We start from the raw sequence: 49,137 nt of genomic DNA, 5'->3' as shown, positions 1-49,137 counted from the left end.
CAAGTTTATAGACACGCACTAATTAGTGCTCGTCTGTAAACTCACAAAAATTTCTACTATATGTGTGTGTCTATAAAGTAGGAAAAGATTCCTACTTTTCATGTGTCTATAAAGTCAATAGTCAGTTAAAAATAGCCTAAACACAGAGGTGCAGATTCTTTATTATGAGAGAGTTGTGATTTTTGTGGTTAATGGTAATAACAAGAAAGGCGATGGAAATAAATTTCCGTCGCCTTTCTTGTTATGCTTTTTCTTTAACCTTACGCGTTGATCATCATAGGCATCAGAAGCATCAGTTCGTCTTCATTTTCCGATTTATCAAACGGCAGGAATATTCCGGCCCGTGCCGGATCTGAGAGTTCGATCACGATGTCGGATGATGATATATTCTCCAGGATATCAGCCAGAAAAGCACTCTTAAAGCCAATTTCCATTTCGTCGCCGTCGTATTGGCAACTCAGTTTTTCAAATGCCGAAATGGAAAAGTCAATATCCTGAGCCGACACAACCATTTCGTCGGATGAAAGGTGAAGTTTCACAAGATTGCTGGCCTGACTGGCAAAAAGAGAAACCCTGCCCAATGTGTTGAAAAGGTCCACGCGGTCAATCACAACTTTGTTGGGATTGTCCTGGGGTATCACGGCATTGTAGCTGGGATAATTTCCTTCAACGAGCCGGCAAACCAGTCGGTAATTTTCCATTTCGAAAAAGGCATTCTGATCGTCAAATGATACAGCCACTTCTCCTTCTTCTTTGGGTAGAACGTTTTTCAGCAAACCGGCCGGCTTCTTGGGCAGAATAAATGAAGCTTCATAATCGGTTTTAACATCCATCCTCTGGTAACGAACCAGCTTATGTGAATCCGATGCCACAAAGGTCATGTTATCGGGAGTAAATTCAAACAAAATCCCGTTCATAACAGGTCTCAATTCATCATCGGCCGTTGCAAACAAGGTTTTCACAATACCTGTCATCAGGGTTTCGGCGGGCAATTGAAGTTTACTTGCTTTATCTTCGTTCAATTCCGGTAAAGCAGGAAAGTCTTCTCCGTTCTGACCTACAACGCTGAATTTACCCTTTTCGGTGACGATGTCTACCGCCAGAGTTTCCAAATCAATTTCGAAATTGAGAGGTTGTTCGGGAAATTTCCTTAGGGTCTCCAATAAGATTTTGGAAGGAAGTGCTATTACGCCTTCACCTTCAGTCGATTCAAGATCGAGCGTAGTAATCATCGTTACTTCGGTGTCCGAAGCGGTGATGGTGAGCTTTTGTCCTTCAAGACTGAACAAAAAATTATCAAGAATGGGCATTGGGCTCTTGGAAGCAATGGCCCTGCTAATGGCCTGCAAATGAGATAGCAGTCCTGAACTGGAGACAACAAACTTCATTGTTTCTATTTTTTTTAGTGTTAATCAAAAATTAAAAATAAAATATATCGAAATGAGTGCCGAATATACGAAAATTTGATTCCATTAAAAAGGCTTATCAGTTTAAATGTCAGTTGACCTGATCAATTTTGTCTTCCATAACGCCACTTCCTGATAATCGGGGCTATAACTCCTGCAATTATCACCAGAAGCAGAGGAAGTCCCATGTTAAGCCATTTCCAGAAGTTCGACTCATTGGCCACCTTGTCTCTGTCGAGCAGCCTCAACTGATAATTCCTGGTTCTCAAGTCCATCCATCCTTCATCATCGGTAAGGTAATTCACTGCATTCAGGATAAATTGTTTGTTGCCGTAAGTTTGATTGGTGACTTCGTCGAATCCCAGCGGAACAATTCGCGGATTGCTTGTTTCGCGTCTTCTGACTTCATTTTTGATGATATCGCCATCGGCTACTACAATCATTTTTGTAGGCTTACTTATATCACGTCGCTTGTGAGTCGGATAATTTGATTCCGGCGGAACGGGTCTGTGAGCAAAGACCGAAGGAAACCTGCCCTCAGAAACATAAGCCATGGGAATGAACGACTGTGGAAAGTTTTCCCGTATGGGCTCTTCCTGCACATGGGCCAATGAGATATAGACAGGACTTTGCATAATCCTTGAGTGTCTGCTTGTTTGCAGAAGAGGGGCTGATGTGGTTTCCAGATTTTCTCCTACCGTATCAACACTGCTTGCAAACTCAGCTCTGACAGGTTTCACGTTGCGGGTAACGGGATGCATGCTGTTGGTATTCAGGATTGGATTGAATATCCATGGCATGGGAACAAAGCGGGAAGATTGTCCCGGAGGTGCAACGTTTACAGGAATAAGACCTGCCTGAACATCCTGAACCAGATCGGCATTGATTCTGAATCCGTAACGAAACAATTGGTCGTTCAGGTTAAGGTCCAATGGAAGTCCTACGGTTTGTGAAGTGTGTCGAAGGCTGTCCATGGAGGCATTAATGGCATCGATAAGCCAAAGAACACGTCCGCCCTGCATGATGTACTGGTCGATGGCGAATTTTTCCGGTTCAGTAAACTCTTGAGTAGGCCGGGCTATAATAACAGCTTCGTAAGGCTGGAGCATTTCGGGATTACCCCCGGGATTGCCACGGTCAACCTGGTAATATTTCGAAAGTTCTTTCGTGATATCGATAACATCTATTTCGCCCAATTCCCCATGACCTTCAAGAAAGGCAATTTTTCGTTGGTCATTCACAGTAAGGCGTCGCATGGCATCTGTGAATTTATATTCAAGTTCTTCGATAGAGGCATTGAGGTTCTCTGCTCCCGATAATCCGGGCATGTTTTCAAGCAGGTTCACGGCTATCTCGAAACTGTCCTTTTGAAATACCAGGTAGGGATATACCAGAGTTCTTTTCCGCGATCCGTCTTCTTTGGCTTCATATACCGGTACCGGACTCAAATCGTGGTCTTCCATCCGTTCCAGGGCACCTTTGGCATCGTCATTATCTTTGGTAGGATCAACAAATTGATAGTCGAGATTATTACCAGCATATATTCCAAATTCGTCTAATTTTTCTTTTACCGAACGTGACAGACGTTCAAATCCTGCATTCAGGTCACCTTCGAGATAAACATGAGCAAATACAGGAGTTTCCATTTCCGAAAGAAAATTTTTTGTGATACCGGCAAGTGTGAAACGTTTTTCCTGGGTCAGGTCTGCTCTGATAATAATATTGGAAATCAGTATATTGACAACTATTACGCCGGATATAAGAAGAAAAAAGTGTGTTTTGCCGCCTTTCAGTTTAAGGCGGGTCATACCGAGAAATACCATCATAACGCCAAAAAAATAGACGATATCCCGGAGGTCGACAACACCACGGCTAATGGATTGATAGTGTGCATCAATTCCAAGACTTATGAGAAAAGTATCAATGCCGTTAAAAAAAGGAATGGAAGCCAAAGCGTTGAAGCCGCTGTAGAAGAGAAATGAAAACAGAGCAGCAAGTACGAATGCAACAATCTGATTTTCGGTGATGGAAGAAGTGAAAATACCAATGGCAACGTAAGCCCCTGCCAGTAGTAACAGCCCGATATAACTTCCCCATATTGCTCCGGCATCAATATTTCCGGCAGGCTGCGCCAGATGAGACACCGAGTAGAAATAAATAAGCGTAGGAAGTAAACTAAGAATCACAAGGGTGAATCCGGCAAGGAATTTTCCTGTAACAATCTGCCAGGCCGGTACAGGACGGGTCAATAATAATTCCAGCGTGCCCGATTTTTTTTTCTATCTGAGAAAAGACGCATTGTAATGGCCGGAACCAGGAAAAGATATAACCACGGCGCCATATAAAAGAGGCCGTCAAGATTAGCGTAGCCTCCGAAAAGAATATTAAAATTACCTGGAATGATCCATAAAAATAATCCTGTGATTACCAGAAAAACGGCCATTACCAGTGCTCCTGTCAATGAACTGAAAAAGGTTACCAATTCTTTTTTCCACAATGCAATCATAGAATAAATTTTCCGGGTTTGTTTTATTGTTTCTCTAACATCCAGCCTCTAACCTCTAATCTCCAACCCCAACCTCAAATGGTCATAAAAAAAATCTGTGCACGCTCGGCTCTGCTGCTTTGCTTGCAAAAATTCGTCATTGGTCAATTCGTCAATTGGTCAATTGGTTCATTGATCATTAAAAAATCTGTGTCATCCGTGGTGCATTCTCAACCTCAACCTTAACCCGGGTTTGGGTTGGGCCTGGTCAGACGCACGATCGTGCGTCGCTACATCTATCTTCCGCCTTCTATCTCTGTGTTCTTCTGTGCCTTATGTGGTGATTTTTCAACCTCAACCTCAACCTCAACCTCAACCTCAGCCTCAGCCTCAACCTTAACCTCAACCTCAGCCTTAACCTCAATCTCTATTCCCCATCTTCCTGAAGCGCTTCCCACATCAGCCGGGCGGTTTTTTTGCTGCTACCCGGTCCGCCCATAATCTGTCTGATTTCATCGTAACCGTCAAATATTTTGTGACGAACCGATTCATCGAAAAGAATTTTTTGCAGTTCTGCTTTCAGATTTTCACCGGTCATGTCTTTCTGGAACAACTCGGCAACTACCTCACGGCCGGCAATAAGGTTGACAAGGGAAATATAAGGGACTTTAATAATAATTTTTTTGGCAACGAAATCGGTGAAAGCGCCGCCCCACATTTTGTAACATACCACTTGCGGACAATTTAGCAAAGCAGCCTCGAGCGTTGCCGTTCCGGAGGTAACCATGGCCGCTTTTGCTTGTTGGAGCAGTGCATAAGTTTCATCAAAGATCACTTTTACGTGCTCTCTTTCGGGTAAAAAATTGTTGTAGTAATCGGACGAAAATGAAGGTGCTCCTGCCACAATAAACTGATGTTCGGGAAAATACTTTTTCATGGCAAGCATATCGGGGAGGAGGCGTTCAATCTCTTGTGTGCGACTTCCCGGAAGAATGGCGATAATTGGCCGATCGGGCAAGCTATGTCTGGACAGAAAATCTTCCCGTTTCTCGTCTTTATATTTTCTTTCGTTGATGGCATCCAGAATCGGGTTTCCCGAATAGACTACCGGAACACCGTGTTTTGCAAAAAAATCGGTTTCAAAAGGCAAGATGGTAAACATCTTGTCTACCCATTTTTTGATTTTTTTAACCCTCCCGGTATTCCATGCCCAGATTTTCGGTGAGATGTAATAGAATACTTTGAATCCGAATTCGTTTGCAAACCTGGCTATGCGAAGGTTAAATCCCGGGTAATCGACCAATATAATTACGTCGGGACGATATCTGAGAATATCTTCACGGCATTCATCAAGATTTCTGAATATAGATTTCAGGTGCATCAGAACTTCCCATACGCCCATCCATGCGGTGTCGCGGTAATGACGAACAAGCGTTCCGCCCTGGGCAGCCATTAAATCTCCACCCCAGAATCTGAAATCTGCTTCGCTGTCAAGCTGTTTTAGTTCTTTTATCAGATTGGACGCGTGAAGATCGCCTGATGCTTCGCCTGCTATGATGTAATACTTCATCTAATGCTCCGTTAAATTTTTACAGATGGCTGGTAGTTTAAATTACATTATAAACCTGATTATCATGGTGACCACAGCCCATATCACGGTGGCAATAACGATACCCCTTGCTGCTAACAAACGTTCGGTCCATATCGCCAGAAAAAAAGCCAGCAAGTTCGGCAATACGCTTATGCTTACCAATTTTCCGAGACTTTGAAGCCGGAAAAGACTTCCCAAAAATTCTATAAATCCCTGGTCACCGTCATACCGGCCTTCGAAAAGAAGAAATCCGAAGATTACCGGTAAAATCAGGCCAATGATAAGGCCAACTATTTGTTTATTACACCAAAGGTTCATTCTTATAAAATTTGATTTTTAATGTCGAAACCAACTCGTCCCTGCCTACCCCTATTTATCGGGGAGTAATCGGGACTCGTTTCATCTTAAATCTTACATCTAAAAATCTATCGATCTTTTAAAACCAGTGCTTGAGACACACGGTTGTGCATCTCTACATGCTTCTATCTTCTGACTTCCGCCTTCTATCTATGTGTTCTTCTGTGCCTTATGTGGTATATTAAACCTCAACCTTTGCCTCAACCTCAACCTCTGTTTTTGTCTCAATCCTTCTCAAACACGCCGTTAACGCTTATCTCATACGATTGATCGCGCAGTTGTCCGATGGCCGAATGATCGGTGATGTCAAGGTTACAAGGGACAACCGACACATATCCGTTTTTCAGAGCATATTCGTCCGTATCAGTGGCGTTGGGCTCCAGGTTTTGAAAAAAGCCGGTCAGCCAGTAATATTTTTGTTTCCTCGGGTCTTCCCTTTCCATAAACTCTTCCACCCATTTTCCTCTGGCCTGACGGCAAATTCTAATTCCTTTTATGTTATCTCCTGCGGGAATGTTAACATTCAGAAAGGTTCCGGCCGGTAATCCGAATTGCAGAACCTGCCTTATTATTTGTCTGACGAAAGGACGTGCAGCCGAAAAATCGGCATCATGGCTGTAATCGAGTAATGAAAAACCTACCGATGATACCTGGTTCATCACGCCTTCGCGGGCTCCTCCTAAAGTGCCGCTGTAATGGACACTGGACGAGCTGTTGCTGCCATGATTAATTCCGGACAGTACCAGGTCGGGTCTCCCGGGTAATATGGAATTCAATGCCAGCTTTACACAGTCAACCGGTGTTCCGTTGCTTTTAAAAACAAAAAGTCCCTTTTCCTTTTTTACCTGGTTTACAAAAAGGGGAACCTTTACTGTAATGGCATTGGACATCCCCGAGCGGGCTTCATCGGGAGCTACAACCACAACATTCCCAAACTCCCTGGCAATCTCGCTTAAAACACTAATTCCTCCTGCATCAAAACCATCGTCATTGGTAACCAATATAAGCGGACGGTGGTTTTCTTCAAATTCTACCATATCTGTTACTTATCAAATTTTTACGTTTTTCCTGTCAAAGATATTGAAATAAGGTGAAATGGCAATAATAGTGGAAGATTCTGGTTTCCCATCAGGAGGTATGGGGCTAAATCTTAGCTTCTTTTATTAGTTGTTTGAAACATATTTATTTATTTTTGCTGGTCGTTTCAATAAATCATTAGATTTTTAGATATAAGATGAAATGAACATAGATTGGTTTCCCACAACAAGAACACTTATTAGTTCTTGCATGCGAGTTCCATTCGACCTTAATAAATAAATTTTATACGAATGAATATCTCATACAACTGGCTGAAAAATTACATTAAGACCGATTTACCGGCAAACGAAATGGCTAAAATTCTTACCGACCTGGGACTGGAAGTTGGCTCGGTAGAGACTGTAGAAACTGTAAAAGGAGGACTTCGCGGACTTGTAATAGGCGAGGTGTTAACTTGCAAAAAACATCCCAATGCCGATAAATTAAGTGTTGCTACCGTCGATGTTGGTGAAGAAAAACCGCTTCCAATAGTTTGCGGTGCGCCTAACGTTGCGGAAGGACAAAAAGTTGTGGTGGCTACTGTGGGAACCACCATTTATCCTGTAAACAGTGACAAAGGGTTTGAAATAAAGAAAGCCAAAATACGTGGTGAGGTTTCTGAAGGAATGATTTGTGCCGAAGACGAAATTGGTCTGGGGAACAATCACGATGGGATTATGGTTTTGGATACTGCTGCCAAAACAGGAACCCCGGCATCAGAATATTTTAATATAGAATCGGATGTACGTATTGAGATTGACCTTACTCCGAACCGGATTGATGGTGCATCGCATATAGGTGTAGCACGCGATCTGGCAGCTTATCTGAAACAATCCGACCCTTCGATGAAGGTTGAATGGCCTCTGGTTGACGATTATAAAACAGACAATCATGACTGGCCGGTAAGTGTGAAAGTAGAGAATCCCGAGGCATGTCCCCGCTATTCGGGGGTAACCATTACCAACCTGGAAATAAAGGAATCTCCCGCCTGGCTCAAAAACCGCTTGCTTGCCATCGGTCAGGCACCGATCAATAATGTGGTAGACGTAACCAATTTTATCCTGCATGAGCTCGGACAACCACTGCATGCTTTCGACGGAGACAAAATAACGGGCAATAGAGTGATCGTTAAAACTTTGCCCGACGGAACAAAGTTTACTACACTTGACGAGAAGGAAAGGGTACTCGGCAATCAGGACCTGATGATTTGTAACGAGAAAGAAGGCATGTGTATTGCCGGCGTTTTTGGTGGAATTGACAGCGGGGTAACAGAAAAAACCAATAAGATATTTCTTGAGAGTGCCTGTTTTAATCCGGTTTTTGTCAGGAAAACTGCCCGTCGTCATACGCTCAATACCGATGCATCGTTCAGATTTGAACGGGGAACCGACCCAAATATTACCGTTTATGCACTGAAAAGGGCTGCCTTGCTGATTAAGGAAGTTGCCGGCGGAACGATTTCTTCAGAAATTGTGGATATCTATCCCGAACCCGTGAAACCACACGATGTTGAGCTGTCGTTGAAGCATGTGGAGCGGCTGGTTGGTAAGAAAATCGAAAGCCGGCAGATCAGAACCATTCTGCAGGCCCTTGATATTGAGATACTGGCTGAGGCCGATGGTGTATGGGAACTTGCTGTGCCGCCTTATCGTGTTGATGTTCAGCGCGAAGCCGATGTCATTGAAGAAATACTGCGTGTTTACGGATATAACAACGTGGAAGCCCCCGGTAAATTGAACGCTACAATCGTTTACCGTGAAAAACCGGATGTGGGAGAGCTAAGAAATACCATCTCCGCACAGCTTGTGGGGGCCGGTTTTGTCGAGATAATAAACAACTCACTGACCAGGGCTGCCTATTATGAACAATCGGAAACTTATCCCCGCAACCAGGTCGTGGAGCTGGCCAACCCACTCAGTTCCGACCTGAATGGTATGCGTCAGACCTTGCTGCTCGGCGGACTCGAAACCATCCGGCATAACAGGAACCGGCAGAATGCAAATCTCCGGCTGTTTGAATTTGGAAATTGTTACAGCCTGAAAGCCGGAAAACCAAAAACCGAATTGAACAGCTATCGCGAGGAAGAAAAACTGGCCCTCTTTGTTACCGGTAACAAGACAGAAGGCGACTGGAATACTCCCGATACAAAAGTCTCTTTTTTCGACCTTAAAACCTGGTCGCTGAATATTTTGGAACGCTTGGGAATTGATACCGCCAACTGTAAAGAGTATGACTGCAATAACGATCTGATGTCCGAAGGATTGCAATATGCCACCGCCGATGGTATGGAATTGTTTCAGATGGGAATGGTGAAACCCAAATTGCTTAAGGAATTTGATATTGACGAGCCGGTTTATTTTTCGGAGATGAACTGGCCTGCTTTGATTAAACTCTCCGCTAAAAAGGAAGTAACTTTCAGCGAATTGCCCAAATTTCCCGAAGTGAAGCGCGATCTTGCTCTTCTGCTGGATAAGAAAGTTATGTTTAAAGACATCAGAGAACTGGCCTTCAAAACCGAAAAAAAATTGCTCAGGGAAGTTTCACTCTTCGATGTGTTTGAAGGAGAAAAACTTGGTGCCGGCAAAAAATCTTATGCCATTACTTTTACCTTGCAGGACAATACAAAAACACTTAAGGATAAACAAATCGATAAAACCATGAATAACCTTACCAGAGTTTTTGAAAAGGAATTGGGTGCGAGACTCCGGTAAATGGTATTGCCTGACTCTACACCGGCCGCCATAAAACATATTTTTATTAATAATTATCTGGCTTTTCCAAATGTAAATTATTAATTTTGATACCAATGATGAATTAATAATTTTAAAAATGAAACGAGCATGATAAGGTTTAGTACAAAAGAATATGTATTAATCAATCATGCGAGTTCCATCCGTCCTTAATAAATAAATTTTATACGGATGAAAATAGTTAACATAGAGGTGCACAATATATCCCGATAGGGGTTTATTGTGCACCTTTTTTTATGACGTAATATAACAGTGATTGTTGGTAGGGGATGTTGGGCGTCATTAAAACGGACATAAGTGACAGAACGATAAAATTTACCATTATGAAAAGTAGAATACTAACCATCATTTTTTTATTGACTGCTGTCAGTTCATTTTCTCAATTGCAAGATAATCATTTACGAGTTCAAGGTAACGCAATTATCAGTGAGATTCCAGAATTGATGTTAGTTGATATAACTATTAACTCGAAAGATACCGTTTATTCAAAATGTTCAGATTTACTAGTTACCTATTACAACCAACTTGAAAAGGCATTTGCCAGAAATGGAATTTCAAAAGAAAATTTAAAATCTAGTGGACTGAATATTACGGAGAGTTATTCATGGTCTCAAAAAACAAGAACACGAGAACAAGATGGATATTCAGGAAGCCTCACAGTGATTCTTGAACTTCCATATAATTCAAATTCTTTGAATACAGTAATGAAAACCTTGAAAAATACAGGATTTCCAACAGCATATTATTTATCTTTCAAACTAAGTAACCAGCAAAAAAACGAGTTACTGAAACAATCAATTGAATTGGCAATTGATGATGCAAAAAAGAAAGCGAGTTACATAGCTGAGTCGCTGAATATCAGACTATCTAAAATTAAAGATATAAATTTTGGATTTTCAAACTATCAAGATGATATACTCACAAACGAACCAACGATATTTTACATAGTCGAAGAAGAAGAGGAAAGTCAGCAAGACTTAAATCTAAATCCAAATAAAATAGAAATAAAAAAGACCATTGGAGTTATTTGGAATATTGAAGAATAACGACGCCACAACAATCTGTATGCACCAGCCATGGCTTCACAGCATATTGCAAGCTTCGTTTTTCCTTGTTACCCGGTCACGGCTTGAAACAATCGTTGCCGGGTTGAAACCCCCGGCCTGACACATGCAGCCGAGCGTTATTGCTGAATGATAAAAAGAATGATATACATACTAACTGATAAACTGAAAGATAAGTGATATGAGAATCCATCCCACAAAAACTCAAAAGAGCTATTTTTTGCCAACGCTCGAAAATGCATATTATGGCTGATGTACATGATAAAAAGACAAGAAGTTATAATATGTCAAGGATTAAAGGGAAGAATACGAAACCGGAAATCCTTGTCAGACAATTTTTACATAAGCATGGATTCCGTTATAGATTGAATTATAAAAAGCTACCAGGAAAACCTGATATAGTTTTACCAAAATATAAAACAGTAATTTTTGTTAATGGTTGTTTTTGGCATGGACATCAGAATTGTAAGTATTTTGTTGTTCCAAAAACAAAAACAGAATGGTGGCTTGACAAAATTAATGAAACAAAACATCGTGATGAATTGAAAATAAAAGAGCTTGAAGCACTTGACTGGTGTGTAAAAGTGATCTGGGAATGTGAATTAAAAAAAGGCAAGAGAGACTTGGTTTTAAATGATTTAATTGTATTCTTGAAGAAAAAATTATATTAATGAATTTTATAGATTTATTTTCAGGTGCAGGTGGCTTGTCCGAAGGTTTTATAAGGTCAGGATTTAAACCTATTGCACATGTGGAAATAGATAGAGCAGCTTGTAATACCTTGATTACAAGAGCTGCATACCATTATTTAAAAAAGACAGATAATATCAAACCTTATCTTGATTATATCCAAAACAAAATAACCAGAACAGAATTTTACTCCCTAATTCCGGATAATGAAAAAGAATCTGTAATCAATTTACCAATTGGAGATGAGAATAATAAAATAATTTTTGATAAAATTGATTCTTTAAGAGGTAATGAATCAATTGATTTTATTATTGGTGGGCCACCATGCCAGGCATATTCTGTGGTTGGAAGGTCAAGAGATGAGAACAGAATGCATGGAGATTCCAGAAATTATTTGTTTAAAGAGTATGCGAAATTTTTAGAATACTATCAACCTAAATATTTTGTTTTTGAAAATGTTGTAGGCCTTCTTTCTGCAAAAACCAAAGAAGGAGATTCATATCTTCAAATGATGCTTAATTTGTTTGAGGAAAAAGGATATTTTACTGAATACAAGATACTGGAAGCCAAAAATTTTGGTGTTTTACAAAACAGAAAGAGAGTTATCCTGATAGGAAAGAAAAATGGTAAAAAAGGGTTTTATCCTGATTTTGAAAAGATTGAGCCCAATGTTACTGTTTCCGAAATATTCAAGGATTTACCTGAAATAGTAGCTGGTTCAGGAAATTTTTATACGACCAGATACAAACCATACAATGGTAGTTATCTTTTTGAAAGTCGAATCCGGAATGGATTGGATTTTACAACACAGCATATTGCCAGACCACATACAGAACAGGATAAAGGTATTTATAAACTAGCTGTAAAAAAATGGGAAAACGGACATCAACGACTGAATTATAATGATATTCCAGCTAAATGGCAAACCCATAAAAATAAAAAAGCATTTGTTGACAGGTTTAAAGTAGTTGCAGGCGATTTGCCTTATTCACAAACTATTGTCGCTCATATCTGCAAAGATGGCCATTATTACATACATCCTGATATTAAACAAAATCGTTCCTTAACTCCAAGAGAAGCTGCCAGATTGCAAACTTTTCCTGATGACTTTTATTTTGAAGGTGCATCAGAAAAACCAAGCAGAACAGCTGCTTTCAAACAAATCGGAAATGCAGTACCACCATTAATGGCTGAAGCAATAGCTAATAAACTCAAAGAAAAAATTCTAAATGACTAATTTTCAAGTACAAACAACAAAAGCTGAACCCGATGCAAGTTCGATGATAGAAACCTTTCGTGCAATTGGTTATTCAATTGAAACTGCAATTGCAGATATTATTGATAATTCAATTTCTGCTGAAGCAAAAAATATCTGGATAAATTACGATTGGAAGGGAGAAAATACAATTATCATAATTAAAGACGATGGATATGGAATGAACCATAATGAATTAGTTCAGGCAATGAGACCCGGGAGTAAACATCCAGCTGATGAGCGTTCATTAAACGATTTAGGTCGGTTCGGACTTGGCTTAAAAACAGCATCTTTTTCGCAAACAAGAAAGTTCTCTGTTATTTCAAAAAAAAAGGATTGTTCACCTGTTTATTGGGCTTGGGATTTAGACCATGTACAAAAAGTTCAATTATGGGAACTTATTCAATACACACCATTGGAATCAGAATTGGCAATAATTGATAATCAGGAGTCTGGTACAAGTGTAATTTGGTATTGTCTGGACAGAACATTAAAAAACACAAAAGAAGAAGACACTGAATCCTTGGGGAAATTTATGGAATTAATGGAAGGGGTGAAAAAGCATCTTGAAATGGTATTTCATAGATTCTTGGAACAGGGGAAGATTAAAATCTGGTTTCAGGACAGGAAAATTGAAGCATGGGACCCATTCCTTAGAGGAGAAAACGGGATACAATCCAATGCAGAAGAATTTCTAGGTAATGGTGAAATTGTTGTGAAAGGATATGTTTTACCTCACAAATCAAAAATATCAGAACAGACATTTAAGAAAGCTGCCGGACCCAAAGGCTGGAATGAACAGCAAGGATTTTATATATACAGAAATGAACGACTATTGGTTGCTGGAAACTGGATAGGAATGTTCAGAAAAGAAGAGCATTATAAGCTTTGCCGGATAATGATAGATTTACCTAATACCGTCGATGATAAATGGCAAATTGATATTAAAAAATCCATTGCTAGACCTCCTTTAAAAATTCAGGTCCAGTTGAAGGCATATGCTAAAAATGTCAGAAACCAGGCAGTAAACGTGTATCGGCATAAGGGGAAAGTACTCCAAAGGAAATATCCCTCTTTCAAATTTACCCCTGTTTGGCTGGAAAAACAAAGACACGGTAAACGATTTTATGCTATTAACAGAAAACATCCAGTGATTAGTGAATTATTGGAAGAACCAACAAAACAAAATCTAAATGAATTAATCAGTTTTATTGAAGAAACTATTCCCGTTCCTTTAATTACAATAACTGAAAGTGAAGAACCCGAATCTCATGGAATTCCATTTGAAAACCTTGAACATGAGTTACTTATCGAAAGGATGAGGAATATTTTTAAATCAATGATTGATAATGGAAAATCCAAAGATGAAGCGATTGCCACATTATTATCAATCGAGCCATTCGATAAATATCCTGAATATGTTGAATATTTAATTAATGAAAATGAATAACAAAGCAAAAGAATTAGCTTTATTCTTTTTAAGAAATGCTGGTTGTAGTGATACTGCTACTGAAAAGCAAATAACAGATGTAATTGAAAAAACAATTCTTATACATCCTGAAACAGACCGTGAAGAACTTAAAAGACATCTGGAATCAGAGTATAAAATATGGGTTGATGATTTAAGGATTATTGAAAAAGAAGAAGCACGAAGACCTTGGCTCGCGACCAACAAATCCAAAATTGATTGGGGTTTTTGGAACAGGTATAAATGGTATTTGGAAGAAAAGAAAAAGTTTCCTCCCAAAACTGTTCAATCCATTGGAAAGCTGACAGACCGAACTCTTGATGCACTTTTTGAACCAACACAAAAAGCACAAATTGACAAAAGGGGGATGGTAGTTGGTCAGGTTCAGTCAGGGAAAACTGCAAATTATACCGGATTAATCTGCAAAGCAGCCGATGCTGGTTTCAAAATGATAATCGTTCTTGCCGGCATCCATAAAAATCTTCGAAGCCAGACACAGTTAAGACTTGATGAAGGCTTTTTAGGTTTTGATACACAACAGGAAAGAGTAAACAGAAACAATAATCTTTGGATTGGTGTTGGAGAGCCAAGAAGCAACAGGAATCTTATTGCACACTCTTTAACTTCAAGCTCAGATAACGGTGATTTTAATGCAGGTGCAGCAAATGCCCTCGCTCTGAATTTCTACACAAATGACCCAATTATTGCGGTGGTTAAAAAAAATGCATATGTGTTGAGCAGACTGGAACAGTGGCTTTCTGCACAATCTTCTGAAACAAGTAATGGCGATAAGATTATAAGAAATAAACCTTTATTAATAATTGATGATGAAGCTGATAATGCATCAATTAATACAAAAAGAGACGACCTCAACCCAACTAAAATAAACGGACAAATAAGAAATCTTTTGAGGTTGTTTCAAAAAAGTGCATATGTTGGTTATACAGCAACACCATTTGCAAATATTTTTATTCCTCTTAATGATGATAATCTTTTTCCTCGGGATTTTATCACAAATATTCCTGCTCCATCGAATTACATTGGCCCTGATAAGATATTTGGTTTTGAACCATTGGAAGATGATGAAGAGCCAACCGATACTTTACCGGTTGTACACAGAATAGATGATTATCAGTACTTTGTGCCTGACAAACACAAACGATATGACCAACTACCTGTCAATATTCCTGAATCACTTAAAACTGCGATTAAGTGTTTTATTCTTACTTGTGCAATCAGACGTTTGCGCGGACAAGGTGATGAACATAATTCCATGCTAATACATGTTTCCCGGTTTCAAGTTTGGCAAAATAGAATAAAAGAGCTTGTTGAAAATGTTTTTAATTTCTATCGTTTAGGAATTGAACAGAACAATGCAGGAATTATTGATGAAATTAGGCAAACATTTGAAACTGATTCGGAAGATTATCGGTCATACATTACAACGTCAAATCAAATTCTTAATTCGCAACTTGCCGACCTTGACCCGGCTATAGAAGTCCATGCATGGATTGATGTTTTTCCTTATCTTCATCCTGCAGCCACAAAAATTCAGGTAAAAGAAATTCATGGAGGGGCAAAAGATGTTTTAGATTATCAGGCATACGATAAAAAATATATAAAAGAAGGTGAAGAAGCCGGGCTTTCTGTTATTGTTATTGGAGGTAACAAATTATCAAGGGGTTTGACTCTTGAAGGATTATCGGTCAGCTATTATCTTCGTGCTTCCAGAATGTATGATACACTGATGCAAATGGGGCGTTGGTTTGGATATCGCCCAGGTTATGTGGATTTATGTCGTTTGTTTACTTCAAGGGAACTTAATGAATGGTTCTGTCACATTACACTGGCATCTGAAGAATTGCGCAAAGAATTCAATTATATGTCCGATATTGCTGGTAGTACACCTGAACAATATGCACTAAAAGTCAGAACTCATCCAGGAGTTTTACAAATTTCTGCAACTAACAAAATCAGAACAGCAGTAAATGTAAATATCTCGTGGTCAGGTGTTTTGATTGAATCTTACAAGTTGAGTAAGAAAAGCCTTGATATTAAGACCAACCTTGATAATTTGAACACATTAATATCTTCCTTCATTTCTGAACCCACGAATAGAAAAGGGAACTTATTGTGGGATAACATTCCTGCATCAAACATTATATCTTTTATTGGAAGTTTTAGCGCCCCGGAAAACCCAGTAGCTTCTCCTGGTAGATTAGCGGAATTTATTTTGGAAAAACAAAAGGATGATGAACTTGATATTTGGCATGTTGCATTGATGAGCAGTAATTCAAAAACCAAAGATTATATTTTGTCAGGTTCAACAAGAATATGGTTGTTTGACAGAACAGACGACGAAAAAAACAATAGCGATGAAATTTACTATATAAGAAAGTCTCATATTATCAGTCCCAATCATGAGTTTATTGATTTGACAGACGAAGAATATGAACTGGCAAAGAGAAAAACATTTGAACAAAAGAAAGCACATGAAGAATTTCCTGGATATACACAAATGCCTGATTATCCGAACGGAAACCTAGTGAGAAACGATCTGGAAATTAAAGGTGCAAGGTTTCCGTTGTTACTGTTATATCTGTTAAATCCTGAAAAAGCAGGCTTGCCTGCTTCTGAAAATCCAATAGTTGGCTTTGCTATTCGATTTCCAGGAAGTAGCAAAAACAGAACTATTACATATGCTGTTCACGAACAACTTCTAGATAAATTTGAAGTAAACGAAGACCCTGAAGATTATGACTACGAGGATTGAAAATATCTGGAATGATTTTGAACTGAATGATGCCTTAAAATCAGGTGTTGTTTTAAAAAGGTTTTCTCCTGATATAATGTCGGATTGCTTTATAGCCATGAGAATGCCGGAAAAGGTTAAAAGTATCGCATTTCGGCTGTCAAAAGGCGAATTTGACATTTCTGTATTAAACGACCTTAAAGATATTACAATTGAGACTTTACCGGATGAAACAAATTCAGATAAAATACTTTTATTGATAAGTCTTTCTGACAACTCTCTTTCTTCAATTTTTGCAGTTTTGTGTGAAGACTTATTTAACTACATTTCAAACGTAAGAGAAGATATAGAACTTGTCAAATCACTACAAAACAGATTCTTAAAATGGAAGGAATTATTTGAGTTAGCTGAAAGTCCTGGTTTATCTCCTGAAAAACAGATAGGTTTATTTGGAGAATTGTCTTTATTAAAAGAACTTATTGAAGAAACAGGTAAGATTGAAGAATGTCTTACTATCTGGGTCGGCCCTGACACAGGAATAAGAGATTTTGAAAAAAATAATACTGCAATCGAGGTTAAAACAACACAATCACATAATCATCAAAGAATCAGAGTCAGTAGTGAAAGACAGTTAGATACATCTTTACTGGAAAATTTATTCCTTTTTCATTTGTCACTTGAGAGGCGAAACGGCAATGAGAATTCACTTAATAAAATTGTTTCTGTATTATTTTCAGTTATCGGTGATAATATGCTATTAAACAATATGTTAAATCGAAAATTAATTCGTGCTGGATATTTTATACATCACGAATCTTATTATGAAAATATATCTTACGTGATAAGAGGTAAAGATTTTTACACAGTAAACGAAAATTTTCCAAGAATTGAAGAAAAAGACCTGATGAAAGGAGTTGGTGATGTGAAATATTCAATTGTTTTAACTGCTGAAACAGAGACATTTAAAACCAGTATATCAAACGTAATTGAAAAGTTGAGTTTATAATGAATATTGAAGATTTTTATAAAGAACTTTTTCAGGAAATAAAATCAGAACAGGCAACAGAAGAAGACGGTGGAATACAAGAGCAAATTTTCACTCAGATAGCCATTGATTTGCTTGCAGACGCTGGGGAAACAGAAAATGCACGTATTTGTTTCGACCGAAAAGAAGATAAACTAGGTAGAACTATGCACAAATTGAATGGTTATGCTTTATCAGAAAACTATGAAACACTCGATTTATTTATAACTGTATTTAAAGGAGTTGATGAACCATTTACATTAACCAGGCAGGAAGCAGAATCATCAATTAATCAGGTTGAACGATTTTTCAGAAATGCGGTATATAAAGACTATATCAAAGAACTCGAAGAATCTTCCGAGGTTTTTGATTTGGCTCATACTCTTGCCGAAGTCAAGGAAGTAAAAGAATTTCTGTCACGAGTAAATATTTTTGTATTAAGCAATGGTATTTTTAAATCAGAAATTAAATTCAACAAAACGATTTCTGGTTACTCAATATTTACAAGAATAATTGATATTGAGTATTTATTTAATCTTTCAGACCAGTCACATGTTCCAATAGAAATAAATTTTGAAGATTACGGGGGTATACTTCCTTGTTTGGAATCACCGTCTGAAAATGAAGATTATGAATCTTATCTTGCCCTTATACCAGGCATAACTCTTGCAAATATTTATGAAGAATATGGGTCTCGTCTTCTTGAACAGAATGTTCGTTCCTTTTTACAATTTACAGGAAAGATTAACAAGGGTATCAGAAAAACAATAAAAGAAGAACCCCATATGTTTCTGGCGTATAATAACGGGATTGCAGCAACAGCTGATGAGCTGGAGTTAAAAAATTGGCAGATGGAGGAAAAGCAATCGTTTGGGCTAAAGATTTTCAGATTGTGAATGGTGGTCAGACAACTGCATCTGTTTATCATACCTGGAAAAAAGATAAAGCGGACATTGATAAGATTTTTGTTCAAACAAAACTTACTGTTGTAAAAAAGCGAGATAATTTTAATGAAATTGTTAACCGCATTGCGGAATACGCCAATACTCAAAATAAAGTTTCAACTTCCGATTTAAGTTCGAATAAACCATTTCATGTTGAGCTTGAAAAAATTTCCAGGTCTGTCTGGGCCCAGCCTGTTGAAGGGAGTAATATTCAGACTCGGTGGTTTTATGAACGTGCAAGAGGCCAGTATAAAAATGCCCGGTTAAAGGAAGGTTTCACGCCTTCAAGACGAAAGGCTTTTGATCTTAAAAATCCGAGAGGACAAGTTATTACAAAAGAACTTCTGGCGAAATATTTAAATACTTATCAGGAAATTAGGAATGGAAAAAAACTTGTGATTGGCCCACATATTGTTGTTCAGGGAAGTCAGAAAAATTATGTGCAATTCCTGAATTATAATATGCCTGATAAACCTGATAATATTTTCTATGAAGATTCTGTCGCAAAAGCTATTATGTTTAAAACAGCAGAAAAGCTTTATGGGGTCAAGCCAAATGCTATCGGAGACATGAGATATATTACCGTTCCTTATTCATTGGCATTACTGAATCTAAAAACTGATTATAAAATTGATCTCTATAAAATCTGGAAAAACCAATCGCTTAGTGAGAATATGAAATCTGCCTTGTTTAACCTAATGGAATCAGTTGAAGATTTTATTAAGACAAACGCACCAGGTGCTTTGTATGGCGAATGGGCGAAAAAAGAAGAGTGCTGGAATGCAATAAAAGAGTCAGATATTACTATTGATTTCGATGCAATAAAAGCCGACTATATTAATCCTTCTTCTCCAAAAAGAAAAAGTATTACGGAAGATGAACAATTGAAAATTGAAATCGCAGAAGAAATTGCCAGAATAAAAGCAATTCCATCACAGATTTGGCATAAAATAGAAAACTGGGGTAGTGAAACTGGGGAATTATCAAATTACATGACAGGCATAGCTTTTAATATGGCTGGAAAAGTACGTAATAATTCTTTTATTTCAGACAGCGACAGAAAAAAAGCAATTGAGATTATTGATAAGGTAATAAATAATGCCCCTGATTTACTATATAAAATTGATGAAATTGAAAAGCAAATCAACGAAGACCATGAGGGTACTCCAGATGTGACAATTGAATTGATAAAAAAAATCGTTGATTGGGATAGAAAGAATAAACGACTGAAAGATCATCATTTCAGATTTATGTGGAATGTTGCAGAGGGAAAACATCCTTTGAATGACAAGGCAAAGAAATTTGCATTAATGAATTTGAAAACATTAAAGAAGTATGGGTTTAACGAATAGTCAGTTCACTCAGCCAAACATAATTGCAATTCGCACAGCTGTAAGGCATACTGTCATCGGGGTCTTAGACCGATTTAGGGCATGGATGCGTGGTGCCCGATATAGAATTTGTACGATCTTGCCCCAAAACAGCAAAATCAACAAAGTTAACCCTGATATAGAAAATGTTGGCTCCCCCGGTATTTTTAGTGAAAGTCTTACATTTTCTAAATTCCCGATCAAAGTTGGTAGAGGCTGTTGAGCGGAATTGATTCGCCCGACCCTGCCGCTTGCTTGCGAGAATTCGGGTATTATAGGGGTTTGCAGTCTAAAGTGGAATCGAAGATTCGGATGTTTTATTCAAATATTTCAGACTTTTTGATTCCTTTAATTGCGTTTTTTCGGGTAATCAGGTAAATAATAAAATGGAATAATAGACCTAATCCCCAAAAAACAGCAGTTAAATGTACAGTTCTGACATTCTCATATTCTGATTGTAAGCCAATTAAAAACCAAAGTTCACCAATTAGATTACAAAATATGTATGTGACTAAGTGGAAACGGAATCCAACATCATATAATGGTAAATTCATTTTGTCCTTTTTGCCAAATATCCAACCTATTGTAAACACCAATATCCCATAGATTACAGCAACAATCCAGACAGTGCTGAATAGACGATTTTGAAGCATAGAACTTAATGAGAACCTAAAAGCAATTGTCAAGACAACCAGCCCAAAGGTAAATGCGATTAAATTTTTTGTTATTGTTTTCATTTTTTATCCTCCGATAAGATTAATTTTTTAATTTGTTCGCTAAAAAAAAGATTTATATTTCTCTCAATAAAACGATTGAGCAATTCAAATCCTAATTCTGTCAAGAAATAGTATTTACGGTCGGGACCTTTATTTCCTACACCTGTTTCAAAATCAACAACTCCGACATGCTGATACTTTCTTAGATTACGGTAGAGACTTTGACTTTCACAGGTCATAGTGTGATTAGATTGTTCTTCAACAAAGGACTTAATTTCATCGACATATTTTTCCCCATCTTTTAATGAGAGAAAAATCCAGAGGGTCAATTGACCTTTTTTATAAGTTTCTTCCCATGCAGATAATAATTCAGATAAATGATTATTTTTACTCATGATTTAGTCTTTTTGTATTAATCATCTTGTATAATACAAATGTAATAATAAAATATTGAGAAAAACAAATAAATTAGAAAAAAAAGTGATTAGAATAGATCGCCAGCCGCTAACACTTAGCCTCCGATCAAGCGTTGTTTGTGCTCGCTTGATGCTGGAGGCTCCGTTGAACCAAACATTCTTGCGGAGGCCTCATCATTAAAATTTATAAATCAATAATTTATATAGGGCCTGCTGAATAACGCTTAAATTATTAGTAATAATTATTTATATTGCATAGTTCCATTTAAGGTGGAAGGTTTTTCATCAGTATAAAATTAGTCTAAGTTATTGGTCTGATGGAACTCGCATGATTGATTTTATACATCAACTTTTGTGGCAATCTTTGCCATGCTCGTTTCATGCAAATCTTTAAAAATGTTTGCATCTGTAAATGTTAATTGTCAACATATCACAATTCAAAAGAATGTCACAATAATGAACGATTTTAACTATTTAAAAGTTGCAGTGGCCTGTCCGCTTTCCGGTCCTGCAGATGGCGGGAAGCCAAAATGGGCGACGTTCATGGTCTTGCGTAATGCCCGGAAATGAATACTACGACCTATTTGTTCAGACAGGGCACACCCTGCCTGAAGGGCATGTCCTGTATCAATATGAATAGATATGGATAAATTTCAAAATAAATACCGCATTCCGTCTGCCCGTTTGCAATCCTGGGATTATCGGTGGGCAGGTGCCTATTTTATTACCATTTGTACGAAGAATAGGTTCCATTATTTTGGTGAAATACATGATGGTAAAATGCAATTGTCGCATATTGGCATCATTGCAGATATATTGTGGTATCAAATTCCACATCATACGCAAAATGTTGAATTAGGCGAATTCGTGGTCATGCCTAATCATATTCATGGTATTTTGATTATTACAAATGACAGGAATGATGACGGGAATGATGACGGGAACAGGAATGGTGATGGTAACGGTAACGGGGATAATTGTGACGGGGGCGGGGATGGGAATGGGAATAATGGTGACGGTGACGGTAATGGTAATGGTAATGGCAATGGCAACGATAATGATAACGCGAACGGGAACGCGAACGGGAATGGGGACGGGGACGGGAACGGGAACGGGAACGGGAACCCGAACGGGAACGGGAACGGGAATGGGGACGGGAATGGGGACGGGATCGTAGAGACAGGGCATGCCCTGTCTCTACAATCGCCCAACCAATCGCCCAACCAATCCAATAACCAATCCAATAACCAACCGAATAACCAACCGAATAACCAATCCGACAACCAATCGGAATCCATCCCGAAAACCATCGGTCAACAACGATTTCAAAATATCGGGAAAAATTCCATTTCGTCCATTGTAGGTTCCTACAAATCTGCCGTATCAAAACATGCCCATCGTTTAGGTTTTGAATTTCAATGGCAAACCCGTTTTTATGACAATATCATCCGGGATGATAAATCGTTTCAAAAAATTACATCTTATATCACAAACAATCCTAAAAATTGGGAGGAAGATAAATTTTTAGATGCAAAATAACATAACAGCAAATGAACCGTACAGACACGACAATCCCTGTCGCAACTATATTGGAAACACCCTTTGGAAAATCGCAGACGAATTGCACGGAGCAATGAATGGCAGATTTTCCGGTGATGCTTTCGAATATTTGATTGGTCAATTTGCAGCAGGACTGCCCTCAAATTGTTTTTACCGACAGGTCTTTATGTTTGCACATTGATATTAAAATTACAGGAGCATAAAAGGTTGACGATATTTTTATAACGGGCTCATAATATAATTCTTGAATTTATGTTTTAAGTTTTAAAAGACGAGTGCAGTCTAAAAAGCCTTTTGACCCCTAAATCCCCTAAAGGGGACTTTTTTCGAACTGCTGATTTTTTAGCAGTTCCCCTTTAGGGGTCAGGGGTAAAAATGGTAAAAATCAGCAGTTTGAAGGCTTTTTATACTGCACTCAAAGATAATCATTCAAATAATATTGCGTTAAATTAATCTTTAATTCAAATAAAATGAGCATGATGAAAAAATTATTATTATTAACTGTGACGATTCTCTCAACATTGCATTTATTTTCCCAGACTGAAAAAGGAGAAATTATCATCTCACTTGACGGAAATTATAGGCAATCAACCACAGAAAATGGTGTCACACATAACCAAAATATGACAGAAGGAAAATATTTAGACATCGGAACTTCCATAGGATATTTTATTAATAGCAGATTAATTGCAGGAATCGGATTAGACTATAACTGGGATAAAGAAGTCAGAGAAAATAGTTTGATGATTAATAGCTATTATCAGGCTGAAGTGACCAATGTTAAATCCCATGTTTTTTTACCAAATATGTATTTAGGATATTATTACCCGATTACTACCAATTTGTATATTAATGCAAGCCTGAAATTCAGCTATGGAAAAATTAAATCTGAGTATGATACTTTTTGGGCTGGGAGTGCCTATAATCCGTCAAATACCTCAATTGAATTAACAGATGATTATTCTGCAAGCGGACAAGAAGGGACGTCAAAAGTTGATTTTTTTAGTGTTGATATCATTCCGGAATTAACATATTTTTTCTCTTCAAGATTTAGTATTTATGTTGGTTTGGGAGGAGTGAGCTATTCTCTGTTAGAATGGGATACGGATAATTCAAGTTGGAACGTTAATTTTAATCCAAGTTACTGGAAGACTGGTATTAAAATAAGAATATAGAAAATGCCATCTGACAGCGCCATTATATGCCGGCCGTGGCATCCACAGTATATTGAGGGTTTGGCGGCAAGCGTAACACAGCAAATGGCACTTTAAGGACAAACACTAATCAGGATTGATGCTCTTCCAACCAAAACAATTCCGGAATGACATTATCACAAGTTTTTATTATGGAATCTATTATCCCCGCTTCAGAAATCAACCGGCGACTTGTTCGTTTTCGTGAAATAATGAATGCTCAGAATCCGGAATGGGAGATGGGTATTATCTTCAGTAAAATCAACCTTTTGTATTTTACGGGTTCTATGCCTGACGGGATGTTGATTATTCCCCGGGATGGGGGAGCCATCTTGTGGGTAAGGAAAAGCTTTGAGCGTACTTCCAGAGAATCGGAATTTGATGATATCCGACCTATGAGCAGTTACAGGGATGCCGCTGCTGTTTACAGTCAAATTCCCAAAGAGGTATATCTGGAGGCAGAGTTTGTGCCTTTGGCCATGTTTGAAAGAATCCGTAAACATTTTGCTTTTGAACGTTTTCATCCTCTCGATTTGCAAGTGTCAATGGCCAGAGCGGTGAAAAGTCCTTTGGAACTGAGTTTTATGGAAAAGGCCGGAGCTATCCATCGACGGGTTCTCGAAGACCTGGTGCCACATATACTGAGAGAAGGAATGACTGAGGCTGATCTCTCCGGTGAACTATACCGGTTGATGGTGCAGGAAGGACATCAGGGGATTGCCCGTTTTGCCATGTTGGATACAGAAATTGTGGTGGCCCAACTGGGATTTGGCGAGAGTTCGTTGTACCCCACCAATTTCGACGGGCCCGGAGGCAATCGTGGATTGAATGCTGCGGTACCTGGCCTGGGCAGCAGAGAAAGAAAACTGCAGAAAGGGGATCTGGTATTTGTGGATATGGGACTGGGGGTAAATGGCTATCATTCCGATAAAACCATGACTTATATGTTTGGGAAGCAGCTATCTGAAGAGGTGCAGAGCATTCACAAACAATGTGTGAAGATTCAGAATCAAGTGGCTGCGATGTTGAAACCTGGTAATACTCCGGAAAATATCTATGAAACCATTATGGATGCACTCAGTCCTGAGTTTAAAGAAAATTTTATGGGTTTTTGGCGATCGTACCGTGAAGTTTCTGGGGCATGGCATTGGCCTCACTGTGGACGAGTTGCCTGTGCTGGCCAAAGGTTTTAAAACGCCATTGGAAGAAAATATGGTATTTGCTGTGGAACCTAAAAAAGGAATCGATGGTGTTGGAATGGTGGGGATAGAAAATACTTTTGTGGTGACACCTGCCGGTGGGCGTTGCATCACAGGAGATAATCCGGGGTTGATAATGGTTGAGTAAGAAAATATCAGAGATTGACCCCAATTTGTTGAGGCAGGCTTTTGGAAAATGGGAAGAGCCTTTGTTTTTCAGATTTTTGCTTGTTTTGAAAGTAAATAGAAATTTCCCTTTTGATACTGCAGAGATGAAAACCTACCGCTTGAATTTTTTCAACAAATCGGTGGCCATATTATTACAGGAAACACAAGGACGAATGTAATGGATATAGTAGTAGTCCTGATAGAATAAAAAGAAGGGAAAAATAGTCAGAGAGTGCCGACAAATTACTACTTTTATTGTCAGCGACAACAAGAGTAATAATAACAGTCGGGTTTTCCCCTCACCGGGACGTTTTTTAAAGTGCCTGAGTTGAGTCCCGAAATGTGTCGGGGCAGGCAGTGTGCCGGGAATTGAAAACCCTGATTTCATTAAAACAACCATAATTTTGTCAACAAATATGCTTTTTAGACCGGACTAATATTATCAATTATAGAACTAAGCTACTATGATACAAACAGAAAACAGAACAGCAGTAATAAGAGAAAAAATAGAGAATATTTACAAGTATCTGCATCGGCACAAAGAATATATTAACCGGTTAAATGTTTTTCCTGTTCCCGATGGCGATACTGGCCTTAATATGACGCTGACCATACAAGGTGCTTTGGCAAATATGCAGAATTATGAAAAAGAATCAATTTCAACAGGAGAATATTTGAAAAATTTTGCTGAGCAAATGCTCCTTAACAGCAGGGGGTGTTCAGGAGTAATCCTATCTCTCTATTGTCAGGGTATTGCACAAGTTATTGAGAATAACGACTTTTCTAACGATAATCTGTTGAAAGCTTTTGAAAACGGATATAAAAATGCTTACGAAGGTACTGAGGATCCAAAGGAAGGAACTATGCTTACTTTAATGCGTGAATTTAAAGATAAGTATGGTGAAATTATGAAAGAAGAGGATGACCCTTCAGTGATTATAAAAAAATGTATCCCTCATTTAAAAGAAGTTCTTAAAAAAACTCCGGATATGTTGCTGGTATTAAAACAAGCCGGTGTTGTAGATTCCGGTGGTGCAGGATTTCTTATTATTCTTCAGGGAATTAACAGGGAATTAAAATTAAACGGAATAGCTGTCGGCAGTTTACCCGTTTCAATTATACTTAACATAAATAGAGCTACAAAAAAATATCTTAATGGTAAATTTGCAAATTTTACTAAAAATTCTATCGAAGCTTTGCTCCCGAATATTGATATTGCACAGGTGCATAATTTAAGATTGCATAATATATTTGAAGATGTTAAACATTTTATTAACAATCTGCAAAGAAACGGGAATAATTTTTTAAATAAAAAAGCAATTATTAATGATTTGGAAGACATGAAAAATTCATGGAATCCGGAAATTAAATTAAAATACTGTACTGAATTTATTTTAGAAACAAACAAAATATCATCGAAAGAACAAATAAAAGAAATTATCGGCGGATACGGAGACAGCCTGATAATACTTAACAGCGGCGATAAATATAAAGTTCATATACATACAGATAAACCTGAATCTGTTTTTAAAGATGTTTCAAAATACGGCGAGCTTATTTTTACCAAAGTAGATGATATGAAAAAACAACACAAAAACCTCATAAGTAATGATACTATTGATTATGAAAGAGAAAAAAGTGTTTTTTGTTTGGTTTCCGGTAAAGGATTTGCTGATATTCTTAAAAATCTCGGTGCCGATGATGTTTTCTGCTATGGCAAAAATAAGCCTTCTGTTGAACGTATCGTTAAAGAGTTAAACAGATTGAAAACAAAAAATATAATTGTTGCTGCCGATGATAAAGATATTTTAATGGCACTTAAATATGCTGCTTCGCTTAGTAAATCAAATGTTCATATTGTTGAATCTAATAATGTAATCTCTCTTATAAGCATGGTGATGAATATTTCAAAAGAATTAGATATTACCACAACGCTTGAGTCAGTGATGAATAGTCTTAATGATATTCGTTTTTGTGGAATTGCCAGGGCTGTCAGAGATACTACAACGGAAAATGGTAAAAAAGTAAACAAAAAGGATTTTTTTACAATTTACAATGGCAAAATTATTCTTTCTGATAAAAATTTAGCAACACTTATCATTAATACCATTAAAAAATTGGTAAAAGACGAAAGTCTGATATCAATATACAAAGGGATTCCTGCAAAAAAAGACCAAAATCTTAATCTTATTCCTAAGCTGAAAAAATCTTTTCCCGATTATGAATTTGAGGAATATTACGGTGGTCAATATCAATATAATTATTATATAACTTTTGAATAACTCTTAAAAATTTTAAAAAATGGATAAGAAAATTTTAATTATCACAGGCGATAATCTTGGTCTTTCTAAAGAGCAAATAGATTATCCTGATGTCGAAATTTTAAAATATCCTGTTGTAGTTGACGGTAAAGAATATCGCGAAAGTAACGAATACACTGCACAATGGCTCAATGAAAAATTTCTGAAAGAAAAAGTTGTTGCTAAAACAGCTTCAATTATAAAAGGAGAGCTTGTGGAGATAGTAGAAAAAAATAAAGATAAATATGACCTGATCATTCATGTCGTGATGAGCAGTGTAATGTCAGCAGCAACCTTTGCTATCGCTAATAGTGTAAAGGAAATGTATAAAAATACTATTCCGATTATCAATATTGACAGCAGGCAAGTTATGGCAGGTGTAGGAAACGTTCTCCTGGGAGTTATTGATATCATTAAAAAGAATAACAACATGGATGATATTGTCAAATTATCACAGGAAGTTGTTCAAAATACCTTTAGCTATTTTGTTATGGCAGACCTGAACTATCTTTATAGAGGAGGTAGAATTGGAAAAGCAAAAGCATTGATGGGTTCTGTTTTGCATATTATTCCAATTCTCGGACTGATGGGCGATGATAAAGAAGGTCAATTCGTTCCGCTTGGAAAAAAAAGAACTTTCAAACAAGTAAACTCACAAATTATTAAGTTAATAAAAGCCAAAATGGCTGAAAAACCGGCAACCCTCATTAAAAGATTAAATATAGTCGGGTTTGGAGATAATAAAGACGCTTTTTCTGATTTAGAAGAAAAATTAAAAACAATACCCTGTAATGATTTTATTATAGGGAAAGCCGATTTTGCCGCTGCTGTTCACTGCGGGCCAAAATCATATACTGTTTCGATGACTATTTAAATCTTACAATTATGGATACTTATTTAACATATATTTTATGCTTATTATCAGGATATCTAACAGGGTCAATATTGTTTGCCTGGGTTATTACAAAACTGGTAAAAGGAGTAGATATCAGAGACTTGGGTAATAATAACCCCGGAACCTATAATACTTTTAGAAATGTAGGCCGGTTTTGGGGAATTTTAACCGGACTTTTAGACAGTTCGAAGGCATTAATACCAATGCTTCTTGCAAACCATTTTTTTAATTTATCCACAATTTCGCTGGGGCTAATCGGTATCGGAGCAATAATAGGGCACGGTTATCCTCTGTTCTTTAATTTTAAAGGAGGACGTGCTGCCGGAACATTGATGGGAGTATATTTATTTTTTATTCCTGATGAACTGCTTATTGCTTTTGTTATTATTCCATTGATCGTTTTTTCTCTGATTAAAAAGGACTATGGTTTTTGGACACCACTGGGGATAATCACTTTTAGTGCTGTTTCTTGTTTATTTTTTCATCACACAATGGATGTAAAAATTATGGTTTGGGCTGCCGGCTTAGTTGGATTATATTTTAACAGAGATTTTCTTTCAACAAGAGTAAAATTCTACTTTGACAGATTAAAAAAAGTGACTTAGTTCTATTCTTTTTATCTCTTTGTGATTTAAAGCAATACGTATTTTTATTGTAAGCGATCTTTAATTAATAAAATATTTCTTTTTGTAAAAAGCCCTATCCCAATGAGAATAAAAACAAATCCAACAATAAAAATTGGCCAGTAAAAATTTTCGGGATAGTATTGAACAGATAATTTTAAAATGTCTTTAGCCTGCAGTGACCAAATATCGGCAGCCGAATAATGACTGATTATAAACCTTATATAGTCCTGGGTAAAAGATATAATTATTATTACAGAGCCTGTTATTAACATTACAAGTTCATGAGCCTTTAAGTGAACGTGTTCATTGCGTGCGGAAAAATAAAGTATTAGCAAAGCTAATAAAATCATCAGAAAAGATAGAATTATCGGGGCTATTACAGGGCCAACCCAGGTTACGGGCAGTAAGAACAGAATATCCATTGTTATTAAAGATTCCGGCCAGTTTATTAATATTTTCAGAAAGATATAGTAGAAAATATCCCAAACGGCAAAAGAATATAAAAAGTAAGCAAATCTTGTAGTCGTTGATTTGCCTGTAAGAATACCAACAGAAAGAAGCATAAGCAAAGAAAAGGCTTCTCTTAGAATTTCTGTTGTTGCAAGCCTCCTTTCGACAGGCTGTAAAGGGAAAGCAAATCCATTGGGATATATAATTTCCCTTAGGTAAATTACAATTGCACTTTCGAAAAAGCCCATCGAAACAGCAAAAACTGTTAACCAGAATATAGTCTTTGGTTTCATCCGTATAAAATTAGTCTAAGTTATTGGTCTGATGCAACTTATTATGTTTTAATTGATTTTAGATTCTTCGCTCCGCTCAGAATGACAGACTGTCTAATGTCATTCTGAGGAGGTAACGACGAAGAATCTGTTTCTTGTTTTTGGTTTCTTAGATGATTAGAGGTTAAATGATGTTTATACATGTTCTTTTGTGACAATCTTTGTCATGCTCGTTTCATCTTTTGTTAGTGAATTAAAGTTTCCACATCGAATATTGAAGTTCGCATAATATGCTGTCGGCAATATCTGTTTTTCATGGAGATTACCGCGTCAATTCCGTTTTCAAATTCAAGTAACGCACCCTCTTGTTTCTTGCGGCTGGAACTACAGTTGCGCCTCTGTTCGCGAATTCAATGCACATGCTTTTCCAATTTCAGACGAGGCTCCGGTAATAACCGTAACCATTTCGGAGATATCATTCATAGTTATATTGTTTTAAAATAACATCTACTTCTTTTATGCTGTCTGTTTTCTAGTTTATCCCAAAGGTTCTGCGCTGATAAATTATGTTCCAGCTCACGTGTGGTTTCTATATATTTTATCCCTTCTGACACAATCGCGCTACCTATATGATTAAAGATTAAGGCATTTACACCTTTGTTCCTATAATCGCTATGGATTGCGATAAGTAAGGTGTCGATTGTGTCATTGACACGAAGCGCTTTTTGAATATGCAGAAATCCAAAAGGGAATAAACGGCCCCGGCACTTTTGTAATGCCTTGGAAAGTGAGGGCAGGCATATACCAAAACCAATCACATTATTTTCAGCATTCAGTATTATTGAAACAAATTTTAATCTCAGCAATGGGATGAACTGTTTTTTCAGAGCATCTATTTGGTTGGGAGTAAGTCCTGAAAAACCATGTATGCTTTCGTATTCCTTATTTAGAAGTTGGAAGATTTGGTCTGCATAATTTAGAACCTCTTTTTTTGATTTTAATTTCACGCTTTGCAATTTATACCGATCGGCAATCGACCTGGCTATCTGGCTGTATCTTACCGGTATTTTATCAGGAACAGTTACCCTGAATTCAACCCAGTCAACTTCCTTCTCAAAGCCCAATTGTTCAATCATCTGAGAGTAATAAGGATAGTTATATTTGCCGTAGGCTGTCGGGATTTCGTCAAAACCTTCGATAAGAATGCCTGAAGCATCAAATTCGGAAAATCCGAGAGGGCCATGAATGCCAGCGGCCCCTTTTTCGTTGGCAAATTTTACAACTTCCTGAATCAGGGCTTTTAAAACATCAATATCCTCTATAAAATCAAGCCAACCAAAGCGAACCAGTTGCTTACCAACCTTTTTGTTGTACTTATGATTTATGATTCCTGCTATTCGCCCAACGATGGTATTGCTCTCATTGTAGGCCAACCAGTATTTGGCTTCACAAAAGTCAAAAGCAGGGTTTTTATCTTTTGATAAGGTTTCCAGCTCTGCTGAAATTAGTGGCGGTACATAAAAATTATTCTTCTTATAAAGTTTATTTGGGAATTTGATAAATTTTTTTAAGTCGTTTTTGCTTGTAATCTCTTTGATTGTTATTTTCATACAGTAATGTCTTAATATTAAAGGTAGTATTTACTAATTATCCGATAAAACAGTTTTTCAGGTAGTATTCTTTTCAGGAACACTGAAAATTTTTGCAAAGGTGAGGCTATAACTTGTCTTACAGGTGTGTTCTTCTTATTAATAAGTTTCTCTATTCTTTTGGCTAATTTATCCGGGTGTAAACCGTTTTTTTCATCTTGTTCAATTTTGGAAAGCGTTTTACCAAAAGTTGGATAAACAGCTGTGAAATCGTCCTTTTCAGCACATAGCCTGTTGGCTGTAAATCGCGTGGCAAAGTCACCCGGGTTAATTACTGTAACTTTAATGTTGAATGGTTTGACCTCGTGATATAAAGCCTGGCAAAAGCCTTCGAGGGCGAACTTGCCGGCTGAATAAATTCCCTGATAGGGTAAACCTGTCAAACCGCCTATGGAGCTGATAGATATAATTAGACCGCCTGACTGCTTGCGCATAATTGGCAATACCGCTTGAGTCACTCTCACGGCTCCAAGAAAATTAACATCCATCAGGTGTTGGACATCAGTAATTTTGGTAAATTCAAGAGGAGCTGCAATCCCTGCACCGGCATTATTTATCAGCACATCAATGCGACCTTCCTTTTGATACACCTCATTGATAGCTTGTTTAACGGATTCATCTGAAACTACATCCATGTAAAGGTGATTGACATTAGGTACTGAGTCAACTTCTCTACGCACAGTTCCGTAAACCCGGTAATCGCCTTTTGCAAGCCGTTGAGCAATGGCAAAACCAAAACCGGATGATACACCCGTTATTAAAACCACTTTCATCAGTATATAATTAGTCTAAGTTATTGGTCTGATGGAACTCGCATGCAAGATTTATACATATTCTTATTGTGGAAAACCTATCTATGTTCATTTCATCTTAAATCTTAAATCTAAAAATCTGATAATCTATTAAGGCTATCTTCGTCATGCTCGTTTCATAGTTGTAGTTTTGTTGGCATTATTATTCTATGCGTTGAAAACAGGGTGCTACATCGAGTTCTTTAAAAGCTTTGATTATCTTTTCTATCGCTACATCGAGTTGTTCGTAAGTGTGTGTAGCCATAAGGGAGAAACGTATCAGGGCATCCTCCTTTGGAACCGCAGGAGAAACAACAGGATTTACGAAAATACCCTCATCAAGCAGTATGCGGGCCAATTTCAAAACTTTCTTATCATCCCTCACATATAACGGGATAATCGGAGTTTCACTTTTACCTGTATCAATACCGGCACTAATGAAAGCCTGGTGTGCGTATTTGGTTAAATCCCAAAGATGCTTGATTCGTTCAGGTTCATCAAGCATAATATCAATGGCAGCACTTACGCTTGCAACCGACGCAGGGGGCATACTTGCGCTAAAAATCAATGCACGGGCATTATGCTTTAAAAAGTTAATTACTTCTTTGTCGCCGGCAATAAACCCACCTATTGAGGCCAACGATTTGGAAAAAGTACCCATAATTAAATCTACATCCTGAGTCAGATTAAAATGGGAGGATGTACCTCTGCCATTTTGCCCGATTACCCCGATTGCATGGGCATCATCAACCATTAAGCTCGCATTGTATTTTTCTTTCAATCGCACAATTTCCGGTAAATTAACAATATCCCCTTCCATAGAAAATATGCCATCAACAACAATCAGTTTATTTTTGTCGGGTTCACAAAGCATTAGCTTCGATTCAAGCGAGGACATATCGTTGTGGGCAAACTTAAGTATTCTGCCAAAGGACAACCTGCTTCCCTCAATGATGGAAGCATGGTCCTGAGAATCGAGTAAAAGGTATTCGTTGCGGCCACAGAGAGCTGAAATTGTTCCAAGATTCGCTTGAAAACCTGTAGTAAAGCAAACGGCTTCGTCCTTGCCAACCAGTTTGGCCAACTTCTCTTCCAGCTCAAGGTGAATATCGAGTGTCCCGTTAAGGAACCGGGAACCAGAGCAGCTGGTACCATATTTTTCGATAGCTTTTATGGCGGCCTCTTTAATCTTAGGATGATTTGACAGGCCCAGATAGCTGTTAGAACCAAACATTAAAACCCTCTTCCCGTTAATGGTTACTTCAGAATCCTGCCCGGATTTGATTGCCCTAAAGTAGGGATAAATACCTGCAGCCATTAGCTGCTGAGGGATATCATACTGTTTGTATCTTTCTGAAAGTATTTTCATAGGATTAATAATTAATAGTTTATGTTTTTCAATGATTCCATTTCGTTTAAAGGTTCAATTATAGGTGGGCGTTTTTTGAACACCACAAACTCGGCAAGAACAAAATTCACAATGCCGGATATTAACAATGCCGCCAGATTGCAGAATACCACATCCCAACCAAATAGTTTCTCGAACAGCAGCAGAAATGCCATTTTAACAATAAATCCCAAAACACAGGAAATGTTGAAAATGGCAAAGCGGGCTATAAAAGTCTTTATGTTTTTTGTTGATATTCGCTTGCGCCATATCCAGTAGTAGGACAATAAGAAATTTGAAAATACCGCAAACTCAAACGAAATAGTTGGTGCCACTATGTAATGTCCAATATATGAGGAAAAAATGTAGGATGAGAGCCCCCATAAAACCAGGGTATCGACTAACGTGCCAATAAGGCGGCTGGCTACGAATTTTATATATTTAATTGCCATAAATTTTGTTTTAATATTTGAGAGGGTCGATTTTAGCGTATTTATTCTTATCTATCAAAAAGTTAACCAGGTAAATAATGAAAAGAATAAAAGCAATAACAATTCCTATGACATCAAACAGACTTAAAACGACACCACTAAGTACAAAATACTGGTTTCCTGTCGGGTAATATATAAAAAGTGTGTTTATAAGGATAACAATTAAACGAAATTCAGTGGGGCCTAGTTTACTGTAAGTGATCCTGAATTCCCCTTTAAGGTAGGTATTGATGTATGTTAAAACTGATAAGAGCAAATACCCTGCGAGAATAAGCATGGCTACTGCAAAGTTTATGTATGGAGAAAGCCCTGCACCCACACAAATGACGAAAATCGTTAAGCCATCAATAGTGTGATCAATAAAAAATCCATATATCGGACGTTGAGCATTCCTTATACGAGCCAGTGTTCCATCAAGGCTGTCGCCATACCAGTTCACTAACAAGCCAAAAGAGGCTAACCAAAGAAAATGGCTCTCCAGGTTGGAAAGTATATAACCTGCACTTGAAATTAAGGCACCAATAAATCCTATTACCGTTAAATGGTCTGAATTAATTTTTTGAGGTATTCTTAGTGCCATCCAAACTAACGCTTTCTTCTCCAGGCTGTTTAAAATGGATGTTTGTATTCTTACTTCGGGTTTTTTACTGTTCGTCATATTAGTTATAGTTAGTTTTGGTTTTAAAAATCATGAGTGTAGTATAAAAAGCCTTCAAACTGCTGATTTTTAACATTTTTACCCCTGACCCCTAAAGGGGAAGTGCTAAAAATCAGCAGTTTGAAAAAGTCCCCTTTAGGGGGGGTAGGGGTCAAAAGGCTTTTTAGACTGCTCTCAATCATGTGGTAAAACCTTTATTCAATATGTTTATTAACCTATCAAAGTAAGGTGAAAATTTCTCGTATTTATTTTGTAAAAAAAATGGTATTTCAAGACCTTTCAGTACCATTAAAAACATATCCAGCAAAACATCTATTTCAGTGACTAAGGTAATCTCGCCTGCCTGAACACCTTGAAGAATGATTTTTTTCAGATTTTCTTTTTCCCACGTATCCAAATCAGTTCTAAGGTCGTCAATAAAGCGGAAGTGCTCAAAAAAATCGGCTTTTAGCATTTCATGGTAGTTGGCTGCACTATTTAAAATTTCCATCCGTGTAACAAGGTATTTTCTGATTTTATCCGATGCTTTTAGATCAGGATTACTGACAATAGTTGACAACTGACTCTTTAACCTGGTCATTTCATTGGCAACAACCTCCTTAAATAAATCTTCTTTGCTCGTAAAATGGTAGTATAGTGAGCCTTTAGCTTTGCGTGCAACTTTTGCGATTTCGTCCATTGAGGTTTTGTGAAACCCGAACCGGCTAAACAGTTGGTTTGCAACTCTTAATATTGAATCTTTAGTGGAATTTATGCTCATATTCTTTTTGTACTAAAATTGTTTTATAGTACAAAAATGGAAATTTTTCAGTAATTCAAAAAATTTTTTAATTTTTTTTATTCTGTGAGTACGTTATAAGAAGCATCTTTTTGTCAAAATCAAGGCGTTTAAATTTTTGTACTAAAGTTAACCCGCTGTGAATGACGATTCAAGAAATTTAAAACAACAATGAATTTGGCACCAAAAATACTTTTTAGGCCGGGCTTATAAATATTTATGCACAATGTTTTGGCTGCTATTGTTAATAACTTTTTTGCGGATTTAATGTTATATTTTAAGTGGAATTTGTTTGTATTTGAAATGAAACGTAAATTAAAATATATAAAAATGAACAGATTGGAAAACAAAGTCGCTATCATCACCGGTGCGGCTGGTGGTATGGGCGCTGCAGAAGCAAAACTATTTGCCAAAGAAGGGGCAAAGGTAATTATTACTGATGTACAGGAAGAAAAATTAAAAGCCGTTGCCGCTGAAATAAAGGCTAATGGTGGTGTTGTGGAATACGTCGTCCATGATGTAAGTTTGGAAGACAGTTGGAATACAGTAGCTCAAAAAGCAGAGACAGCTTTTGGAAAAATTGACATACTGGTTAATAATGCAGGTGTTCTTGGGAATATAATGGCACCATTGGAAGAAAGAACTGTAGAAGAATTCAACAAAGTACTTTCGATTAATCTTTTAGGTCAGTTTATAGGGGTTAAAACCGTTGTCCCTTATATGAAAAAAGAAGGAGCAGGTTCTATCATCAATATTTCATCCGTAGGGGGCATTATTGGTGGAGGAAATGGTACGGCTTATACGGCATCAAAAGGTGGTTCAAGAATCTACACAAAAGGTGCAGCAGTTGAATTAGCTAAGGATAACATTCGTGTCAATTCCGTTCATCCAGGCTATGTTGAAACTCCCATGACGACGCAGATGAAAGGTTCCGATGATTTTAAAAAGGGTTCACTTTCTTCAACACCTATGGGTAGAGGGGCCAAATTAGAAGAAATTGCGTATGGTGTTTTATTTCTTGCCTCTGATGAATCTTCTTATATAACAGGCTCTGAATTGGTTATTGATGGTGGACTGACCGCACAATAATCATATTATCTTGATGGTTTATTGATGGGAGAGGATGCTTTTTAGTTATTTTTGGCTCTGGCCTGTCCAGGAAAGGAATTTATCGTTGATGTAAACTTGCATAAAAGCCCAAAGGGCAACTTCATTGAAATTAACGAAGCATATAGCTTATCCTTATCTTATAAATTACAAAGGACAATATCATGATCGAAGTGGCAGTACCAAACAGGAATTAAAAGAAGCTGCACTCGATAAATTTATGCTTCAAAAAAGGCAACAGGTAAATCCTACTGCCTTTTTTCAGGGCCCAACTGTGCTTTAATTTAAAATATTACCACCATGTGTATTATTCTTTATTCTCTCTTATTTTATCTACCAAATAATTCAATTGTTTAACTTCGTCCATAGATAAATTTTTCAATAAAGTATCTACTTTCTGTTCGCAAATGAACATCTTATCCAGTAATTCCAAGCCCTTTGTGTTAATTTCGACAGATTTTTGCCGCCTGTCGTCCGGATTTTCCTTCCGGCTCAGTAATCCTTTTTCAAAAAGTCTGTCAACAATTCGGCTTACATCCGAATCTTTGTCAAGCATTCGCTGTTTTATAAAACCAATAGAAAGAGGTGCCTGGGAACGAAAACCACGAAGTATTCTTAAAACATTGTACTGCGGTTCGGTAAGTCCGTGCGCTTTAAGTGATTTATGAAACTTATGACTTAACAATTTGACCGTATAGGTCAAATTGATAAATCCCTTGTGGTATTCATTCCGAAACTTTCCATTAATTTCTTCTTCGATAGACATTTTTATTTTAATTTAAAAAAATCGGGATTTCTTAAATAGAAACCTACCCAGACAAGAAGAAGAACAACCACGGGCAATGCAATGCTCATGCCACCTGTCATGTGAATGATAATAGCGCCTCCCATGTAAGAACTCAATAGCAAAGTTCCAAAATTATTTGTTTTTGGAAACAAGTACAATAAGGCAGAAGCAATTTCACCAAGGGCAATAATAATCCGCCAATCGGCTAAGTGCATTTGTTCCATTTGTTCGGGATGAAGGAATAATTTTCCACTTGCACTATATAAATATTGTGCTGTTAATAAGCCTGCAATTACCCATGCAGCTATTTTTCTTGTTTTTGAAATTTCTGTTGTCATCACGTCAAGATTTAAGATTATTATTTGACATTTAATTACGTATTATTTTCGGCCGATACTTCTGCCCCAATTCCGTAAGATACGTTCTTAAACCTCCATATCCCACGGGGTCACCCATAGCATCGTCCATCACATGCCAAGGGCCACCACCGTGAGGGATAAAATATACAGCCAATTTTCCACAAATTTGTAATTATTCTCTTAGTGTTTTTAAAGCATTTCCCCAGCTGTTCAATTGGTCTAACATTGTTTTTAAGTTGTCAGCATGTAATGGCGCTGGTTTAAAAACACTAAAGTTTTCGAAATCGGTATACAACGACAGCAATACCTGAGCCCGAACATGAGCGACTTGTAATTCACTCAAAACCAGCCGAAGTTGCTCTACAGCTCGTGCACCCCCTGCAGAACCATAGGTTACAAAACCGGCCGCTTTATTGTTCCATTCGGCATACAAATAGTCCAATGCATTTTTCAGGGCACCGGGTATCGAGTGGTTATATTCTCCGTTTACAAAGATAAAAGCATCGAGCGATTTAATTTTTTCTGCCCAGACTTTTGTATGTTCATTCGAATATTGGCCAAAGGATGCCGGATAAGCTTCATCAAGCAAAGGTAAATTGTAGTCTTTAAGGTCAACTAATTCATATTCTGCATCATTTCTTTTTGATGCAAAATCATATACCCATTTAGCAACTTGTTCAGCGTTGCGTCCCGGGCGGGTGCTACCTATGATAATTCCGGTTTTTAGCATTGTTATATCTTCTTTATTGCTTTGTTTTTAATTTATTTTCTAATTCATCCAACCTGTCGTTTGCCATGTGAACCATCATCGTTACCCGAACAAATGGCAGTGCTAACAATAAGAGCGCAAATGAGGTTATTAACTCAAACCAATTGAAGTTTATGATATTAACAACAACTCCAATTAAGCCAATTAAGGCAGCAATGATTCCACCCGGAATGCCAAGCGGACATCTTAGTTTTTTCTTTTCTTCCATAATTCTAAAATTTAATGATTTATAAAACTATTCAAGGTATTAATTAATTCTTCCTTTTTGGGGACACTTCGAAAAATTATTTTATTATTAATGAGAAGGGTCGGAACTGAATGAATTCCTAATCTCATTGTTCTAACCATTCCCATGGGCGAATTGGCAAGGCTTCTTCTTAATTGAAACTTGTCACCATATTGGGGCAGTACTTCATCCAACATTCTTTTCAATATTTTGCAATTTGGACAAGTAAGCGTATAAAACATTTCTATGGTAACAGTGCTTTTGTTATTCATACACACTTAATTTATAATTCTGCCACAAATATATGTAAAAACATTATATGTTGCAACAAATATATGATAAAGTTTTCAAAAATATCAAATCAACGAATTGTCAGAACCTAACCCGGACAGGCCAGTACCAACAAGTTATAAAAAATCAAATCACAATTAGTCTGATTAGTTGATTGTTACGCCATTATTTTTGGATGTCCATGAAACGACCGGAAAGCGTTCGATAGCTGTTTAAAAAATCAATTATGATGTTGTCAATTTCGCAAATTTACGCGAATGATTGGGGGTGTCTAAAAACTCTGTGTAATTCATTATTTCACAGAGTTCCACGCAGTTGGCACACAGAGTCTCAAAGAGCAAAAATTAGTCTTTTTAGTCACCCACTTTTGAAGCGGCTGCGCCGCTTAAGAAAAAGGTGATCAAAAAAGTCCATTATTCTCTGTGAATCTCTGTGATGTGCTCAGTGCACTCTGTGTAACTAATTGAAAAATAATACTCTTGACAGTAAGTATTGAATTCAGTTTTTCCAAAGAATTACATCATAGACACCCTCTTTTTAATACGGGTGCTTTATATAAGAAAAGCTGTAAAAACAGCTTTTAAATTCGCCTAATTCCTGCAATTAGCTGACACCAAACAAGAAATGGCGTAGCCATTTTCAGATAACATTAGAAAATATTTTGCAAAAAAACACACTTGTATGAGGTAAGGATCGTTATAAAAACAGAAACGGAAGTTATCTCGTTTGATAACTTCCGTCTCTAACCTTAACCCTAACCCAAAATTATGAAAATCTATAATCTTAAACAGTTTGTTTGTCCAAAGGTTTAAAGAAAGAGATAAAAATTTTTTATTTTTTCTTCATCGATGAGAAAACTCTGACTTAGAGAAACTTTTATCTCTTTCTTTTTGTCAATTTACCTAACCTAAACCCTTACTTATGAAGAAAACTCTACCCTTTCTAACGTGTGGTTTGTGTAAAAGTTTCAGTTGTTGGTAAAAAATATTTCAAGTTTAACATGTTTTGGCACAATTTTAGCTTTTTAAATTGAGTTATTGGCTTTCCTTGTGTATAAGTTATTGTTTTTCAATTTTTTGTTGGAATTAAACGATTAGAGTCCCAGTTTTTTGCTTATGCTTTTGGGTAGTGCTTCTTTATTCACCATGAGTGAAATGGTTTTTAGTTTCACAAAGCTTTCGGAGGCATACAAATAACCATTGTATTTATTATCTGTATTCCATGAATTTTTTACTTTGTAATAGGTGGTCCCGTTCTGGTCTTTCACCAAACCCACTATGTGCATGCCATGATCATCGGTGGTGGTATATTCGTCAAATCCTTCCTGGCGGATTTCCTGAGTAATCTTTTTCTCGGTGACAGGCCCTTCGAAAGAATACATCTGTTTCTGGCGTTCTTCTTCTGTTAATTCTTCCCAGCGTGAGCGTTCGGTGTCACTCAATTCTTCTATATTGTCGGCCGGAACAACGGCAACTCCGTTTTTGTGCGAAAATCCTTTTTCACTGACATCTGTAGCCCAGCCTACTGTGTAACCCGCTTCGAGCGAGTGGTTGATGATGTCCGTCATCTCCTGCAGGGTTACATTGTAAACTTCGCCCCAAAGCCAGTTGTCGGGCAATTCAATGATGAAAGGCTCATAAAATGGATGATGAGTAAAAGAGGTAACCTGGATATAGTTGTCCGGATTGAGTCCGGTCACTTCTTTCGCAAAAGACTCTGGGGTATATTCTTTCCCTTTGTATTCAAATGTTGAAGGCAATTCACCCAGATAGGCATCCAGTATTCCTTCGAAGCCCTGGTGCCAGGCAGTAGTTAGTTCACGGTTTTTGTTTTCAATGACACCATCTACATAATTTTTCAATACTTCATCCATTTCCATGTGCACGTGCTTCTCTGTGCCATAGTCGAGTCCGGGGTAAACATTTTCGGGTACCGCGCCATAGTTTTTCAATACATACAAAACATCATGAAATGCTCCGCCGGGGCCGAAATTTAAATGGCCGTGAAGTCTGACATACTTTTCGGCTTTGTCTGCGTAACAATGACGGACAATAAACATTTCTGAAAAATCTACCGGTTCTTTGCCCATTCGTATCATCTCAGATTCCAGGAACGATACTCCTGAAAAACTCCAGCAGGTACCTGAACGGTGCTGATCCTTGACACTTGTGGCAGGCAGATCAATGATCGTTTCAAATTTATATCCTTCAGGTTTTTGTTCTTCTTTTTTTTCATCCTGGGCAAATGTGCTTATGGTTCCGCTCAACAATAAGAAAAAAATGAAAATTTGCGATACTTTATTCATGATATTTTAATATTTTGGTTTATAGACATTTACGATGTATTTATTGAATGAACTTCAAAATAGTGAAAAATTGTGACAAAAAACTATGACAATTTTCAGTGTGTTCGTAAAAACCAAATGACCGTTAAAAGAAAGACTAAACGCAGAGGCGCGAAGACGCAATGTTTTTATTATGAGAGAGCTATTATTGTTTTTCATTTTTGTAAATGATTAACTACCATTTTTATCAAAGGACTCGAAAACATTGTTCCTTTTTGGGTGAGAAAACTGTAAAATACGAAAGCTTGTTAAATAATGGGCTGTATTATAGTGTGGTGTGGTTTTGAGGTAGTGAAAAATTTTCAGGTTAATTTTTCATCATATATATTCCATTCATAGTCTTTTGATTTTGGTATTATTTTAATGGTATCATTGCTACGCACGACCGTGCTTTTTGCAGGTATTTCGCTTGAGATTATGCAACCTGCCCCAATAGTAACTTCATCACCAATCTTTGTACCCGGGAGAATTACGCAATTGGAACCAATCCAGACATTATTGCCAATTTCAACACCTTGCTTGGGAGAAGTTTTCCTTTGGTCATACTTGTAATGATTTGTGGTAACAATTGTAGTATTGGGCCCTATTTCAACATTGTTTCCAAATTTGAGGCCGCCAAATGCATTGATGTAGACGCCGGGGCTATCGCCGGGATCACATATAATACCTTTTTTTATGTGTTGCCATCCTCTTATTTTACTTCTAAAATCTACCGGCCACGGTACCATTCTGTTGAAACCCATTATCTTTTGCATGAAAAAGTAGTCGTACAAAACTCTGTAATGCTTCATATATCCATGACGCGGACGTTTATATTGTGGATAGACCAGCTTCACCATCCATCTGCAAGGGTTTTGATCTATCCATTCAAGGATAAAAAAAATTGTTTTTTTCATTTAACATCTGTTTGGAATTAACCCCGATATAGAAAATATTAACTTTCACCAAATTTTTTTAATGAAACGAGTTCCGAGTACTCGGGACTCGTTCCATCAGACCAATAACTTAGTCTAATTATATACTGATGAAACGAGCATGACAAGGTTTATCACAAAAGAACATGTATAAATCCTTTCATGCGAGTTCCATCCGCCCTTAATAAATAAATTTTATACGGATGAAACGAGATAACGCGTTAATTTTCTATTTATGTTCAATTTGAGTTTCATAATTTTCAATCTGACTGCGTAACTCTCTATAATAAAGAATGTAGTGAAGAACACCTGTAAAAGAAAACATCATAAGTAAATAAATATAATTTATATCAAAAAGCAAATAGGGCAAAATAAAAAGCAATATAATTCGTACAAAAAAACTTACAAGATAGAAGATCAGAATTCTTTTTTGATGATTTAATATTGTGTATAGAATAGTTGTTGGCATTACAATATTTTGAGCAATTATTAAAGGAATTATAATTCGGCTTATTCCACCAGAAGCTTCCCATTCTTTTCCCAAAAAAGTGTCAAATATCCAAGGTGCTAATAAAAAAGCAATTACTCCGAAAGGAATAATTATCATTATCACTTTTTTTACGGTGGAGACAAAATAGCCGGATATATTCCGGGATTTAATATATCGTTCAACACTTTCTTTTCCAAATACAGAAGCGATACTATTTGACCAGACACTTACAGGTGTTGAAAAAAACCGCTGAGCCATTCCATAAAAAGCAACTACATTTTCTCCATAAAAAATAGAGAGAAGAATGGTGGGCAAGTGGCTGTTTAGTTCAGAAATTATTGCAAGAGAAGAATTAAAGGTTAGAATATCACGGTACTTAAAGAAGAATATTTTAAACTTTCTTTTGGATATTTGAAATATATGCCAGGTTATACCGGAAATCCAAATTTGAAAAACAATGACAGCCAACAGACCCGTAATTAAAGCAAAGATGAGAGATTCAGCCGAGGGCGTCAGAATTCCAAGGAGCAAAGTAATTAATAAAGTTGCAGAAGCCTTTATCAATTTTCCATAACCAATCTGGATGTATCTCTTTTTGTAATTCAAAAAGTTCTCAAAAGAAATAAACACACTAGTGAATAATGCATAAACGGGTAAAAAATATATCCATTCCACATTCGATTGCCAATTCCCCCAAAAAGGGGAAAATGCTAATATTAAAATCTCAAGGATGAGAGATGTTACGCCTCCTAATAAAAATGAAATTCCCAGGTTAGAATTTGCCACCTCATCCGTATCGCTTATAAGTATTGCATTAAAACTTCGCCATGAAACAAGAGAACCCAGTAAAAGTCCTAAAGCTGAAAAAACAAAAAAAACGCCAATATCCTCCGTTAAATAAAAAAGAGGTAACAAGAGCAATGTTAAAAAGTTAACCCCTTGCGCTATAAAAGATGCAGAAAATAGCGGGAAGGATGTTATTAGAATATTTTTATCCTTTTTTTTCACCAAACAGATACTGAAATGAGCACTTTTAAAGGCGCGTATATTACAACCAATTGAAACGGGTATGGCAAGATTTCCCACAATAAGGACATGTATAAACCCTTGCATGCGAGTCCTATCCGACCTTAAAAATAAATTTTATATGGATGAGTGCAGTCTAAAAAGTCTTTTGACCCCTAAATCCCCTAACGGGGACTTTTTCAAACTGCTGATTTTTAGCAGTTCCCCTTTAGGGGTCAGGGATAAAAATGTTAAAAATCAGCAGTTTGAAGGCTTTTTATACTGCACTCATGGATAAAATTTTTTATTTTTCCTTTTTCGTTCGGATAGGTCATTAGGCTGGTTGATAAGGTATAAATAGTGTTTGTTCAGAAAGTTCCATCTGAACAGACACTATTTATGTCATCAAAAATAGGAAAATTAAGCGAATTAGAACCTACGTTTTTTCTGGACAAGCCTGAAAAAAAACCCCTGTGCAGGATTTAGTCAACTTAAACAACATGTTGGTTAGTTTTATGCGCTAAGCGGCTAAATTCTTGCATACGAATTCTATCAGACCAATAACTTAAACTATTGTTATACTGATAAAAATTTTTTGAGAATAAAATTTTTTTGTTAGATATTAATTTGAAGATATTAAATACAACCTTCCTCTCTACTATTTTTATTTTTTTATATGTTTGAGCCCAGTCTAAAAAGCATCTTTGTTGCCAAACTCATTGTTGTTTTAAATTTTTGAATCCTCATTAACAACGAGTTAACTCCGATACAAAAATTTAAAACGCCTTGATTTTGACAAAAATATGCTTTTTATACCGTACCCATGTTTGCAAAACGCATCGAAATGTTAATTTTTCAATGATATCAGAATGATAAAGCAGATCATAAAAACAGGTTTGAATGTGCCGATTCAATATTTGAAAAGGAAAAAAGCAAGGGAAATATTAACTCAGCTTTCATTGCATGAAGATATAACTCTGAAATCTGTGGCTATCGCTTTACAAGAATCCTTATCTACTGTATTGTCAAGCCAGGAAGCAGAATTCATTTCCATGATTGAAAATCGACGCTCTTTTCTCCTGAGATCAGATAAAAAAATTCATGTTATTGATTATGGCGCGGGTTCTCCTCATTTTAAAAGAGGAAAAAGGGAAATGGAACAGGGGTTACAATCAACTGAATCCGTCTCGGAAATTGTTGCATCGAGTAAACCCAAATTCTGGGGACTTTTACTTTTCAAGCTGATTCGTGAATTAAAACCCTTGTCATGCGTAGAACTTGGTACATGTGTAGGTATCTCGGCATCCTATCAGGCAGCAGCATTAAAAATTAATGGAATAGGGCAAATCGTATCACTTGAAGGGGCACCCGAAATTGCTGAAATTGCCCGGGATACTTTTAATAGCTTAGAATTTAAAAATGCATCTGTTGTTATTGGACCATTTCATCAAACTTTTAAGAGAGTATTGGAGGCCTCTGAACCGGTTGACTTTCTCTTTAATGATGGTCATCATGATTACTATGCTGTTCGAAAATATTTTGACGAGGCAATCCCCTATCTCTCTGATGGTGGTGTGATTGTTTTTGACGATATTTCCTGGTCGCCTGGAATGAGAAAAGCTTGGAAGGAAATAGAAGAGCTTGGGGAAGTATCTGCCTCAATAGACCTTCAATCGATGGGGATAGTGGTTGTAAAGAAGAACTTTTCAACTAAACAAAAGTTTGAAATTCCTCTATAATCGATATGTCGTTAAACATTTTCAAATGCCTTATAATGATACATCGTTTTTTTATCGTGGAAAAACAAACGAAGGAAAAATTATTCTGCTGAATCATGATGTATCAGTAATCAACTTTTTTATTTAAGTGATGTTCGGCGACAATATGAAAAAGGTGATTATTCATCTGAAGATGAAGATGTTGTTGAAGCTGTTTTGGCAACACACTTTTCAGCCAGGCGTTATTTTGTAAAAAAAGACCTGTCCAAACGGACAGGTCTCTAAAAACAGGACAATTAAAAGAACTGGATAATTGAACCAGATACGCCATCGTTATGGCTTTGCGATAGTGTGTTCTCCATAAGAGGGTTGTCGTGTTTTTACGGTTATGAAAAATTATTATAGGCAGTCTCTCCGTGTTCATAAACATCCAGGCCTTCTTCCTCGACCCTTCGGGGAACCCGGAGCCCTACTGTGGATTTGATGGCTCTGAACAGGATGAATCCCATAGAAAGCGCCCATGCTGCGATGGCTACCACGCCCAGTGTTTGTACACCAAGCATTGAAGCACCACCGCCATAGAACAATCCTCCTTCTGTTGCCAGCAAGCCAACCAGTATGGTTCCGACAGCTCCGCTGAAACCGTGTACTGTAACAGCACCAACGGGATCATCTATTTTGAGTGTATCCAGCATTTCAACGCCAAAAATTAATGTTATCCCTGCAACGATACCAATAATTACGGCACCTCCCGGGCTAACAACATCACATCCGGCGGTAATGGCTACCAGACCGGCTAAAGCGCCGTTCAAAGAAAGCCCTAATGATGGTCTTTTGTACCGAATCCACGATATTATCATGGCAGTAACCGTTCCGGCTGAAGCCGAAAGGTTTGTGGTAACAAATATTGATGCCACCGCAGAAATGTTGTCAAGTCCGCTGGCTGCCAACTGTGAACCGGGATTAAAACCAAACCATCCGAACCAGAGGATGAATACACCCAGGGCACCAATTGTCAAACTATGACCGGGAATGGCTTTACGTTTCCCATTGTATTTCCCCAGACGGGGGCCAATAATGGCTGTTCCGACCAGTCCCAGCCAACCGCCGACCGAGTGCACCACCGTTGATCCTGCAAAGTCATGAAAACCCAGTTCACTGAGCCAGCCGCCGCCCCAGACCCAGTGCCCGGAAACGGGATAAATCACCGCTGTGATGAAAAAACTGGCAAGAATATAGGCTTTGAACTCTGTTCGCTCTGCTACTGCACCGGAAACAATCGTTGCAGCAGTGGCGGCAAATACAGTCTGGAAAATTAAAATGGCATAGTCAACATCGTTGCCATAAGAACCCGAGAAAAAGAGGTCGGGCATGCCTATAAATCCGCCCAGGTCGGTACCAAACATTATGCTAAAACCTACCACCCAGAACATAAGCGAACCTACCGAAAAATCAAGAAAGTTTTTCATGAGTATGTTGGCTGTGTTTTTGGCTCGGGTAAAGCCGGCTTCTACCATTGCAAATCCCGGCTGCATAAACATAACCATGGCAGCGGCAATCAGTACCCACAACATGTCTATAGAGACGGATATATCTGTTATTTTTGTTGTAATATCTTCCATAATTCTATTCTTTTAGTTGTTCAACGACCTGATTTACTCTTCTTCTCCTTTGATGTATAGCGACTCATTACCGGTTTCTCCTGTCCGTATCCGGTAAGATTCTTCAATGTCGACCACGAAAATTTTTCCGTCTCCGATGGCTCCTGTTCTTGCAGATTCCATGATGGCATTGATGGTATTCTTCAGGTTTTTGTCGCGTACTACTATCGAGAGCTTGATGCGTTCTATGGAGCTGGTATCGTACACTATGCCACGAAAGGCACGTTCTTCACGTGATCTTCCGACACCCCTGACTTCCCAGTAGGAAAAGAAGTCGATGCCTACGTTGCCCAGTGCTTCTTTTACATCATCGAATTTTGTCTTGCGTATGATGGCTTCAATTTTTTTCATGAGTCTGTTTTTAGGTTATTTTATCATCTCTTTTATTAATTCCTGATTGAATGAATGGCGTACTTCATCAGAAGGAAACCCCGACTACCATAAACAGGCTTTCACTTTCCGGATTCAGAATGAGGGATCCCGAAAGCGGGAGAGAGAAATAATCGGTGAATTTTATCTCTTTCGATGCACCTATACCGATGTTTACCACAGCAAAATCGCCGTCAGTTGTATAAACTTCGTTACCAGCCCCCAGAAAAATATTGGCGACACCCAGATCATAACCGGCTTCCAGGTACAAGGATTGGTCATCGGCGCCTGCAAAGAATTTACCGGCAAGCAAACTAAACTTGTCTATGGTGAGAGTACCGCTTATTTCCAGTGAATGAAAATTGTCAAAATCAAAATAATCATCCGACATATCATCCAACGGGAAATAGTAATCGGTAAGGGTGAGGCCAAATACATCACCAAAGGAATAACCGGCATACAGATCGGCCTCCTGCGCTCCCGGAGCATTGGTGGTGTAAGCGCCCCAGGCTCCCAAAACAAAACTGCCGGCCGACATTTCAAGCGTGGGCTGAATGCTGGGTGAACCACCGAAATCGGTTCCCCTCCATACATATCGGCTCATCAGGTCGGCTCCGACATTAACCTCAACCTGAGCGAAGGTTTTTGTACTGAAAATGTACAATCCCGTCAGGATTAGGATTCCCGGTAAAAGTTTTCCATTGTTTCTCATAGCAGTTGGTTTAAATTGTTTGAAATTGATTTTGTCCCTCCTTTTTCAGGGGGTTGTTCTATTTAAAACTACTTTTTATTTGAATTACCCCATTCTGGAATAGGGGTGTGATGCAAATATATGTACTTTTTATATTAGCATCCTAATTTTTTAAGGGGTAATTTTTGAAATTTTGTATTTTTTAAGACTATACCCCCATTCTTAGAGGGGGGGGTAAGTATAATTTTTTATTTTTTCTGTCCTTAATAGATCGCTGGTATCGCCTGAGTGCAAAGTAGTCCTTCGAAAAAGTCAAGGATTGCTGAGAATCCGTTATTTCTGTTTACTTTCTTTGTCTTATCTGCAGGTTGGATGTTATGAAAATGGAAAGATCATGCGTATGAAATAGAAAATTTAAATGATATATCAGGGCTAACGCCCCTGAATTGTCTCACATTCAAATTATGCTATGAAGAGATCAGGGCTACGCCCCTGATTTTTATTGACAAAAGTATATTTGATCGCAGCTTAAAAATTTTTATAAAAGAAAATACACAAACAAATGAAAGGGGTATTGGCTCACCCTTGATATAAACCAAAGGGCCGTAGCCCTAATATCTTCTT

At 37.5% G+C, this 49,137-nt stretch carries 46 protein-coding genes and 1 pseudogene; 19 read left to right on the top strand and 28 right to left on the bottom strand.

Annotation, left to right across the window (positions count from 1 at the left end; translation table 11 throughout):
- Nucleotides 1-260: 260 nt before the first annotated feature.
- From dnaN to surE, 7 genes are all read right to left on the bottom strand, one after another.
- Complete coding sequence (gene dnaN, locus OQ5_RS0104495) at nucleotides 261-1,388, bottom strand: DNA polymerase III subunit beta (RefSeq protein WP_016776334.1); 1,128 nt, start codon at nucleotides 1,386-1,388, stop codon at nucleotides 261-263.
- A 122-nt stretch (nucleotides 1,389-1,510) separates the two neighbouring features.
- On the bottom strand, nucleotides 1,511-3,655 hold the full coding sequence (gldG, locus tag OQ5_RS0104490) for a gliding motility-associated ABC transporter substrate-binding protein GldG (protein ID WP_016776333.1): 2,145 nt from the start codon (nucleotides 3,653-3,655) through the stop codon (nucleotides 1,511-1,513).
- Nucleotides 3,652-3,912, bottom strand: coding sequence for a hypothetical protein (locus OQ5_RS0104485; RefSeq protein ID WP_026055110.1), 261 nt, complete (start codon nucleotides 3,910-3,912; stop codon nucleotides 3,652-3,654). The genes gldG and OQ5_RS0104485 overlap by 4 nt, the downstream gene beginning before the upstream one ends.
- Nucleotides 3,913-4,187: 275 nt before the next feature.
- A complete protein-coding gene (locus OQ5_RS23405) occupies nucleotides 4,188-4,349 on the bottom strand; it encodes a hypothetical protein (RefSeq protein ID WP_016776332.1) in 162 nt (53 codons plus the stop codon).
- Nucleotides 4,319-5,461: a lipid-A-disaccharide synthase gene (gene lpxB, locus OQ5_RS0104475; RefSeq protein ID WP_016776331.1), complete on the bottom strand. Its 1,143-nt coding sequence runs from the start codon at nucleotides 5,459-5,461 to the stop codon at nucleotides 4,319-4,321. Before lpxB ends, OQ5_RS23405 begins: the two co-directional genes overlap by 31 nt.
- A 42-nt stretch (nucleotides 5,462-5,503) precedes the next feature.
- Nucleotides 5,504-5,800 (bottom strand): hypothetical protein, encoded by a 297-nt coding sequence (locus OQ5_RS0104470; RefSeq protein WP_016776330.1) that lies wholly within the window; start codon nucleotides 5,798-5,800, stop codon nucleotides 5,504-5,506.
- 263 nt (nucleotides 5,801-6,063) lie between these two features.
- A complete protein-coding gene (gene surE, locus OQ5_RS0104465) occupies nucleotides 6,064-6,876 on the bottom strand; it encodes a 5'/3'-nucleotidase SurE (RefSeq protein WP_016776329.1) in 813 nt (270 codons plus the stop codon).
- 291 nt (nucleotides 6,877-7,167) lie between these two features.
- Between surE and pheT the strand changes: the two genes are divergently transcribed.
- From pheT to OQ5_RS25215, 8 genes and pseudogenes are all read left to right on the top strand, one after another.
- Nucleotides 7,168-9,627: a phenylalanine--tRNA ligase subunit beta gene (gene pheT / locus OQ5_RS0104460; RefSeq protein ID WP_016776328.1), complete on the top strand. Its 2,460-nt coding sequence runs from the start codon at nucleotides 7,168-7,170 to the stop codon at nucleotides 9,625-9,627.
- Nucleotides 9,628-9,989: 362 nt separating this feature from the next.
- Nucleotides 9,990-10,712 carry an SIMPL domain-containing protein gene (locus tag OQ5_RS0104450; protein ID WP_245531772.1) on the top strand — a complete coding sequence of 241 codons (723 nt, stop codon included), beginning with the start codon at nucleotides 9,990-9,992 and terminating at the stop codon, nucleotides 10,710-10,712.
- Between the two features lie 263 nt (nucleotides 10,713-10,975).
- Nucleotides 10,976-11,401 carry a very short patch repair endonuclease gene (locus tag OQ5_RS0104445; RefSeq protein WP_044107519.1) on the top strand — a complete coding sequence of 142 codons (426 nt, stop codon included), beginning with the start codon at nucleotides 10,976-10,978 and terminating at the stop codon, nucleotides 11,399-11,401.
- Complete coding sequence (locus tag OQ5_RS0104440; protein WP_016776326.1) at nucleotides 11,401-12,657, top strand: DNA cytosine methyltransferase; 1,257 nt, start codon at nucleotides 11,401-11,403, stop codon at nucleotides 12,655-12,657. Before OQ5_RS0104445 ends, OQ5_RS0104440 begins: the two co-directional genes overlap by 1 nt.
- Nucleotides 12,650-14,125 (top strand): ATP-binding protein, encoded by a 1,476-nt coding sequence (locus OQ5_RS0104435; protein WP_016776325.1) that lies wholly within the window; start codon nucleotides 12,650-12,652, stop codon nucleotides 14,123-14,125. The genes OQ5_RS0104440 and OQ5_RS0104435 overlap by 8 nt, the downstream gene beginning before the upstream one ends.
- On the top strand, nucleotides 14,118-16,916 hold the full coding sequence (locus OQ5_RS0104430; RefSeq protein ID WP_100221874.1) for a Z1 domain-containing protein: 2,799 nt from the start codon (nucleotides 14,118-14,120) through the stop codon (nucleotides 16,914-16,916). The genes OQ5_RS0104435 and OQ5_RS0104430 overlap by 8 nt, the downstream gene beginning before the upstream one ends.
- Nucleotides 16,900-17,901 carry a PD-(D/E)XK motif protein gene (locus OQ5_RS0104425; protein WP_016776323.1) on the top strand — a complete coding sequence of 334 codons (1,002 nt, stop codon included), beginning with the start codon at nucleotides 16,900-16,902 and terminating at the stop codon, nucleotides 17,899-17,901. The genes OQ5_RS0104430 and OQ5_RS0104425 overlap by 17 nt, the downstream gene beginning before the upstream one ends.
- Nucleotides 17,901-20,215 (top strand): annotated as a pseudogene (locus OQ5_RS25215) (AIPR family protein). The gene OQ5_RS0104425 and the pseudogene OQ5_RS25215 overlap by 1 nt, the downstream one beginning before the upstream one ends.
- 335 nt (nucleotides 20,216-20,550) lie before the next feature.
- On the opposite strand, the gene OQ5_RS0104410 reads toward OQ5_RS25215, so the two are convergent.
- Entirely contained in the window at nucleotides 20,551-20,970 is a 420-nt protein-coding gene (locus OQ5_RS0104410; protein WP_010421555.1) for a 2TM domain-containing protein, read from the bottom strand.
- On the bottom strand, nucleotides 20,967-21,344 hold the full coding sequence (locus OQ5_RS0104405) for a PadR family transcriptional regulator (protein WP_016776321.1): 378 nt from the start codon (nucleotides 21,342-21,344) through the stop codon (nucleotides 20,967-20,969). The genes OQ5_RS0104410 and OQ5_RS0104405 overlap by 4 nt, the downstream gene beginning before the upstream one ends.
- A gap of 663 nt (nucleotides 21,345-22,007) precedes the next feature.
- Here OQ5_RS0104405 and OQ5_RS23400 point away from each other — a divergent pair.
- The 8 genes from OQ5_RS23400 (at nucleotide 22,008) to OQ5_RS0104360 (ending at nucleotide 29,285) form a co-directional block, all read left to right on the top strand.
- Nucleotides 22,008-22,904 carry a transposase gene (locus OQ5_RS23400; protein ID WP_016776319.1) on the top strand — a complete coding sequence of 299 codons (897 nt, stop codon included), beginning with the start codon at nucleotides 22,008-22,010 and terminating at the stop codon, nucleotides 22,902-22,904.
- A gap of 497 nt (nucleotides 22,905-23,401) precedes the next feature.
- Nucleotides 23,402-24,100, top strand: coding sequence for a hypothetical protein (locus OQ5_RS0104385; protein WP_255297388.1), 699 nt, complete (start codon nucleotides 23,402-23,404; stop codon nucleotides 24,098-24,100).
- A 146-nt stretch (nucleotides 24,101-24,246) separates the two neighbouring features.
- Nucleotides 24,247-25,311 (top strand): M24 family metallopeptidase, encoded by a 1,065-nt coding sequence (locus tag OQ5_RS20275; RefSeq protein WP_255297387.1) that lies wholly within the window; start codon nucleotides 24,247-24,249, stop codon nucleotides 25,309-25,311.
- Nucleotides 25,244-25,465 carry a M24 family metallopeptidase gene (locus OQ5_RS24255; RefSeq protein ID WP_255297386.1) on the top strand — a complete coding sequence of 74 codons (222 nt, stop codon included), beginning with the start codon at nucleotides 25,244-25,246 and terminating at the stop codon, nucleotides 25,463-25,465. Before OQ5_RS20275 ends, OQ5_RS24255 begins: the two co-directional genes overlap by 68 nt.
- Nucleotides 25,458-25,664 (top strand): hypothetical protein, encoded by a 207-nt coding sequence (locus tag OQ5_RS0104375; protein WP_010421528.1) that lies wholly within the window; start codon nucleotides 25,458-25,460, stop codon nucleotides 25,662-25,664. Before OQ5_RS24255 ends, OQ5_RS0104375 begins: the two co-directional genes overlap by 8 nt.
- A gap of 285 nt (nucleotides 25,665-25,949) precedes the next feature.
- Nucleotides 25,950-27,767 carry a DAK2 domain-containing protein gene (locus tag OQ5_RS0104370; protein ID WP_016776317.1) on the top strand — a complete coding sequence of 606 codons (1,818 nt, stop codon included), beginning with the start codon at nucleotides 25,950-25,952 and terminating at the stop codon, nucleotides 27,765-27,767.
- Between the two features lie 19 nt (nucleotides 27,768-27,786).
- Complete coding sequence (locus OQ5_RS0104365; RefSeq protein ID WP_016776316.1) at nucleotides 27,787-28,659, top strand: DegV family protein; 873 nt, start codon at nucleotides 27,787-27,789, stop codon at nucleotides 28,657-28,659.
- An 11-nt stretch (nucleotides 28,660-28,670) separates the two neighbouring features.
- A complete protein-coding gene (locus tag OQ5_RS0104360; RefSeq protein ID WP_026055107.1) occupies nucleotides 28,671-29,285 on the top strand; it encodes a glycerol-3-phosphate acyltransferase in 615 nt (204 codons plus the stop codon).
- Nucleotides 29,286-29,329: 44 nt separating this feature from the next.
- Here the strand turns inward: OQ5_RS0104360 and OQ5_RS0104355 are convergent, their stop codons facing one another.
- The 7 genes from OQ5_RS0104355 to OQ5_RS0104315 all read right to left on the bottom strand — a co-directional run bounded on the left by OQ5_RS0104355 (nucleotide 29,330) and on the right by OQ5_RS0104315 (nucleotide 35,764).
- Complete coding sequence (locus OQ5_RS0104355; protein ID WP_010421519.1) at nucleotides 29,330-30,049, bottom strand: hypothetical protein; 720 nt, start codon at nucleotides 30,047-30,049, stop codon at nucleotides 29,330-29,332.
- A 464-nt stretch (nucleotides 30,050-30,513) separates the two neighbouring features.
- Nucleotides 30,514-31,638 (bottom strand): hypothetical protein, encoded by a 1,125-nt coding sequence (locus OQ5_RS0104345; protein WP_016776313.1) that lies wholly within the window; start codon nucleotides 31,636-31,638, stop codon nucleotides 30,514-30,516.
- 17 nt (nucleotides 31,639-31,655) lie between these two features.
- Complete coding sequence (locus OQ5_RS0104340; RefSeq protein ID WP_016776312.1) at nucleotides 31,656-32,450, bottom strand: SDR family oxidoreductase; 795 nt, start codon at nucleotides 32,448-32,450, stop codon at nucleotides 31,656-31,658.
- Between the two features lie 181 nt (nucleotides 32,451-32,631).
- Nucleotides 32,632-33,837, bottom strand: coding sequence for a serine palmitoyltransferase (gene spt, locus OQ5_RS0104335; RefSeq protein WP_010421511.1), 1,206 nt, complete (start codon nucleotides 33,835-33,837; stop codon nucleotides 32,632-32,634).
- Between the two features lie 11 nt (nucleotides 33,838-33,848).
- Entirely contained in the window at nucleotides 33,849-34,307 is a 459-nt protein-coding gene (locus OQ5_RS0104330) for a GtrA family protein (RefSeq protein WP_010421509.1), read from the bottom strand.
- Nucleotides 34,308-34,317: 10 nt separating this feature from the next.
- A complete protein-coding gene (locus tag OQ5_RS0104325; protein WP_016776311.1) occupies nucleotides 34,318-35,004 on the bottom strand; it encodes a CDP-alcohol phosphatidyltransferase family protein in 687 nt (228 codons plus the stop codon).
- Between the two features lie 178 nt (nucleotides 35,005-35,182).
- On the bottom strand, nucleotides 35,183-35,764 hold the full coding sequence (locus OQ5_RS0104315; RefSeq protein WP_016776309.1) for a TetR/AcrR family transcriptional regulator: 582 nt from the start codon (nucleotides 35,762-35,764) through the stop codon (nucleotides 35,183-35,185).
- A 249-nt stretch (nucleotides 35,765-36,013) separates the two neighbouring features.
- Here OQ5_RS0104315 and OQ5_RS0104310 point away from each other — a divergent pair, with 249 nt between their 5' ends.
- Entirely contained in the window at nucleotides 36,014-36,871 is an 858-nt protein-coding gene (locus OQ5_RS0104310; protein ID WP_218054495.1) for an SDR family NAD(P)-dependent oxidoreductase, read from the top strand.
- 325 nt (nucleotides 36,872-37,196) lie between these two features.
- On the opposite strand, the gene OQ5_RS0104300 is transcribed toward OQ5_RS0104310, so the two are convergent.
- The 9 genes from OQ5_RS0104300 to OQ5_RS0104265 all read right to left on the bottom strand — a co-directional run bounded on the left by OQ5_RS0104300 (nucleotide 37,197) and on the right by OQ5_RS0104265 (nucleotide 44,155).
- Nucleotides 37,197-37,655: a MarR family winged helix-turn-helix transcriptional regulator gene (locus OQ5_RS0104300; RefSeq protein ID WP_010421486.1), complete on the bottom strand. Its 459-nt coding sequence runs from the start codon at nucleotides 37,653-37,655 to the stop codon at nucleotides 37,197-37,199.
- Nucleotides 37,656-37,657: 2 nt separating this feature from the next.
- A complete protein-coding gene (locus tag OQ5_RS0104295; RefSeq protein ID WP_010421483.1) occupies nucleotides 37,658-38,014 on the bottom strand; it encodes a DoxX family protein in 357 nt (118 codons plus the stop codon).
- A gap of 31 nt (nucleotides 38,015-38,045) precedes the next feature.
- Nucleotides 38,046-38,189: a hypothetical protein gene (locus OQ5_RS23395; RefSeq protein ID WP_156062761.1), complete on the bottom strand. Its 144-nt coding sequence runs from the start codon at nucleotides 38,187-38,189 to the stop codon at nucleotides 38,046-38,048.
- 18 nt (nucleotides 38,190-38,207) lie between these two features.
- Nucleotides 38,208-38,765: an NADPH-dependent FMN reductase gene (locus tag OQ5_RS0104290; protein WP_010421479.1), complete on the bottom strand. Its 558-nt coding sequence runs from the start codon at nucleotides 38,763-38,765 to the stop codon at nucleotides 38,208-38,210.
- A gap of 13 nt (nucleotides 38,766-38,778) precedes the next feature.
- On the bottom strand, nucleotides 38,779-39,012 hold the full coding sequence (locus OQ5_RS0104285; RefSeq protein ID WP_010421476.1) for a hypothetical protein: 234 nt from the start codon (nucleotides 39,010-39,012) through the stop codon (nucleotides 38,779-38,781).
- Between the two features lie 11 nt (nucleotides 39,013-39,023).
- Nucleotides 39,024-39,302, bottom strand: coding sequence for a thioredoxin family protein (locus tag OQ5_RS0104280; RefSeq protein WP_010421473.1), 279 nt, complete (start codon nucleotides 39,300-39,302; stop codon nucleotides 39,024-39,026).
- Between the two features lie 1,112 nt (nucleotides 39,303-40,414).
- On the bottom strand, nucleotides 40,415-41,626 hold the full coding sequence (locus OQ5_RS0104275; RefSeq protein WP_016776305.1) for an aminopeptidase C: 1,212 nt from the start codon (nucleotides 41,624-41,626) through the stop codon (nucleotides 40,415-40,417).
- Between the two features lie 341 nt (nucleotides 41,627-41,967).
- A complete protein-coding gene (locus OQ5_RS0104270) occupies nucleotides 41,968-42,561 on the bottom strand; it encodes an acyltransferase (RefSeq protein WP_016776304.1) in 594 nt (197 codons plus the stop codon).
- Nucleotides 42,562-42,808: 247 nt separating this feature from the next.
- The gene (locus OQ5_RS0104265; RefSeq protein WP_176694056.1) at nucleotides 42,809-44,155 is read right to left on the bottom strand and encodes a lipopolysaccharide biosynthesis protein; all 1,347 of its coding nucleotides are present in this window, start codon (nucleotides 44,153-44,155) and stop codon (nucleotides 42,809-42,811) included.
- 25 nt (nucleotides 44,156-44,180) lie between these two features.
- Here OQ5_RS0104265 and OQ5_RS25210 point away from each other — a divergent pair, with 25 nt between their 5' ends.
- Nucleotides 44,181-44,372 carry a hypothetical protein gene (locus tag OQ5_RS25210; RefSeq protein ID WP_081467443.1) on the top strand — a complete coding sequence of 64 codons (192 nt, stop codon included), beginning with the start codon at nucleotides 44,181-44,183 and terminating at the stop codon, nucleotides 44,370-44,372.
- A 571-nt stretch (nucleotides 44,373-44,943) separates the two neighbouring features.
- The gene (locus OQ5_RS0104255; RefSeq protein ID WP_010421462.1) at nucleotides 44,944-45,813 is read left to right on the top strand and encodes an O-methyltransferase; all 870 of its coding nucleotides are present in this window, start codon (nucleotides 44,944-44,946) and stop codon (nucleotides 45,811-45,813) included.
- Nucleotides 45,814-46,178: 365 nt separating this feature from the next.
- On the opposite strand, the gene OQ5_RS0104245 is transcribed toward OQ5_RS0104255, so the two are convergent.
- From OQ5_RS0104245 to OQ5_RS0104235, 3 genes are all read right to left on the bottom strand, one after another.
- Nucleotides 46,179-47,414, bottom strand: a complete 1,236-nt coding sequence (locus OQ5_RS0104245; RefSeq protein ID WP_010421456.1) for an ammonium transporter — start codon at nucleotides 47,412-47,414, stop codon at nucleotides 46,179-46,181.
- A 33-nt stretch (nucleotides 47,415-47,447) separates the two neighbouring features.
- Nucleotides 47,448-47,804 (bottom strand): P-II family nitrogen regulator, encoded by a 357-nt coding sequence (locus tag OQ5_RS0104240; RefSeq protein WP_010421452.1) that lies wholly within the window; start codon nucleotides 47,802-47,804, stop codon nucleotides 47,448-47,450.
- Nucleotides 47,805-47,871: 67 nt separating this feature from the next.
- Nucleotides 47,872-48,534, bottom strand: a complete 663-nt coding sequence (locus OQ5_RS0104235) for a hypothetical protein (RefSeq protein ID WP_010421449.1) — start codon at nucleotides 48,532-48,534, stop codon at nucleotides 47,872-47,874.
- Nucleotides 48,535-49,137: the final 603 nt, after the last annotated feature.

It is taken from the genome of Anaerophaga thermohalophila str. Valhall (assembly GCF_000250735.1).
Classification (GTDB): Bacteria; Bacteroidota; Bacteroidia; order Bacteroidales; family Marinilabiliaceae; genus Anaerophaga; species Anaerophaga thermohalophila_A.
The sequence above is the reverse complement of the archived record's forward strand: the minus strand, read 5'-3'. Positions and strand labels throughout refer to the sequence as shown.

Bases quoted from the DNA above. Each gene is read 5' to 3' on its own strand.
- dnaN (WP_016776334.1), bottom strand. From the start codon at position 1,388: ATGAAGTTTGTTGTCTCCAGTTCAGGACTGCTATCTCATTTGCAGGCC.
- OQ5_RS0104485 (WP_026055110.1), bottom strand. From the start codon at position 3,912: ATGATTGCATTGTGGAAAAAAGAATTGGTAACCTTTTTCAGTTCATTG.
- lpxB (WP_016776331.1), bottom strand. From the start codon at position 5,461: ATGAAGTATTACATCATAGCAGGCGAAGCATCAGGCGATCTTCACGCG.
- OQ5_RS0104470 (WP_016776330.1), bottom strand. From the start codon at position 5,800: ATGAACCTTTGGTGTAATAAACAAATAGTTGGCCTTATCATTGGCCTG.
- surE (WP_016776329.1), bottom strand. From the start codon at position 6,876: ATGGTAGAATTTGAAGAAAACCACCGTCCGCTTATATTGGTTACCAAT.
- pheT (WP_016776328.1), top strand. From the start codon at position 7,168: ATGAATATCTCATACAACTGGCTGAAAAATTACATTAAGACCGATTTA.
- OQ5_RS0104450 (WP_245531772.1), top strand. From the start codon at position 9,990: ATGAAAAGTAGAATACTAACCATCATTTTTTTATTGACTGCTGTCAGT.
- OQ5_RS0104445 (WP_044107519.1), top strand. From the start codon at position 10,976: ATGGCTGATGTACATGATAAAAAGACAAGAAGTTATAATATGTCAAGG.
- OQ5_RS0104440 (WP_016776326.1), top strand. From the start codon at position 11,401: ATGAATTTTATAGATTTATTTTCAGGTGCAGGTGGCTTGTCCGAAGGT.
- OQ5_RS0104435 (WP_016776325.1), top strand. From the start codon at position 12,650: ATGACTAATTTTCAAGTACAAACAACAAAAGCTGAACCCGATGCAAGT.
- OQ5_RS0104430 (WP_100221874.1), top strand. From the start codon at position 14,118: ATGAATAACAAAGCAAAAGAATTAGCTTTATTCTTTTTAAGAAATGCT.
- OQ5_RS0104425 (WP_016776323.1), top strand. From the start codon at position 16,900: ATGACTACGAGGATTGAAAATATCTGGAATGATTTTGAACTGAATGAT.
- OQ5_RS0104410 (WP_010421555.1), bottom strand. From the start codon at position 20,970: ATGAAAACAATAACAAAAAATTTAATCGCATTTACCTTTGGGCTGGTT.
- OQ5_RS0104405 (WP_016776321.1), bottom strand. From the start codon at position 21,344: ATGAGTAAAAATAATCATTTATCTGAATTATTATCTGCATGGGAAGAA.
- OQ5_RS23400 (WP_016776319.1), top strand. From the start codon at position 22,008: ATGGATAAATTTCAAAATAAATACCGCATTCCGTCTGCCCGTTTGCAA.
- OQ5_RS0104385 (WP_255297388.1), top strand. From the start codon at position 23,402: ATGATGAAAAAATTATTATTATTAACTGTGACGATTCTCTCAACATTG.
- OQ5_RS20275 (WP_255297387.1), top strand. From the start codon at position 24,247: ATGACATTATCACAAGTTTTTATTATGGAATCTATTATCCCCGCTTCA.
- OQ5_RS0104370 (WP_016776317.1), top strand. From the start codon at position 25,950: ATGATACAAACAGAAAACAGAACAGCAGTAATAAGAGAAAAAATAGAG.
- OQ5_RS0104365 (WP_016776316.1), top strand. From the start codon at position 27,787: ATGGATAAGAAAATTTTAATTATCACAGGCGATAATCTTGGTCTTTCT.
- OQ5_RS0104360 (WP_026055107.1), top strand. From the start codon at position 28,671: ATGGATACTTATTTAACATATATTTTATGCTTATTATCAGGATATCTA.
- OQ5_RS0104355 (WP_010421519.1), bottom strand. From the start codon at position 30,049: ATGAAACCAAAGACTATATTCTGGTTAACAGTTTTTGCTGTTTCGATG.
- OQ5_RS0104345 (WP_016776313.1), bottom strand. From the start codon at position 31,638: ATGAAAATAACAATCAAAGAGATTACAAGCAAAAACGACTTAAAAAAA.
- OQ5_RS0104340 (WP_016776312.1), bottom strand. From the start codon at position 32,450: ATGAAAGTGGTTTTAATAACGGGTGTATCATCCGGTTTTGGTTTTGCC.
- spt (WP_010421511.1), bottom strand. From the start codon at position 33,837: ATGAAAATACTTTCAGAAAGATACAAACAGTATGATATCCCTCAGCAG.
- OQ5_RS0104330 (WP_010421509.1), bottom strand. From the start codon at position 34,307: ATGGCAATTAAATATATAAAATTCGTAGCCAGCCGCCTTATTGGCACG.
- OQ5_RS0104325 (WP_016776311.1), bottom strand. From the start codon at position 35,004: ATGACGAACAGTAAAAAACCCGAAGTAAGAATACAAACATCCATTTTA.
- OQ5_RS0104315 (WP_016776309.1), bottom strand. From the start codon at position 35,764: ATGAGCATAAATTCCACTAAAGATTCAATATTAAGAGTTGCAAACCAA.
- OQ5_RS0104300 (WP_010421486.1), bottom strand. From the start codon at position 37,655: ATGTCTATCGAAGAAGAAATTAATGGAAAGTTTCGGAATGAATACCAC.
- OQ5_RS0104295 (WP_010421483.1), bottom strand. From the start codon at position 38,014: ATGACAACAGAAATTTCAAAAACAAGAAAAATAGCTGCATGGGTAATT.
- OQ5_RS0104290 (WP_010421479.1), bottom strand. From the start codon at position 38,765: ATGCTAAAAACCGGAATTATCATAGGTAGCACCCGCCCGGGACGCAAC.
- OQ5_RS0104285 (WP_010421476.1), bottom strand. From the start codon at position 39,012: ATGGAAGAAAAGAAAAAACTAAGATGTCCGCTTGGCATTCCGGGTGGA.
- OQ5_RS0104280 (WP_010421473.1), bottom strand. From the start codon at position 39,302: ATGAATAACAAAAGCACTGTTACCATAGAAATGTTTTATACGCTTACT.
- OQ5_RS0104275 (WP_016776305.1), bottom strand. From the start codon at position 41,626: ATGAATAAAGTATCGCAAATTTTCATTTTTTTCTTATTGTTGAGCGGA.
- OQ5_RS0104270 (WP_016776304.1), bottom strand. From the start codon at position 42,561: ATGAAAAAAACAATTTTTTTTATCCTTGAATGGATAGATCAAAACCCT.
- OQ5_RS25210 (WP_081467443.1), top strand. From the start codon at position 44,181: ATGCGAGTCCTATCCGACCTTAAAAATAAATTTTATATGGATGAGTGC.
- OQ5_RS0104255 (WP_010421462.1), top strand. From the start codon at position 44,944: ATGATAAAGCAGATCATAAAAACAGGTTTGAATGTGCCGATTCAATAT.
- OQ5_RS0104245 (WP_010421456.1), bottom strand. From the start codon at position 47,414: ATGGAAGATATTACAACAAAAATAACAGATATATCCGTCTCTATAGAC.
- OQ5_RS0104240 (WP_010421452.1), bottom strand. From the start codon at position 47,804: ATGAAAAAAATTGAAGCCATCATACGCAAGACAAAATTCGATGATGTA.
- OQ5_RS0104235 (WP_010421449.1), bottom strand. From the start codon at position 48,534: ATGAGAAACAATGGAAAACTTTTACCGGGAATCCTAATCCTGACGGGA.